Origin of the sequence: Cohaesibacter intestini (assembly GCF_003324485.1) — a bacterium.
Classification (GTDB): domain Bacteria; phylum Pseudomonadota; class Alphaproteobacteria; order Rhizobiales; family Cohaesibacteraceae; genus Cohaesibacter; species Cohaesibacter intestini.
On record NZ_QODK01000003.1, the window covers coordinates 57672 to 115342 of the forward strand.

At 56.3% G+C, this 57671-nt stretch carries 53 protein-coding genes, 1 pseudogene and 1 riboswitch (2 of these 55 cut by a window edge); of the genes and pseudogenes, 34 read left to right on the forward strand and 20 right to left on the reverse strand.

The features are described 5' to 3' along the window. Positions 1-61, forward strand: partial view of a hypothetical protein gene (locus tag DSD30_RS10980; RefSeq protein WP_114009757.1) — the 3' end only. Its footprint begins 584 nt before the window's first position; 61 of the gene's 645 nt are visible here — the last part of the coding sequence; its start codon lies beyond the left edge, outside the window; its stop codon occupies positions 59-61. A 30-nt stretch (positions 62-91) separates the two neighbouring features. Here DSD30_RS10980 and DSD30_RS10985 read toward each other — a convergent pair whose 3' ends face one another. Further along, complete coding sequence (locus tag DSD30_RS10985) at positions 92-511, reverse strand: GFA family protein (RefSeq protein ID WP_114009758.1); 420 nt, start codon at positions 509-511, stop codon at positions 92-94. Between the two features lie 78 nt (positions 512-589). Next, a complete protein-coding gene (locus DSD30_RS10990) occupies positions 590-1153 on the reverse strand; it encodes an invasion associated locus B family protein (protein ID WP_171022076.1) in 564 nt (187 codons plus the stop codon). Between the two features lie 543 nt (positions 1154-1696). Here DSD30_RS10990 and coxB point away from each other — a divergent pair. From coxB to DSD30_RS11020, 7 genes are all read left to right on the forward strand, one after another. Then, complete coding sequence (gene coxB, locus DSD30_RS10995) at positions 1697-2581, forward strand: cytochrome c oxidase subunit II (RefSeq protein ID WP_114010389.1); 885 nt, start codon at positions 1697-1699, stop codon at positions 2579-2581. 27 nt (positions 2582-2608) lie between these two features. After that, the gene (gene ctaD / locus DSD30_RS11000; protein WP_114009759.1) at positions 2609-4213 is read left to right on the forward strand and encodes a cytochrome c oxidase subunit I; all 1605 of its coding nucleotides are present in this window, start codon (positions 2609-2611) and stop codon (positions 4211-4213) included. Positions 4214-4348: 135 nt separating this feature from the next. Continuing rightward, on the forward strand, positions 4349-5314 hold the full coding sequence (gene cyoE / locus DSD30_RS11005) for a heme o synthase (RefSeq protein WP_114009760.1): 966 nt from the start codon (positions 4349-4351) through the stop codon (positions 5312-5314). A 39-nt stretch (positions 5315-5353) separates the two neighbouring features. Further along, positions 5354-5515, forward strand: a complete 162-nt coding sequence (locus tag DSD30_RS21725) for a hypothetical protein (protein WP_171022075.1) — start codon at positions 5354-5356, stop codon at positions 5513-5515. Positions 5516-5588: 73 nt separating this feature from the next. Further along, positions 5589-6218, forward strand: coding sequence for a cytochrome c oxidase assembly protein (locus DSD30_RS11010; protein WP_114009761.1), 630 nt, complete (start codon positions 5589-5591; stop codon positions 6216-6218). A 60-nt stretch (positions 6219-6278) separates the two neighbouring features. Continuing rightward, complete coding sequence (locus DSD30_RS11015; RefSeq protein ID WP_114009762.1) at positions 6279-7121, forward strand: cytochrome c oxidase subunit 3; 843 nt, start codon at positions 6279-6281, stop codon at positions 7119-7121. A gap of 145 nt (positions 7122-7266) precedes the next feature. Continuing rightward, a complete protein-coding gene (locus DSD30_RS11020) occupies positions 7267-7653 on the forward strand; it encodes a DUF983 domain-containing protein (protein ID WP_114010390.1) in 387 nt (128 codons plus the stop codon). Here DSD30_RS11020 and DSD30_RS11025 read toward each other — a convergent pair. Next, the gene (locus tag DSD30_RS11025) at positions 7644-7973 is read right to left on the reverse strand and encodes a hypothetical protein (RefSeq protein WP_114009763.1); all 330 of its coding nucleotides are present in this window, start codon (positions 7971-7973) and stop codon (positions 7644-7646) included. The genes DSD30_RS11020 and DSD30_RS11025 overlap by 10 nt on opposite strands. A gap of 63 nt (positions 7974-8036) precedes the next feature. Here DSD30_RS11025 and DSD30_RS11030 point away from each other — a divergent pair, with 63 nt between their 5' ends. The 4 genes from DSD30_RS11030 (at position 8037) to DSD30_RS11045 (ending at position 12480) form a co-directional block, all read left to right on the forward strand. Next, positions 8037-8816: an SURF1 family protein gene (locus DSD30_RS11030; protein ID WP_114009764.1), complete on the forward strand. Its 780-nt coding sequence runs from the start codon at positions 8037-8039 to the stop codon at positions 8814-8816. Positions 8817-8938: 122 nt separating this feature from the next. Next, the gene (locus DSD30_RS11035) at positions 8939-9610 is read left to right on the forward strand and encodes an HAD family hydrolase (protein ID WP_114009765.1); all 672 of its coding nucleotides are present in this window, start codon (positions 8939-8941) and stop codon (positions 9608-9610) included. Positions 9611-9985: 375 nt separating this feature from the next. Beyond that, on the forward strand, positions 9986-10444 hold the full coding sequence (locus tag DSD30_RS11040) for a putative pterin-binding protein (protein ID WP_198662916.1): 459 nt from the start codon (positions 9986-9988) through the stop codon (positions 10442-10444). Beyond that, a complete protein-coding gene (locus DSD30_RS11045) occupies positions 10441-12480 on the forward strand; it encodes a putative bifunctional diguanylate cyclase/phosphodiesterase (RefSeq protein WP_114009767.1) in 2040 nt (679 codons plus the stop codon). Before DSD30_RS11040 ends, DSD30_RS11045 begins: the two co-directional genes overlap by 4 nt. Before the next feature lie 87 nt (positions 12481-12567). Here the strand turns inward: DSD30_RS11045 and gcvH are convergent, their stop codons facing one another. Further along, the gene (gene gcvH, locus DSD30_RS11050; RefSeq protein WP_114009768.1) at positions 12568-12942 is read right to left on the reverse strand and encodes a glycine cleavage system protein GcvH; all 375 of its coding nucleotides are present in this window, start codon (positions 12940-12942) and stop codon (positions 12568-12570) included. 79 nt (positions 12943-13021) lie between these two features. Continuing rightward, on the reverse strand, positions 13022-14158 hold the full coding sequence (gcvT, locus tag DSD30_RS11055) for a glycine cleavage system aminomethyltransferase GcvT (protein ID WP_114009769.1): 1137 nt from the start codon (positions 14156-14158) through the stop codon (positions 13022-13024). Between the two features lie 211 nt (positions 14159-14369). Beyond that, a riboswitch (glycine riboswitch) is annotated at positions 14370-14478 on the reverse strand. A 239-nt stretch (positions 14479-14717) separates the two neighbouring features. On the opposite strand from gcvT, the gene DSD30_RS11060 reads away from it, so the two are divergent. Beyond that, entirely contained in the window at positions 14718-15773 is a 1056-nt protein-coding gene (locus DSD30_RS11060) for a bifunctional transcriptional activator/DNA repair enzyme AdaA (RefSeq protein WP_114010391.1), read from the forward strand. Positions 15774-15790: 17 nt separating this feature from the next. Here DSD30_RS11060 and DSD30_RS11065 read toward each other — a convergent pair whose 3' ends face one another. Then, the gene (locus DSD30_RS11065) at positions 15791-16627 is read right to left on the reverse strand and encodes a class I SAM-dependent methyltransferase (RefSeq protein ID WP_425359460.1); all 837 of its coding nucleotides are present in this window, start codon (positions 16625-16627) and stop codon (positions 15791-15793) included. Positions 16628-16993: 366 nt separating this feature from the next. On the opposite strand from DSD30_RS11065, the gene rnhA reads away from it, so the two are divergent. Beyond that, a complete protein-coding gene (rnhA, locus tag DSD30_RS11070) occupies positions 16994-17440 on the forward strand; it encodes a ribonuclease HI (protein WP_114009771.1) in 447 nt (148 codons plus the stop codon). A 285-nt stretch (positions 17441-17725) separates the two neighbouring features. Here rnhA and DSD30_RS11075 read toward each other — a convergent pair whose 3' ends face one another. Then, the gene (locus DSD30_RS11075; RefSeq protein WP_114009772.1) at positions 17726-18052 is read right to left on the reverse strand and encodes a PilZ domain-containing protein; all 327 of its coding nucleotides are present in this window, start codon (positions 18050-18052) and stop codon (positions 17726-17728) included. A gap of 826 nt (positions 18053-18878) precedes the next feature. Here DSD30_RS11075 and DSD30_RS11080 point away from each other — a divergent pair. The 5 genes and pseudogenes from DSD30_RS11080 to DSD30_RS11100 all read left to right on the forward strand — a co-directional run. Then, on the forward strand, positions 18879-19217 hold the full coding sequence (locus DSD30_RS11080) for a type II toxin-antitoxin system ParD family antitoxin (RefSeq protein WP_198662917.1): 339 nt from the start codon (positions 18879-18881) through the stop codon (positions 19215-19217). A 294-nt stretch (positions 19218-19511) separates the two neighbouring features. Then, the gene (thrC, locus tag DSD30_RS11085; RefSeq protein WP_114009773.1) at positions 19512-20924 is read left to right on the forward strand and encodes a threonine synthase; all 1413 of its coding nucleotides are present in this window, start codon (positions 19512-19514) and stop codon (positions 20922-20924) included. A 124-nt stretch (positions 20925-21048) separates the two neighbouring features. Next, complete coding sequence (locus DSD30_RS11090; protein ID WP_114009774.1) at positions 21049-22323, forward strand: M16 family metallopeptidase; 1275 nt, start codon at positions 21049-21051, stop codon at positions 22321-22323. A 565-nt stretch (positions 22324-22888) separates the two neighbouring features. Beyond that, entirely contained in the window at positions 22889-23506 is a 618-nt protein-coding gene (locus tag DSD30_RS11095) for a GNAT family N-acetyltransferase (protein ID WP_245418478.1), read from the forward strand. A 314-nt stretch (positions 23507-23820) separates the two neighbouring features. Next, positions 23821-26643, forward strand: a pseudogene (locus tag DSD30_RS11100) (EAL domain-containing protein); the annotation flags it as partial. 1461 nt (positions 26644-28104) lie between these two features. Here DSD30_RS11100 and DSD30_RS11105 read toward each other — a convergent pair. Next, positions 28105-28737: a YqgE/AlgH family protein gene (locus DSD30_RS11105; protein WP_114009775.1), complete on the reverse strand. Its 633-nt coding sequence runs from the start codon at positions 28735-28737 to the stop codon at positions 28105-28107. Between the two features lie 385 nt (positions 28738-29122). On the opposite strand from DSD30_RS11105, the gene DSD30_RS11110 reads away from it, so the two are divergent. Together DSD30_RS11110 and DSD30_RS11115 are read left to right on the forward strand one after the other, a co-directional pair. After that, entirely contained in the window at positions 29123-29851 is a 729-nt protein-coding gene (locus DSD30_RS11110; RefSeq protein ID WP_157967656.1) for a protein-disulfide reductase DsbD domain-containing protein, read from the forward strand. A 68-nt stretch (positions 29852-29919) separates the two neighbouring features. Continuing rightward, positions 29920-30408, forward strand: a complete 489-nt coding sequence (locus tag DSD30_RS11115; RefSeq protein ID WP_114009777.1) for a peroxiredoxin — start codon at positions 29920-29922, stop codon at positions 30406-30408. A gap of 66 nt (positions 30409-30474) precedes the next feature. On the opposite strand, the gene xseA is transcribed toward DSD30_RS11115, so the two are convergent. Next, a complete protein-coding gene (xseA, locus tag DSD30_RS11120) occupies positions 30475-32277 on the reverse strand; it encodes an exodeoxyribonuclease VII large subunit (RefSeq protein WP_114009778.1) in 1803 nt (600 codons plus the stop codon). A 204-nt stretch (positions 32278-32481) separates the two neighbouring features. Here xseA and DSD30_RS11125 point away from each other — a divergent pair, with 204 nt between their 5' ends. Further along, entirely contained in the window at positions 32482-33258 is a 777-nt protein-coding gene (locus DSD30_RS11125; protein WP_114009779.1) for a 16S rRNA (uracil(1498)-N(3))-methyltransferase, read from the forward strand. A gap of 86 nt (positions 33259-33344) precedes the next feature. Here the strand turns inward: DSD30_RS11125 and yghX are convergent, their stop codons facing one another. Next, positions 33345-34232, reverse strand: coding sequence for a YghX family hydrolase (gene yghX / locus DSD30_RS11130; protein WP_114009780.1), 888 nt, complete (start codon positions 34230-34232; stop codon positions 33345-33347). Between the two features lie 213 nt (positions 34233-34445). On the opposite strand from yghX, the gene DSD30_RS11135 reads away from it, so the two are divergent. Both DSD30_RS11135 and DSD30_RS11140 read left to right on the forward strand, forming a co-directional pair. Further along, on the forward strand, positions 34446-35096 hold the full coding sequence (locus DSD30_RS11135) for a LysE family translocator (protein WP_198662918.1): 651 nt from the start codon (positions 34446-34448) through the stop codon (positions 35094-35096). Positions 35097-35193: 97 nt separating this feature from the next. After that, on the forward strand, positions 35194-36165 hold the full coding sequence (locus tag DSD30_RS11140; protein ID WP_114009781.1) for a DMT family transporter: 972 nt from the start codon (positions 35194-35196) through the stop codon (positions 36163-36165). Here DSD30_RS11140 and DSD30_RS11145 read toward each other — a convergent pair whose 3' ends face one another. Further along, the gene (locus tag DSD30_RS11145; protein ID WP_114009782.1) at positions 36166-36702 is read right to left on the reverse strand and encodes a MarR family winged helix-turn-helix transcriptional regulator; all 537 of its coding nucleotides are present in this window, start codon (positions 36700-36702) and stop codon (positions 36166-36168) included. Positions 36703-36927: 225 nt separating this feature from the next. Between DSD30_RS11145 and DSD30_RS11150 the strand changes: the two genes are divergently transcribed. After that, positions 36928-37926, forward strand: a complete 999-nt coding sequence (locus DSD30_RS11150) for a DMT family transporter (protein WP_198662919.1) — start codon at positions 36928-36930, stop codon at positions 37924-37926. A 180-nt stretch (positions 37927-38106) separates the two neighbouring features. Beyond that, positions 38107-39486, forward strand: coding sequence for a glutamate--cysteine ligase (locus DSD30_RS11155; protein ID WP_114009783.1), 1380 nt, complete (start codon positions 38107-38109; stop codon positions 39484-39486). A 306-nt stretch (positions 39487-39792) separates the two neighbouring features. Here DSD30_RS11155 and DSD30_RS11160 read toward each other — a convergent pair whose 3' ends face one another. Beyond that, positions 39793-40812 (reverse strand): lipocalin-like domain-containing protein, encoded by a 1020-nt coding sequence (locus DSD30_RS11160; protein WP_114009784.1) that lies wholly within the window; start codon positions 40810-40812, stop codon positions 39793-39795. 1139 nt (positions 40813-41951) lie between these two features. On the opposite strand from DSD30_RS11160, the gene DSD30_RS11165 reads away from it, so the two are divergent. Beyond that, positions 41952-42419, forward strand: coding sequence for a YHS domain-containing (seleno)protein (locus tag DSD30_RS11165; RefSeq protein ID WP_198662920.1), 468 nt, complete (start codon positions 41952-41954; stop codon positions 42417-42419). 117 nt (positions 42420-42536) lie between these two features. Here DSD30_RS11165 and DSD30_RS11170 read toward each other — a convergent pair whose 3' ends face one another. Next, a complete protein-coding gene (locus DSD30_RS11170) occupies positions 42537-43481 on the reverse strand; it encodes an oxidoreductase (protein WP_198662921.1) in 945 nt (314 codons plus the stop codon). A 126-nt stretch (positions 43482-43607) separates the two neighbouring features. Here DSD30_RS11170 and DSD30_RS11175 point away from each other — a divergent pair, with 126 nt between their 5' ends. Next, positions 43608-44138, forward strand: coding sequence for a TetR/AcrR family transcriptional regulator (locus DSD30_RS11175; RefSeq protein WP_114009786.1), 531 nt, complete (start codon positions 43608-43610; stop codon positions 44136-44138). 199 nt (positions 44139-44337) lie between these two features. Further along, the gene (locus tag DSD30_RS11180; protein ID WP_171022072.1) at positions 44338-45285 is read left to right on the forward strand and encodes a DMT family transporter; all 948 of its coding nucleotides are present in this window, start codon (positions 44338-44340) and stop codon (positions 45283-45285) included. A 94-nt stretch (positions 45286-45379) separates the two neighbouring features. Here DSD30_RS11180 and DSD30_RS11185 read toward each other — a convergent pair whose 3' ends face one another. Next, the gene (locus DSD30_RS11185) at positions 45380-46270 is read right to left on the reverse strand and encodes a LysR substrate-binding domain-containing protein (protein WP_114009788.1); all 891 of its coding nucleotides are present in this window, start codon (positions 46268-46270) and stop codon (positions 45380-45382) included. Between the two features lie 412 nt (positions 46271-46682). On the opposite strand from DSD30_RS11185, the gene DSD30_RS11190 reads away from it, so the two are divergent. Beyond that, entirely contained in the window at positions 46683-47030 is a 348-nt protein-coding gene (locus tag DSD30_RS11190) for a DUF1127 domain-containing protein (RefSeq protein ID WP_114009789.1), read from the forward strand. A gap of 258 nt (positions 47031-47288) precedes the next feature. On the opposite strand, the gene DSD30_RS11195 is transcribed toward DSD30_RS11190, so the two are convergent. The 5 genes from DSD30_RS11195 to DSD30_RS11215 form a co-directional block, all read right to left on the reverse strand. After that, entirely contained in the window at positions 47289-48137 is an 849-nt protein-coding gene (locus DSD30_RS11195) for a hypothetical protein (RefSeq protein ID WP_114009790.1), read from the reverse strand. A 195-nt stretch (positions 48138-48332) separates the two neighbouring features. Further along, positions 48333-49025 carry a LutC/YkgG family protein gene (locus tag DSD30_RS11200; RefSeq protein WP_114009791.1) on the reverse strand — a complete coding sequence of 231 codons (693 nt, stop codon included), beginning with the start codon at positions 49023-49025 and terminating at the stop codon, positions 48333-48335. Next, positions 49022-50452, reverse strand: a complete 1431-nt coding sequence (locus tag DSD30_RS11205; RefSeq protein WP_114009792.1) for a LutB/LldF family L-lactate oxidation iron-sulfur protein — start codon at positions 50450-50452, stop codon at positions 49022-49024. The genes DSD30_RS11200 and DSD30_RS11205 overlap by 4 nt, the downstream gene beginning before the upstream one ends. A gap of 30 nt (positions 50453-50482) precedes the next feature. Beyond that, the gene (locus DSD30_RS11210) at positions 50483-51304 is read right to left on the reverse strand and encodes a (Fe-S)-binding protein (RefSeq protein ID WP_114009793.1); all 822 of its coding nucleotides are present in this window, start codon (positions 51302-51304) and stop codon (positions 50483-50485) included. A gap of 94 nt (positions 51305-51398) precedes the next feature. After that, a complete protein-coding gene (locus DSD30_RS11215; protein ID WP_114009794.1) occupies positions 51399-52187 on the reverse strand; it encodes a FadR/GntR family transcriptional regulator in 789 nt (262 codons plus the stop codon). A gap of 610 nt (positions 52188-52797) precedes the next feature. Here DSD30_RS11215 and DSD30_RS11220 point away from each other — a divergent pair. From DSD30_RS11220 to DSD30_RS11230, 3 genes are all read left to right on the forward strand, one after another. After that, positions 52798-53892 carry a TRAP transporter small permease subunit gene (locus DSD30_RS11220; RefSeq protein WP_114009795.1) on the forward strand — a complete coding sequence of 365 codons (1095 nt, stop codon included), beginning with the start codon at positions 52798-52800 and terminating at the stop codon, positions 53890-53892. Further along, positions 53889-55325 (forward strand): TRAP transporter large permease subunit, encoded by a 1437-nt coding sequence (locus DSD30_RS11225; RefSeq protein ID WP_114009796.1) that lies wholly within the window; start codon positions 53889-53891, stop codon positions 55323-55325. Before DSD30_RS11220 ends, DSD30_RS11225 begins: the two co-directional genes overlap by 4 nt. A 288-nt stretch (positions 55326-55613) precedes the next feature. Further along, the gene (locus DSD30_RS11230; RefSeq protein ID WP_114009797.1) at positions 55614-56201 is read left to right on the forward strand and encodes a GNAT family N-acetyltransferase; all 588 of its coding nucleotides are present in this window, start codon (positions 55614-55616) and stop codon (positions 56199-56201) included. A 142-nt stretch (positions 56202-56343) separates the two neighbouring features. Here the strand turns inward: DSD30_RS11230 and DSD30_RS11235 are convergent, their stop codons facing one another. Then, positions 56344-56733, reverse strand: a complete 390-nt coding sequence (locus tag DSD30_RS11235; RefSeq protein ID WP_114009798.1) for a c-type cytochrome — start codon at positions 56731-56733, stop codon at positions 56344-56346. A 416-nt stretch (positions 56734-57149) separates the two neighbouring features. On the opposite strand from DSD30_RS11235, the gene DSD30_RS21880 reads away from it, so the two are divergent. Next, positions 57150-57671, forward strand: partial view of a GGDEF domain-containing protein gene (locus tag DSD30_RS21880; protein WP_157967657.1) — the 5' end (the start) only. The gene runs 795 nt beyond the window's last position; 522 of the gene's 1317 nt are visible here — the first part of the coding sequence; the start codon lies at positions 57150-57152; the stop codon falls past the right edge of the window.

The following is a 57671-nucleotide window of genomic DNA, read 5'->3' on the forward strand; positions in this document are numbered from 1 at the left end:
ATCCTCTTGTGGCACCTGTTCGCCCGGCGGCATGCCCAAAGACGGCCCTTTGCTGCATTAGGCCCGCGGCCAAGCCGACGCAGGGCAGGCCTTATTCCGGCAAAGCATCAAAACAACGAACCGTGTCGCGTTTCTCGCTCCAGTCTGGGCGCGACGCAACAAAGATCTGTGCATCGGGAGCGCGCGTGATCGGGGTGTCGAGGCTGCCTGCAGGTATCTGCCACTGCCCGATCGCCTCGTGGAAATGCGGTAGAGGGGATCCACAGCAAGAACAGAAACTGCGCGCATTGTTGCTGTCCGGCAGCTGATAGCTTTTCACATGCTCCTGACCCGAAAGCCAATCAACGGCTCCATCCTTGATGAAAAGATTGGCGCCGTGGGCTGAGCCACTGGCCTTCTGGCATCGATGGCAGTGGCAGAGATAAAAGCCTGCAATCGTCCCGCTGACGCCAAAGGCAACTGCTCCGCACAGACATGTCCCTGAAAGACGTTCCCTTTGATCCTCTTTCATGACGGTTCCTCCCATGGTCAAATGAAAAAGGCCTCACAGGGAGGCCTCTTAAAGTGATGCGTCAAACAGCTTTGAATATCATTTCAACTGGCTGAACCCGGCCTGAAAGCCATTCAGGTCAATCGGGATTCCGATGCCTTCTTCCGGGGTCTGGAAAACAATGAAGGTGGCTGTCTTGCCCTGTCCGAGCAGGGAAACCAGCTTGTCATCCATGATGACCTCAGCGATGCAGCCCTGCGGCAGACAACGAACGAAGCCCGCGCGGCCCACATCGGTTGCGTCCACCTTCAGGCCCAAACCATGCGGCAGCAATACGCCCAGAGGGGTGAGAACCCGCAGGATCCGTGCTGATTTGTCAGCGGTTTTCAATACGATCACCGTCAGACCGACATTGTCGCGATCCGATGCGGTCACATATTGCATCAAGGCACATTGCTCGGAAGGGGCACCCGGAGGGGTGTCGCAGCGGATTTCCCAATCACCATGAACCGAGCGCACAGCCCCCTGTGCCTCAGCCGGACCGACCGACAGACCGGAAGCGGCAATTGCCGCCAGACAGGTTACAAGGGCCATCGACAGGCCAAACGGTGCCCGGAGCACCTGCTTGATCGAGGTTAGAAAAGGCTCGCGCTTGGATCTCATAGGGAACGCACCATGAAGTTTTGCCCAACGATGGGCCGTGAAACAGCTGTATCAGACTAATTGCCTGATTCGTCAAAGCGATGCTGCAATTTTGCGTGGAGCCGCCTCTCTAACCCCCAATTATGGCAAGAAAACATTGGGGATAATGATAATTTAGGTTCACAAATAGGGGAAAACCCGGATAGGAAGTTCGTGGAATTCATTAATGATCATTGGGAAGTGTGTCATGTTGTCGCACTAATTTCCTATCTCTAGAGGTTGCGACAGACGGTCGCATGTGCCTCTATAGATATAATTTGATCTGGATCAATAGGGTGGTCCGAACAAAGACCGGAAACCGGATATCGGCTGAGCTGGATCTGGAAAACACCAAGCGGTTGCTTCAGTCACCCGACGCAGAACACTAACGCAAGACTTGACCGGACCTGCCCATGAAAGTGCGGGTCTATGTCGGGATCGCAAGATCTTCGCAGTGACCAAAGCGAAGCAAAAGGGAGGATCAAGGACGTGTTGATCGCCAAACGTCTTACCAAGGCCAACAAGATGGCATGCCAGCTTGGCCAAAAAATCGGTCTGAATGCAATGGCTGCCATCATGGCGCTGGTTGCTGCATTGCAGTTCGGCAGCAACCGTGCCCAGGCGGCTCAGCCGACCCCATGGGGCATCAATCTGCAAGAGTCTGCGTCCACCGTGATGGACGACATCCACTGGTTCGGCAATTTTACATTCTGGATCATCGGCGTGATTGTCGTCTTTGTGGCAGCTTTGTTGGCCATCGTCCTGCTGCGCTTCAATACCAAGGCCAATCCGACCCCGTCCAAGACTTCGCATCACACCTTGATCGAAGTGGTCTGGACCGTGGTGCCGATCCTGATCCTGCTGGTACTGGCAGTCCCATCCTTCCGCCTGCTGTATAAGCAGATGGAAATTCCGGCCGCCGACCTCACCGTCAAGGTAACCGGTTACCAGTGGTACTGGGGCTATGAATATCCGGACAGCGAGGCTGTTTCCTTCGACTCGATCATGCTCAATGACGAGGAGCGTGCCGAAAAAGGCACCAGCGAGCCGCGCCTTCTGGCCGTCGACAATGAGATGGTCGTGCCAGTCGGCAAGATCGTTCGCCTTCAGATCACCTCCGCTGATGTGATCCATTCCTACGCCATGCCTGCGTTCGGTGTGAAAATGGACGCCGTGCCGGGGCGCTTGAACGAATCCTGGTTCAAAGCCGACCGGGAAGGCATCTATTACGGCCAGTGTTCGGAACTGTGCGGCAAGGACCACGCTTTCATGCCACTGGCTGTGCGCGTTGTCTCCCAGGAACAATATGACGCCTGGTTGGCTGCCGCCGCTGACGATGTTGAAGAAGCCAACAAGACGCTTCGGGCATCGCTCTCCACCCAATCCAATCTGAAACTCGCCGCGCAGTAAGCGCTGGAAGCTAAGGGAGCAAAGACCATGTCCTCAACGGCTGCCCATGAAGCGCACCACACGCCAACCGGCTGGCGGCGCTGGGTTTACTCGACCAACCACAAAGATATCGGCACCATGTATCTGATCTTTGCCATCATGGCAGGTCTGATCGGCGGGGCTCTGTCTGGTGGCATTCGTCTCGAATTGCAGGAACCGGGCCTGCAATATTTCTCCAATCCGCATATGTTCAACGTCTTCACCACCGGTCATGGTCTGATCATGATCTTCTTCATGGTGATGCCTGCGCTGATTGGCGGTTTCGGTAACTGGTTTGTGCCAATCATGATCGGGGCGCCTGACATGGCATTTCCGCGCATGAACAACATCTCCTTCTGGCTGCTGCCACCGTCTTTCCTGCTGCTGATCATCTCGCTGTTCGTGGAAGGCCCATCGGGCTCCACCGGCTTTGGTGGCGGTTGGACAGCCTACCCGCCACTTTCCAGCGCGGGACCTGGCGGTCATCCCGGCCCAGCCATGGATTTCGCCATTCTGTCGCTGCACGTCTCCGGTGCCTCTTCCATTCTTGGGGCGATCAACTTCATCACCACCATCTTCAACATGCGTGCGCCGGGCATGACCCTGCACAAGATGCCGCTGTTCGCTTGGTCGGTGCTGGTAACCGCCTTCCTGCTGCTGCTCTCGCTGCCAGTCTTTGCCGGTGCCATCACCATGCTGCTGACCGACCGTAACTTCGGCACCAGCTTCTTCAATCCGGCCGGTGGCGGTGATCCGATCCTCTATCAGCATCTGTTCTGGTTCTTCGGCCATCCGGAAGTGTACATCCTGATCTTGCCGGGCTTCGGCGTGGTCTCTCACATCGTGTCCACCTTCTCCAAGAAGCCAATCTTTGGCTATCTCGGCATGGCCTATGCCATGGTTGCTATCGGCGTCGTCGGCTTCATCGTCTGGGCCCACCACATGTACACGGTTGGTCTTGATGTCGACACGCAGGCCTACTTCCTGTTTGCCACGATGGTGATTGCGGTTCCGACAGGGGTGAAGATCTTCTCCTGGATTGCCACCATGTGGGGCGGCTCCATCACCTTCTCAACGCCAATGCTCTGGGCTGTCGGCTTCATCTTCCTGTTCACCATCGGTGGTGTAACGGGTGTACAGCTGGCCAATGCGGGCCTCGACCGCGCATTGCACGACACCTACTATGTGGTTGCCCACTTCCATTATGTGCTCTCGCTCGGTGCCGTCTTCGCGATCTTTGCGGCCTGGTACTACTGGTTCCCGAAAATGTTCGGCTACATGTATAACGAGCTCTATGGCAAGCTGCATTTCTGGATCATGTTTATCGGCGTCAACCTGATCTTCATGCCACAGCACTTCCTTGGCCTGCAGGGTATGCCGCGCCGGTATGTCGACTATCCGGATGCTTATGCCGGTTGGAACGCCATCTCGTCCTATGGCTACTACATCACCATGGTAGCCGTTGCCTTCTTCCTGTTCGGTGTCTTCGAAGCTTTCGCCAAAAAGCGCAAAGCCGCAGACAACCCATGGGGTGAAGGGGCAGACACCCTTGAATGGCAGCTGTCTTCGCCACCGCCATTCCACCAGTGGGAAGAGTTGCCACGCATCAAGTAAGAGCCGCTTGTTCAACTGGCTCGATACGATCAGGGATCGCCACTGGCGGTCCCTCCGAATCCCGAAACAATATGCCCGGATCACGCGGTCCAACGGCACACCAGTCGGGGTTCTATTCAAGGGAGTTTGAAGACCATGACCATTGTTGACCAGACCAATGACACCGCAGCCCTTGGGGCAACTGACCTTGCGCGCGCCGATTTCGGTGGAGCGGAAGTGCGCGATTATATCGCGCTGTTGAAACCGCGCGTCATGTCTCTGGTGGTCTTCACGGCCTTTGTCGGGCTGGCCATCGCGCCGGGCCATCTCCATCCGCTCGAAGCTTTCATTGCCATTGCCTGCATTGCCATTGGCGGCGGTGCCTCTGGCGCGCTTAACATGTGGTATGATGCCGATATCGACCGCATCATGAAGCGCACCGCCAATCGCCCGATCCCCGCTGGCCGCATCACGCCGGGCGAAGCGCTGAGCTTTGGCCTGACCCTGTCTGTCGCCTCGACCCTGATGCTCGGTCTGCTGGTCAACTGGCTGGCGGCGGGCCTGCTGGCCTTCACCATCTTTTTCTATGCCGTTGTCTATACCATGTGGCTGAAGCGCTCCACACCGCAGAATATCGTGATTGGTGGTGCAGCTGGTGCTTTCCCTCCGATGATCGGCTGGGCCGCGGTCACGGGGTCAGTGACGCTGGAATCCATCACTCTGTTCCTGATCATCTTCATGTGGACGCCGCCCCATTTCTGGGCCTTGGCGCTGATCAAGAATGACGATTACAAGAATGCTGGCGTGCCGATGCTGCCAGTGGTGGCAGGCGAAGCGGTGACCCGCTCGCAGATCCTGCTTTATTCGCTGGTGGTGGCACCGCTTGGCATGGTGCCTGCCGCTCTAGGCTTTGCCGGCCTGACCTATGCCATCCTGTCGGGCGTGCTCGGGGCCTTGTTCCTCGTGGCTGCCTTGCGGGTTTATCGCAACCGGGAAGGGGCGCTGGCGCGCAAGTCCGCTGGCCAGATGTTCGCCTTCTCCATCCTGTATTTGTTTGCGCTCTACGCCACCTTGCTGGCTGAGCATTTGCTGGGACTGTCCATGCTGCCTGCGCTGCTCTAGCGCGACAGCGAGACATTCATCCCGATAAGGAGATCTGACATGACCGAGATCGTTGAAACAATCCATCTGACCGAAGATCAGAAGAAACGCCGCAACAAGCGTTCCCTTGCAATTGCCCTGAGTCTGGGCGCGCTTGTGGTGCTGTTCTACTCCATCACGCTGGTCAAAATGGGCGCTGAGGTGCTGAACCGCCCGATGTAGCTGGGCGCCTTGAGGTCAGGAAACATCCCATAAACAAGATCGACGGTAACAAGCAAGATCAGCGGTAACACGAATGAGCGAACAGACAAAAGAGACGAAACAAGCAGATCCGGGCCAAACAAACCCGGACAAGGCCAACAAGCGTCTCGCCTATGGTCTCGTCATTTTTGTTGGCTGCATGATCGGCATGGCCTATGCCTCCGTACCGCTTTACCGGATTTTCTGTCAGGTAACCGGATATGGCGGCACCACCCAGACCGCTGAAGTCGAGGCTGACGGGGTGATCGACCGCAAGATCACGGTTCGTTTTGACGCCAACGTGGCGGGCGGCCTGAATTGGGATTTCAAACCCCTCGATAAACCCGTGACACTGAATGTCGGCGAGACCGCGCAGATCGCCTATCAGGTGGTCAATCATGCCAGCGTGCCAACCGCAGGCACTTCGACCTTCAATGTTACCCCCGCTGCCGCCGGCATCTATTTCAACAAACTGGAATGCTTCTGCTTCACTGAACAGACGGTGGCAGCAGGCGGCACTGTCGACATGCCTGTGGTGTTCTTTGTCGATCCTGACATCGATAATGACCCGCAAATGAAATCAATAAAAACCATCACCCTGTCCTACACCTTCTTTCCAGATGAGAAAGAAACGGCCGCGTTCGCCAAGGATCGCGCACGGCCCGAGGTGAAGACGGGCGGATAAATATCAGACAATGCGGCGCTGCGCGCCCAATTGACATCAGGAGCTTGGGAGGACCCAAACATGGCTGAGGCTCATACCAAAAACCACGACTATCACATTATCGATCCTAGCCCGTGGCCTTTCATCGGCTCGATTTCGGCCTTTGTGATGGCCATCGGCGCAATCACCTATATGCACGAAATTCTGCCGATTTGGCTGTTTCTCGTCGGTGTATGTGGTGTTCTCTACACCATGATTGGCTGGTGGGGCGATGTGATCAAGGAATCCCATCAGGGTCACCATACCCCGGTGGTTCAGCTGCATTTGCGCTATGGCATGATCATGTTCATCGCCTCTGAGGTGATGTTCTTTGTTGCCTGGTTCTGGGCCTTCTTCGATGCGAGCCTGTTTGCCGGGGAAACCCAGCAATATCTGCGTGCAGAATATACCGGTGGCGTCTGGCCTCCTGCGGGCATTGAAGTGATCGATCCATGGCACCTGCCTTTGTTCAACACCCTGCTTCTGTTGACCTCAGGCACCACGGTCACATGGGCGCATCACGCATTGCTCGAGAATGATCGTGAAGGCCTGAAATGGGGCCTGATTCTGACCGTCCTGTTGGGCGCAGTGTTCACCGCAGTGCAGGTCTACGAATATGCTGTTGCTCCATTCGCCTTCAAGGAAAGCATCTATGGCGCGACCTTCTTCATGGCCACTGGCTTTCACGGCTTCCACGTCTTTATCGGGACGATCTTCCTGATTGTGTGCTTGGTGCGGGCGCTGAAGGGTCACTTCACCACCGACAAGCATTTCGGTTTTGAAGCAGCTGCCTGGTATTGGCACTTTGTGGATGTGGTCTGGCTGTTCCTGTTCGTCTCCATCTATCTGTGGGGCAATGCAGGTGGTGTGATCGCCCACCACTGATCCAATCGGATGGAAAAATTCAAGGGTGGCCGTCGGTCACCCTTTTTTGTTTGATAGCAGATGGTTTGATGGCAAAAACAAACTGGGCCGGAAAAACAAACTGGCCCGGAAAAACAAACGGGGCTGGAGCGGGAAGGATCAGCAGATGGCAGAGCAAACTGGCAGTCTTTGGAAAACGGCCTTGCGTGGCCGCTGCCCCCGTTGTGGCGAGGGCAGGCTCTATGATGGCTTCTTGCAGGTCGCCGATCATTGCGACCATTGTGGTCTGGACTACGGCTTCGCAGACAGTGGCGACGGGCCGGCCGTGTTCGTGATCATGATTGTCGGCTTTCTTGCCACCGGCGGCGTGCTTTATACCGAATTCACCTATGAACCACCCCTTTGGCTACTGGTCGCCATCTGGGGACCGCTCACGGTGATCCTTTGCCTCTCATTCCTTTATTGGTTGAAGGGCGCATTGATTGGCCAGCAATATCTGACCAAGGCCGAGCAGGGGCAGCGGGAAGGGCAGAGCCACAAAGATCAGGGCTGAAACAGCAGGCTGACAAAGGCTGGCACAATATGCACCCAGCCGAACAATGAAGTCAGGAAGCTCAATGCCCCCATCGCGAACAGCGAAATGATGTTGAAGCCGACAATCACCAGCAGTCCGGTTCTCTGCCAGGCCCGGCAGTAAAAGGCATAGGTGAGATTGAGGCTGTTGATCATCATGATCACCGGCAGAGCCACCCAGAGCTGACGCAAATCAGGCCCGAACAGTCCGATCAGCCCAACCAGCAGATGAACACCCAGAGGGAAAAAAAGGTTCAGGGCAAAAAAGCGAAAAGCATAGCTGTCGGTCTTGAGTTTCATTGCAGGCTCTTGTCCTATGGCAGAATTTTGTGAGCTTGTTTAGCACGACCCGAGGAGAGATGCGTGGCCAAATCCATCAATAGACCGTCCTTTTGGATTTTTTGCCTCTGCGCCTTGGCCGCGCTGGCCATTCTTTTGTCCTTGGGCAATTGGCAGGTGCAGAGATTGGCATGGAAAGAGCAGCTGATCGCCGATGTCGACAGCCGCGTTGCCAGCCAGCCGATCCCCGCACCGGGGCCGAGCAGTTGGCCGAGCGTCGCCCGCGACAGCCATGTCTATCTGCCGGTCACTGTCACTGGCCATTATGATCACAGCCGCGAAGTCCATGTCTGGTTTGCCCTTGGCAAGCCGCAGGGCGGCCCCTATGCCGGGCCGGGCTATCTCATTCTGACGCCGTTCAAAACCAACGAAGGCTGGGACGTCATCGTCAATCGCGGCTTTGTGCCCGATGCGATGAAGGAGCCTCAGAGCCGACCGGACACGCTGGTGACCGGCGAGCAGACCTTGACCGGCCTGATGCGCTTTGATGAGCCGAAAAACTGGAACAGCCCGGATGCTGACAAGGTCAAGAATGTCTGGATCGTCCGGCAGGTCGCCGAAATGGCCGCCTATCTCAATTTGCCACCAGAAAAAACCGCGCCTTATTGGATTGATCTGACCAAGGGGCAGGGCGTCAATGGCTTGCCGCAAGGGGGCGAAACCCGGATCACCTTCACCAACTCCCATTTGCAATATGCTCTGACCTGGTTCGGACTGGCAGGCGTGCTGGTGCTGGTCTTCGGGGTCTGGTTGGTCCGCACCGTGCGCGCAACGCCCCCTCGGGCCGAACCGGAATCTGAGTAAAAAACTGTAGGCATAAGTGATGGGCCAGCCATTGACCTTCGCCCTCGTAAGGTCCATGTCTGTGGCGCTGCCAGACCCATTGGCCGCAGATCCCGCCTATCCGACTGCAAGGAACTTGTTGAATGCTGGTACTCTTTGATTTCGACGGAACGCTCGTCGACTCTGAATATCTCTGGGCACAGGCCACCGTTGAAGTGTTGGCCGAAGAAGAGATGGAAATGACAATCGAGGATTTTTCCAGCAGTTATGCGGGCATGCGCCATGAGGAAATCATTCCCAAGCTTGAAGAGGAGTTCGAGCGCGGCATCCCCCACGATATCGTTCAACGGGTCGAGGATCGGGCCATGCTCAAGATTGAGAAGGTCGAGGCACTTGCCGGTGCGCACGAGATGCTCGACCAGCTCGACTATGCCCGTTGCATCTGTTCCAACAGCTCTTCGGAAGATCTGGAAACCAACATGCGGCGCACCGATCTGTGGGATCGCTTCCGCCCCTATGTCTATTCATCCATTGAAGTGGGCACCAAGGCCCCCAAGCCTGACCCGAATGTCTTCCTTCATGCGGCAACCATTCTGGATGTCGATCCGAAGGATTGCATCGTTATTGAAGACAGTTTTCACGGCACACAGGCAGGTGTCAGTGCCGGTATGCGGGTGATCGGTTTCATTGGCGGCGGCCATACCTATCCCGGCCATGGGGAGCATCTGATGGATGCGGGTGCGCAAACCGTTGTGCGCCGTCTGGCGGACCTGCCCGCCACGATTGAAGCCCTTAAAAACTGGCACGACGAGTAATCCGGGTGATCGGGTCCTGTCTTGGGCCTTTGTGCATATGACCTGTGTCCCATGCATGGGCGGTTCCGCTATTCCGGCGGGAGCGCCCTTTTCTTTTGCTTTGGGTGCGAGGTCTGTTGGTTTGAGGCCGTGTCGATAAGGCATCCTTAACCATACCGTATCAAATCCCATGCAGGACTGACCAAAAAGAGATTGTGCATTTCAAACTTTACGATTTGTGAATGCAAGTTTGATCATCTGGCCCGTGGACGATCTGGGGGGCAGTTCCAGTCTTATGGGGAAGCAAATATGATCAAAAGAGGGTCTTGCTGCGCGCGACACGGCGCACTTCTTTCTTTCTTGATGTTGATAGGCATCGCGGCAACGGCCTTGTGCGTGGACGATGCGTCTGCGCGCATGTTGCCCGAACCAAAGGGTAAGGTCATTCTGACCATTTCCGGCAAGCTTTCCCACCACAATGGCAAAGGCGAGGTGCGCCTCGATCGCGAAATGCTACAGCAGATCGGGATGCATGAACTCAATACCCGCAGCTATGCGTCGACCAAGTCGTCCATCTGGCGTGGTGTGTTGATGCGAGACCTGCTGGCCTATGTTGGTGCCAAGGGCACGGAAATCGAAGCCATTGCACTCGACAATTACCGGATGACGATCCCGCGCGACGACTTTGACAAATATGATGTGATTCTGGCGATGGAGAATGATGGCAAGCAACTGTCTGTGCGCACCCGTGGTCCAACCCGTCTCATCTATCCCTATGACCAGTACGAGGAGTTGCGGACTCATGATTCCGGCATGCGGCTTGTCTGGCAGCTTTCCAGAATGGTGGTCCGATGAAGACGCACCTTAAAGTTCTCGCTTTTATCTACATGGTCTCTGTCGTCATTCTGTTGGCGCTTGAATTCTCACAATTCAAGAAAGTCGACAAGTTGCGCGCGGAGATCGGAGAAAGCCACCGTTTGATTTCAGGTCAGGACGAAGGGGTTCGACTTGAACTGGACTACCGCAGATTTCGTGATCGCTTATATTCCTATGTTCGGATGTCCGGGCATGAGACGGCGTCTGGTGGCAACCGGACCAGCCATGACGACGTTCTGGTGGCGTTTGACATTTTCTGGAGCCGTGTGTTCCAAATCAACTCGGCAACCGTCGGTCTGGAAGATGAACAGGTGCGGAATCTCGAGCCAATCCTGAATGGTCTCAAGCGCACCATGCGCCAGATCGAGCCCTATGTTCAGAATCTCGAACCGGGGGACCTCGACAAGCAGGCAATCATTAGCAAGCGACTTGATCCCTATGGGGCAATCATCAACAATGCCGCCGCGAAAATCAGCCACCTCAAAAGGCTTCGGGCCGTCGAGTTGCAAGGTCGCCTTGAAACCGTGCTGATGTCGATGGACAATCTGCTGACCACTTCCGCACTCGGGGCCGGGCTTCTGCTTTCCCTGTTCGGTGCGGAGGCCTATCGCGCCCGGCGTGAAGAACGCAAAACCCGAACGCGAGAGGCGCGGGTGCGGTTTCTCGCAGAACATGACCCGCTCACCGGACTGGCCAATCGCGCCTTTCTCAATCAGAAAATGTGCCAATATATGCGCGATGCTGACGAGGATGGGCAAGGATTCCACCTGTTGCTGCTGGATCTCGACAAGTTCAAGAATGTCAACGATACCTACGGCCACCCGATGGGGGATCGGTTGCTGAAAAAGGCGGCGGCGCGGCTTCTGCGGATCTTTGCTTCGACAGATGACATTGTGGCGCGACTGGGTGGTGATGAGTTTGCCATTCTGACCAAGTCGAGCACCAAACAGGCCGCTGCCCTGTCGCTCAAGGTTATCGATGCGCTTTCCGCGGTCTTCACCTTCGGCGATCTGGAAGTGCGCATTTCCACCTCGATTGGGATTTCCAGCTTTCCCAGCTTGTCGGGCTCATCCGACGACTTGATGCGCGATGCGGATCTGGCGCTTTACGCTGCCAAGAATAATGGCCGGGCGACCTATCGTTTCTATGAGCGCGATATGGGTGTTGCCATTCAGCATCGCATGCAGCTCGAAGCCGATTTGCGGCGGGCGATGCTGCACGAAGATGGCGGTCTTGAAGTTTACTACCAGCCGCAGGTCAATCTGGCCGAACAATCGAGCCATGCCATCGAGCATCATGAATGGCAGATCACGGGAGCCGAAGCGTTGGTGCGTTGGTTCCATCCCGAACGCGGCCATATTCCACCGATGGAATTTATCGAGATCGCCGAAGAAGCGGGCATCATTGATGATCTGTCCGACTGGATCATCCGTCAGGCCTGTGACGACGCGGTTCAGTGGCATCAGGCTGGTCACAGGATCGATCTGTCGGTCAATCTGTCACCGCTGCAGCTCAACAATCCCAATCTGCCAAACGAGATTCTGTCTCATCTGGATCAGTGCGGCTTTGACCCCAACTATCTGACGCTGGAAATCACCGAAAGCGCTGATGTGCAGGACACCAAGGCCGCCGCCCGGATGCTTTCAACACTGGCCGATCGGGGCATTTCGCTGGCAATGGATGACTTCGGCACTGGATATTCCAATCTTGGCTATCTCAACAGCCTGCCGCTCAACATCCTGAAAATCGATCGCAGCTTCATTTCTGGCATCGAGCAGGGGGGTGAGAATTGCAAACTGGTGCTCGGCGTCATCAATCTTGCCCATGGCATGGGTCTCAAGGTCGTTGCAGAAGGCATCGAGACCGAGGAACAACTGGCATTCCTGAGAGATCAGAATTGCACCATCGGGCAAGGCTATCTGTTCGGTCGGCCGGTGAACAAGCTCAAAATGTTCTCGCGGCTTAGACATCAGCGCCTCAGCGAGCCACGCGCTCAGATTCGCTGCATCGCCTGACGGCACGGCAAGTCGCATAAAGACAAAGAAAAAGGCCTTTCCGATCACCCGGAATGGCCTTTTTCATGGTTTATCTGAAGTGTAAGCCTATTCTTGTTCGGCAACAAAGGCCTTGTAGGCGTCGGCATCCATCAGGCCTTCGAGCTGCCCGGCATCGCCCACCTTCATCTTGAGGAACCATGCGTCGCCTTCAGCGTCGCTGTTGACCTTGGAGGGGTCCTCTTCCAACCCTTCATTCACTTCGGTAACTTCGCCATCGATCGGGGCATAGACTTCTGAGGCTGCCTTGACGCTTTCGACAACAGCGGCTTCATCGCCCTGGCTCATGCTGGCGCCCACCTCTGGCAACTCAACAAACACCACATCACCAAGCTGGCTCTGGGCATAATCGGTGATCCCGATGGTGGCGATGTCGCCTTCAACGGAAATCCATTCATGGTCTTCGGAATAATAGGTGCTCATTGATCAGGTCCCTCTTGGATCTTCAAACTGTCTGGGGATGGATGCCGCATCCCCGATAAAAGGTGTTGGATGGGGTAATTTATGGTTTGCGAACATAGCGCTGTGGAACAAACGGCATGGCGGCCACTTCCGCTTCAAGCAGACGCTTGCGCACCTGCAGCTGAACCTTGCAACCTGCCTGCGCAAAGGCCGGGGTGACATAGCCCATGGCGATTGGCTGCTGCAGGCTCGGGGCAAAGCCGCCGGATGTCACCACACCGATTGCATTGCCATCCATGTCGAGAATCTCTGCGCCTTCGCGAGCAGGGGCCTTGCCAAGGATCGACAAACCAACGCGAATGCGCGATGGGCCTTCAGAGAGGCCCTTGAGAATGCGTGCTTCACCGGGGAAGCCCCCTTCCTCGCGGCGGCGCTTCTGAATGGCCCAGCTAAGATCAGCTTCCGCCGGATCGGTGTTGGTATCGAGGTCATGACCATAAAGGCAAAGCCCGCTCTCCAGACGAAGGCTGTCGCGGGCACCAAGACCGGCCACTTCCACCTCTGGCTCATTGAGCAGCAGGCGAGCAAGACGCTCGGCGTCGGCTTCATCGCAGGACAGCTCGAACCCGTCTTCACCTGTATAGCCACAGCGCGAAATCACTACCTCAATGCCATCAATGACATCGGTTGTGTGAGACATGAAGGTGAGTGCGTCAGCCTTGGTGGAATGGCGGGCCAGTGCATCAACGGCCTTTGGCCCCTGAATGGCAATCAGAGCCTTGTTCGGCAATGGCGTGAGGGTAACATCTTGCGGCAGTTTGGCTTCCAGATGGGCATAATCGCCCTCTTTGCAAGCACCATTGACCACCAACATCAAGGTGCCGTCGAGGGCGGGATCTTCAGGCCGGGTGACGATGAAATCATCTATGATGCCGCCGTCCTCATTCAGCAGTACACTATAGCGCATCCGCCCAAGGCCAAGTTTGGTGAAAGCAGACGGGGTCAGGGCTTCGAGCGCCCGAGCGGTGGTTTCATGGTCCGGGCCAATCAGCAGAGCCTGCCCCATATGGGAGACGTCGAACAGGGACGCCTGTTCGCGGCAATGCAAATGTTCGGTCATGATGCCCGCCGGATAGCGAACGGGCAGGGCATAGCCAGCAAAATCGACAAGCGTTCCGCCCAGCTCGACATGCAAATCGTAAAGGGGTGTCTTCTTGGCAGCGGACAAGTCGGCCATCTCTCACCTCATAGTCTGGCGCGCGCATTTGGCAGCGCTCGGGGTTGCACGGGTGCATTGGCCTTTCGCACTATCGCGAACAGCTTTTGCATCGGTGCCTCCTCTGTCCCAGAACCTGAGAGATTTCCCATGGCCCGCAAGCGGGAGGCATGGTTGCTTCCTTCGGTGAGCCCAGAACCCGAACCGGGCTCATGACTGCTTTCCAGAGTGTCGCTGGTCGGGCGGTCCCTTGTGCCTGAGAGTTTCCGAGGCGGTTGCTCCTTCGGCGGCGTCTGGGCGGTGCGATATCCGCGCCAAAAGCGCTCTCCCGCTGACCTTTATTTCCCGCCCAAACCCTCACGAAAGGGGAAAGACGGAACCAGAATTGCGACAACAATCCTGTCCCGACAAGGTGCGTGGCGAGGAGGACAAAGTCAAGCAGCAAAAGGCGATAAAGCCGCGCTTCTTGGGGGTATTGCGGCCAGCTGGGCCGGTTGCTGCGGGGGCGCAAACACACATTTCCCCAATAGCTGCCCGTTTTTCGACCGCAGCCAGCCGCGATTTCGGCTATAGAGACACTATGTTGTATGAACGCCCCACCGATGACAGCCTCTATCAGGCTCTGCTGGACCGTGATCCCGCCTTTGACGGACGCATCTTTGTTGCGGTCCGCTCGACAGGCATTTTCTGTCGCCTGACCTGCCCGGCACGCAAACCAAAGCGCGAAAATTGCAGTTTCCATGAGAGCGTTTCGACTTGCCTGCAGGAAGGCTTTCGCCCCTGCAAACGGTGCCATCCTCTTAGTGCAGGTGGGGATCCGGATCCGCTCATTGATCAATTGCTCATTGCCCTTCAGGCCGACACCAGTCGCCTCTGGCGCGAAGGCGACATTGCCCGCCTGGGGCTGGATCCTTCCACCGTTCGCCGCACATTCAAGCGCCGCTTCGGCATGACCTTTCTGGAAATGGCCCGCATCTCCCGTCTGCGCGACAGTTTTCAAGCCCTGTCCGATGGCGACCGGGTGATCGATGCACAACAGGCTGCGGGATTTGAGTCGGCCTCTGCCTTCCGACAGGCTTTTGCCCGGCTGATTGGGCTAAAGCCGTCAGACTTCAAAGCGAACGCCATGCTGAAAGCCGACTGGATCGACACGCCGCTGGGGGCGATGATCGCCGTCAGTGACGCGTCCCATTTGCATTTGCTGGAATTTGTCGGCCGCAAGGCTCTGCCGACCGAGCTAAGGGCGCTATTCAAGGCCACGAAGGGAAGTCTCGGCTTTGGCAGCACCGCTCCCACCGAACGCATCGCGCAGGAATTGGAGGCCTATTTCAGCGGCAAGGCGGCTCATTTCAGCACACCACTTGCCTATCACGGCACGCCTTTCACCCGTGCGGTCTGGGATGCCTTGAGACAAATCCCTGCTGGCGACACCCGAACCTATGGGGCGCTGGCGGCCTCTTTGGGAAAACCCGGCGCAGTGCGGGCCGTCGCCCGCGCCAACGGAGCCAACCAGATTGCCATCGTCGTGCCTTGCCACCGGATCCTCGGCGCCGACGGCAGCCTCACTGGCTATGGTGGTGGCCTCTGGCGTAAGCAAAAGTTGATCGAACTCGAGCAGGGCTATCGCAGCGCCTGATCTGTTCAACCCAATGATTAGGCCCGTTTTTCCGCCAGCACCAGATGGCCATAGATCGGCTTGCCCTCATCGGTGCGGACAATGATCATCTGGAAATGCTTCACATCCATGCCATTCGCATCAAGCAAGGCCCGGACATAGCGTTCCGAATGGGCAAAGCGCTGAAGGCGTCCTACCTTATAGGAGGCGTCACCAAACTCGTCTTCCGGCAGAGTTTCTGACGAGAAGGCAAACAGGCCCTTGGTATCGAGACAGCGCCCAACATGATGGAATTTCTCGTCCAGCTCGCCCAGATAAGGCAGCACATCAGTCGACACGATCAGGTCCCAGCCACCTTCCTCGCCGGTGCCGTCATCTTCAATGTCGCGCAAAAACTCGACCACGTCGCCTGCATAGAGATCGTCATAGACGTCCTTGTCATAGGCTTCGTCCAGCATGCCGGTTGAAATGTCGACGCCGATCATGTTGTCGACCTTCTCGGCCATCGCAATGCCGGTCAGCCCGGTGCCGCAGCCCAGATCAAGCATCCGGGTAAAACGGCGCTCCGGTTGATATTGGACGATCATCTCGCGCACCATCATCGGCACAGCATAACCCAGATCATCAACGAGGATTTTCTCAAATGCCGCCGCATGCTGATCGAACAGGGTGGCGACATAGGCAACCGGTGCCTTGTCGGGCTGTGGCCCCAACCCCATTGCTGCCAGTCGAACTGAGGCGCCTGCATGATCATCCGGGTCTATGGTCAGGGCTTGCCGATAGGCCTCTGCCGCTTCGGCCTTCTGCCCCGCCTTTTCCAACTCCAGCCCACGATTATAGGCTTCCGCGAGGGCGTCTGTGTCGATTTCGCTCATGATCATTCTGCCTGCTATGAATATGGCAGAAGCTCTACACGGCAAGTGTAAAAAGGTCCAGTCAGAATGACAGGCTCCAATGGCGCGTGGCTTGAAACCTGCCCAACCTCTGGCTAGATAAACTGAACCAATTGAGATTCGCTTCTCGCGATAGGGTCGTTGAGATCAAGCCAATGACGTTAAAATGAGCACAGTCACGATCTATACCGACGGAGCCTGTTCGGGAAATCCGGGGCCATGCCCTCGACGCCCGCAGCGCCTATGGCGCGAGGACGCGAAATCCTGACCATGTCGCCCGCAGCGCGATTAGCGCGAGGACGCGAAACCTTAAGATGAAGCCGCCAAGAGTGAAGCAAGGACGTTAAAATGAGCACAGTCACGATCTATACAGACGGAGCCTGTTCGGGAAATCCGGGGCCGGGCGGCTGGGGGGCTTTGCTGACCTTTGGTGAGCATGAAAAGGAATTGTGCGGTGGAGAGGCCGAGACCACCAACAACCGGATGGAATTGCAGGCGGCGATCGAAGCGCTGAATGCCCTCAAGCGCGCCTGTGAGGTCGATCTTTGGACTGACAGCCAATATGTCAAAGGCGGCATCACTGGCTGGATCCACGGCTGGAAGAAAAATGGCTGGAAGACTGCCAACAAGAAACCGGTGAAGAATGCCGAGCTCTGGCAGGCCCTGGACGAAGCGTTGAAACGGCACAAGGTCAATTGGCACTGGGTGAAGGGGCATGCGGGCCATGAAGGCAATGAGCGGGCGGATGATCTGGCCCGTCGTGGCATGGCACCCTTCAAGGCTGAACGCAGCTGACAAACGCTTGGGGCTAGCCCCAAAAGAAAAGGGTGGAACCCGCGAAGGGCTCCACCAGTGAGGTCGTGTGAGATCAAGCTGTTCGAAATTTCTGAAAGGCTGACACAATTGGGTGACTGATCAGCCTTTCAGGGTCTTGTAGGGCGCACAGACCCTTGCCTGTCCGGTTCATCCTGAACCGCTCAGACAAGGGGCCGCGCGAGACCGTCTCTCCCAGATGGGGATGCCAGGAGAGGATGGTCAACTTCTTGCAATCGTCTTCAAGCCGTTGGTGTGGCCGGGCAATCAGCCACGCGTTGCGATGATGGACATCCGGCGGATATCCGCTTTGGCGAATGTGCGCACATCCTGCATCTTGGAACAGAATTCGATGCCCATCTTGTCGCCGTTCTTCCAGATAACCTTGGCGTCGGCCAATGTGCCTTCCTTGCGATTGAGCAGGGAAAATTCATTGGGGAGGGCGCAGGTCGGGTCGAGCGTTATTTGCATGCCGTGGCTGCTCTCGTTGCGAATGACGCAATCAAGGCTGATCGCGAAATTGTTATAGAAGACCTTGCCACCTTTCAGGACGCGCTGGCGATCTTCCGTGCGGCGTTCCGGTGTGTGTGTCACTGTTTAAATCCCCCTGAATGCTCGGCTGGCCAGATCCTGCGTCGCGCGGACCGTTTCCACCGATGCGTCCATCATTACGGATCCGGAGAGGCCGGACCGCATTTGATTTGAATTTTATCAATTTCCGATTGCGTCTGCACGGGAGAAGTGATTCGGAGGTTAATTAAAGGTTAATGACGACAGTGTTCCGTGTGGACACTATTTTTTGCTTCAAAGTTTCAATGTCTTAAAATGGTTTATGGGTTATTTTCCATGTTTCTGAGCAGTGAAGAATAAAAATGACCACACCGCGCGCGAGGCAATTGAGCGGCAAAAAAGAATCTCCGTACTTGTCCTGAGAAATCAAAAACAGATTAGTTAAAAGAGGAACAAATAAAGTACGAATTGGGGATAAGTGAAGGGAAGCCCAAAATGCGAAATAGGTGGAAAAATTGCCCCGCGTCAATCTTGACTCGCAAGGATAGTCGAAGAGTCAGAGGCTTATCGCATCGCACATTGGGGATATGTGGAAAGCCAAAAAAAGGCTTGTCAGCTTACCGCGAAAAGAACGTTAAAGAATCGTTTCCTAATCCGCACAGCCTTGCCAGACTAGCGCCAGATGCAGACAAAGCGCGGATGTCTGATCGAGGCAACCTATTTCTGGTTTCGATTACTTCAAATTCCGATCCGTGGCGCAAGCCGCGAACAAAGAGGCTTGGCACTTTCAGGTGCCATCGCGGCTCGGTTTGTCTGTGTCAAAATCTGTCCCGGGTGGGTGCGGCACACTTTCACCCGAGATTGGTTTTCTTGGATGGCAAGACCAAAACAAAGGAAAGGCAATACTGTCGTGACACAGGATAACAAAGCGGTGGAAATCGGTTCCTACTTCGAACAGTTCATCTCAAAACAGGTCGCTTCCGGGCGCTTTGGCAGCGATGCCGAAGTGTTGCAGGCCGGTTTGAGGCTCCTTGAAGAAAAAATGCTGCAGTTCCACTTGCAGCAGTCCGAACTCGTCTCGAAGCACGACAGGTCTGAAAAGGATCTCGAAGCCCTGACGCATGAAACATCCGAAATTTCGCACTCCATGGCAGACGCCATGCGTGCACTGGCATCTAGCGCCGCTCCTGCTGGTCCGGTGATCCCGACCACCAAGGGGCTGCTGCGCTCCCAAATCGCAGCAGAATAAGCGCTTCAGAATCCCCCTTTATCGGGGCGACAGCCTTTCCGGAAAAGCAGTGCAGCAATTCTGCGCTGCTTTTCCTTTGCCTGTCTTCAGTCCGGCATGTTCGATCCCTCATTCAGGCAAAATCCCCGCATCCGCTCCGTGCGTATGTGGGCGATCCACATCGCAATCGCTGTGGCTGGTGGCCGTGCGTCGCCTCAGGCTTGCCCTGCCTGATCGGACCATGTAGGGTGCCGCGCGTAATGAAAGAAGGAGCCTGAAACAACTCAGGCTCAGGAGACAAAGGGCGCATTCGTCGTGAAATATGTCAGCACCAGGGGGCAGGCCCCCGAACTAGGTTTTTGTGATGCCATTCTGGCAGGTCTTGCCAGTGATGGTGGGCTTTATGTACCCAAGACCTGGCCGACATTGACCACCGAGGACATGGCGGCACTGGCGGGCAAAAGCTACCAAGAGATCGCCTTTGCGGTGATGAAGCCATTTGTCGAAGGTGAAATTCCAGACGACACCTTTCGCACCATGATTGACGAGGCCTATGCCACCTTCCGTCATGATGCGGTAACGCCGCTGATCCAGACCGGTGCCAATGAGTTTGTGCTTGAACTGTTCCATGGTCCGACCCTTGCCTTCAAGGACGTCGCCATGCAGTTGCTCGCCCGCCTGATGGATTTCGTGCTGGCCGAGCGCAACGCCCGTGCCACCATCATCGGTGCAACCTCTGGCGACACTGGTGGGGCGGCGATCGAAGCCTTCCGGGGGCGCTCCAACACCGATATTTTCATCATGTTCCCCAATGGCCGTGTCTCGCCTGTTCAGCAGCGCCAGATGACCTCTGTGCTCGATGACAATGTGCATTGCATCGCGCTTGAGGGCCATTTCGATGACTGTCAGGCCATCGTCAAGGATCTGTTCGCCAACAAGAGCTTCCGTGACGAGATTGCCCTGTCAGGCGTCAACTCCATCAACTGGGGGCGGATCATGGCGCAGGTGGTCTATTACTTCACCGCTGCCCTGTCGCTGGGCGCGCCGCATCGCACTGTCTCCTTCACGGTTCCAACGGGCAATTTTGGGGACATTTTCGCCGGCTTTGTTGCCAAGCAGATGGGACTGCCAATCGACAAATTGGTGATCGCCACCAATCAGAATGACATTCTGGCCCGGACGCTGGAAAATGGTGCCTACGAAGTGCTTGGCGTCACCCCATCAGCATCCCCGAGCATGGACATTCAGGTCTCCTCCAACTTCGAGCGGCTGTTGTTTGAGGTCCATGATCGGGACGCCGACAGCGTTGTGCGCATGATGTCCGGTCTGAAGCAGTCCGGCTCTTTCACAATTGCCGAGGGGCCTTTGTCTCGCCTGCGTGACGGTTTTGCTGCGGATCGAGCCAGTGAGCAAGACACCGCGCAAACCATTCGTCAGGTGCTGGCCGACACGGGCTATTTGCTGGATCCACATTCGGCTGTTGGTGTGCATGTGGCCCGCAAGGTGGCTGCAGCAGACAACTCAAACAGCCCGATGGTGGTTCTCTCAACCGCCCATCCGGCCAAATTCCCGGCTGCAGTTGAAGAGGCTTCGGGCCAATATCCGGATTTGCCCCTCTGGCTGTCGAACCTGATGGATCGTGAAGAGCGCTTCTCGATACTGGAAAACAGCGCTGACGCCGTCGAGGCCTTCATGCGAGAACGGGCCCGCGCCCTTCATGAGGCTTGATCCGCAACGCCACAGATCCTAAAACTACGGATCAATCAGACCGCCAGACGCTCCTGCTCGCTGCCATGCGGGTGGGAGCGTCTGACCATAAACCCTGACGCTGTCAGGAAAGGGAGGAAAGCATTTGACCGTTAACATGACCCGTCTCACCAACGGCATGACCGTTCTGTCCGATGAAATGCCTCACTTGAAAAGCGCCGCTGTCGGGGTTTGGATTGCAGCGGGCTCACGGTCTGAAGGGGCCGATGAGCATGGCATTTCCCATTTGCTCGAACATATGGCCTTTAAAGGCACGGCAACGCGGTCTGCGACCGATATCGTTGAGCAGATTGAGGCCGTGGGTGGCGAGGTCAATGCGGCAACCGGGATCGAAAGCACGTCCTACTATGCGCGCATTCTTGAAGAGGATGTTCCGCTTGCCATCGACATTCTTGGCGACATCCTCAGCAACTCGACCTTCGATCCTGAAGAACTGCGCCGCGAAAAGCATGTCATCCTGCAGGAAATCGGTGCAGCCCATGATGCGCCCGAAGATCGGGTCTTCGACCACATTCAGGAACTGGCTTTCCCGGATCAACCCTTGGGTCGCACCATTCTGGGCACCGCCGAAACGGTCCAGTCCTTCACGCCCGACGCCATTCATGACTATCTGGGGCAGCATTATCATGGACCTTCGATGATCCTGTCTGCAGCTGGTGGTGTGCGCCACGAAGAGCTGGTGGCCTTGGGGGAGCAGGCATTTGGTGGCTTTGCCGATCAGCCGGCCAAACCGCTGGTGCCAGCACACTATGTGGGCGGCGAAAGCCGGGATCTGCAAAAGGATCTGATGGAAGCGCAGGTCATTCTTGGCTTCAAGGGCCGTTCCTACAAGAGCGAGGATTTCTACAAGTCCCAAATTCTCGCCTCCATGCTCGGTGGCGGCATGTCATCGCGGCTGTTTCAGGAAGTGCGCGAGAAGCGTGGCCTGTGTTACTCCGTCTATGCCTTTCATTGGGGCTTTGCCGACAGCGGCCTGTTCGGCATCCACGCGGCGACCAGCGCTGAAGATCTCGAAGAATTAATGCCGGTCATCACGGGAGAACTGGCCCGCGCTGCAGAGGATTTCTCCGATGCCGAGCTTAATCGCGCCCGTGCCCAGATCAAGGCAGGTTTGCTGATGGGTATGGAAAGCCCGTCGGCCCGCGCCAGCCAGTTGGCCCGCCAACGCATGATTTTCGGGCAGCCACGTTCGCTTGAGGAAATGGTTGACGCCATCGCCGAGATTTCCATCGATGACATTCGCAATCTGGCTGCCGACATTATCACCGGTTCCAAGCCATCCCTTGCCTCGGTCGGGCCAGTTGAAAAGCTGATGTGGGCCGATGAAGTGGCCGAACGGATGGGGTCTGCGACAAACTGACATGGGGACGAGCGGTGCGTTTCCCGGATTCGCACTGACAGACGACTGGTCCACCGCCGTTAACTGACCTAAAAAGAGAAGACTTCCTTTTTGGTCAGTCCCGTATATGTGCCTGCCTGATGGTCTTTGTCATCATGCGCATCCGTAACGGGAGAGGGGGCGATGGCACCATCCGCGTGTCAAAGCCCGTGCAAGCACCAGAAGGGGAACTGCACCGCATTCGGTTGGCCTCAATTCGGGCTAGGGGAAATGCGGTTGTTCTATTAGTATGGATCTGCAACCTTTGTGGGTCCGCGCAGCAGATCCTGACGGTTCGCATATTTGAACACCCGCTCATGCGAACCTCTGGCGGTGAATTGACACTGTTCAGAGGCGGCAACAGCAAGGCTGGAAGAACGATATGGCTGGCGATCAGGTTGGGTCCGGTAAAGCCTGGATGACCCTTTTGCTGCATGCAGTGAAAGGCAAGCTTATGCGTCCTCGCATGCGCGCAGACTTTGAAACCCGAAAAGGTCCAGACCCGATTCGGCGTTTCTCGGCCTCACTGGGGTCTGTCTGGACCGGTATCCCTACACCGCCACCACACTCGTCCCCCCTGAGCAACGCACTGATCTATTTGCGCCATCCTTCCAAGGCAGACTATAATCAGTGGGCCTGTTTGCGCGCTGCCAGTGCTGACTTCCTGCGCCCCTGGGAACCCTTGTGGGGGGCTGACGATCTGACGCCTCACGGTTTTCGCCGTCGTCTGGAACAATATCAGAAAGACCGCCGTTCTGGCCGCGCCCTGCCTTTTCTGATCTTCCGCCACGAAGACAATCGCCTGATTGGCGGCATCAATGTCTCCAATATCCGGCGTGGAATTTGCCAGTCTGCGTCAATTGGCTACTGGATGGGTGAGGATTTCGCTGGCCATGGTTACATGACCCGGACAGTAGCCTTGTTATTGCCCTATTTGTTTGATCATCAAGGGCTTCACCGCGTTGAAGCGGCCTGTTTGCCAAGCAACGGGCCTTCCATGGCGGTTCTGCAAAAGTGCGGCTTTCAGTTTGAGGGCAAGGCCCGGAGTTATCTTTGCATCAATGGCAACTGGGAAGATCATTTGCTCTATTCGGTCCTTCGCTCGGATTTGCAGACATCAGGCAGCCATTTTTCCACCACAGGATCTTTCCCCCTGCATCCTTGAAGCAAATCAGGTCCGATGGATCGGAGCAGGATGCAGACTTTCGACTTTGGGTGGATAGTGATTCCTGACAAGCCTTTGGGGAAACTGATCGGCCTTGCTTTGCTCTTGCCTATGCTTTCGTTGTGAGCAGGGCGAAAAGATCAGCCTTTTCCTTTGAAAAAGGCTAAGTTTGCGAATTTCGCCTTGTGCGGCGAGTGGCAAAATTTTAACTATGATGCACTGTTTCTGCGCATGTCGACAAAGCGCAGATTGTTGAAATATGAGGATCTCTGGTGAATCGCGTATCCGTTCTGATTGTCTTGTTGCTGACCGTTATGTTCAGCTTTGCGTCCCTTGGTGGGGCTGGAGCGGTTGAGGCTGTCGATGTCAAGGCGGATAGTCTGGTTCTCGACCTCAGCGATGTTATCGAACGCTATGACGGCGACGGCGACCGCATTCAGGTTTCCACGGCCCCCGGCCCTGACGGCATCGTGCGCCGTATCGAGGTGCGCGCACGCCAGCAGGGCGTCATCCCCGGCTGGTTTGTCTTCGCACTGGCCAACAATACCGACCGCCAGATCGACCGCTATCTCGTCATTCCCCATTTCCGCTTGCCCGGGTCCGGGCTCCTCAAGCCCGATCTCGGCGCACAGCGTGTCCATGCCATTTCCACCTCTCAGGGCTTCGCGCCTGAGCGGATTCCCGATTCCGAAGCCGATGTTTTCCGCGTCACCCTCGATCCGGGCAATGTTGTCACGTTCGTCGGTGAACAGGCCCATCGCAGTCTGACCAGTCTCAATCTCTGGCAGCCTGAAGCCTATAAGGATTATGTCAACAGCTACTCCTTCTTCCGTGGCATTGTGCTCGGCATCGCGGGGCTGTTGGCTTTGTTCCTTGTCATTCTGTTTGTCGTCAAGGGTGCAGCCATGTTTCCCGCGGCGGCTCTGCTGGCCTGGTCCGTGCTTGCCTATCTGGCGATTGATTTCGGCTTCATGGCGCAATTGTTCGATATTCCGACCAATTACGAGCCGATCTGGCGCGCTGGATCCGAGGTGGTCTTCTCCGCCTCGATCCTCGTTTTGCTCTTCACCTATCTCACGCTTCATCGCTGGCATGTGCGCTATCTGCATGCATCGGGCATTTGGTTGATCTTCCTGGTGGTGATTCTAGGGCTGGCGCTCTATGACCCGTCGCTCGGCGCTGGCATTGCCCGGCTGTCGATGGTCGTCACCGCGCTTGCCGGTTTCGCAGTGATCCTCTATCTGGCCTTCACCGGCTTTGATCGCGCCATCATGCTGATCCCGACATGGATCCTGCTGTTGCTCTGGCTGCTGGCAGCCGGTGCCGCAGTGTCCGGCGTTGTTGACAATGATCTGGTCCAGCCAGCCTTGAGCGGTGGGATGGTTCTGTTGGTGCTGCTCTTCTGCTTCACCATCATGCAGCACGCCTTCTCTGGCGGCATTCTGGCTCAAGGCATTGTGTCCGACAGCGAACGTCGAGCTCTGGCCATCGTCGGATCCGGCGATATGGTCTGGGACTGGGATGTGCCGCGTGACCGCATTCACACCACCCGCGAAGCCGAGAAACTGCTTGGCCTCAAATCGGGTGCGCTGGATGGTCCGGCCCGCGACTGGCTGGAAATGCTACACCCTCAGGACAAGGATCGATTCTCCGCCATGCTTGATGCGGTGATCGATCAGCGCCGTGGGCGGGTCAATCAGGATTTCCGTTTGCGTGCCGACGATGGCCATTACCGCTGGTTCAAGCTGCGCGCGCGCCCGGTCGTTGGCACCGATGGCGAAGTGGTCCGCTGCGTTGGCACCTTGCTTGACATCACCGACCAGCGCACAGCCGAAACGCGGCTGCTGCATGATGCGGTGCATGACAATCTGACCGGCCTTGCAAACCGCGAGTTGCTGCAGGATCGTCTGTCTGCTGCCATGGTCCGCACACAGGCCGAAGGCGCTGCCAAACCGGCTGTCCTGCTGGTTGATATCGATAATTTCCGCAAGATCAATGACAGCTACGGCCTGTCGATCGGCGATTCCCTTCTGCTGACAGTGGCCCGTCGCCTGTCGCGCCTGCTCAAGCCGCAGGATTCCATCGCTCGTTTCTATGGCGATCAGTTCGCCATTATCCTCATTTCCGAGCAACAGCCAGAACGCATTGCAGTCTTTGCCGACAATGTGCGCAAGGTGCTCAAGGTGCCGATTACGTTCGGTGAGCGGGAAATTGCCCTGTCGGTATCGCTTGGCATTGCGATCTTCGATCTTCAGTCTCACAAGGCCGCAGGTGAGATCCTCAGCGATTCCGAGCTGGCCCTCTATCATGCCAAACGCATGGGCGGCGACCGCATCGAACCGTTCCGCCCATCCCTGCGTCAGCAGGGCAGGGGCCGCAGCTCTCTTGACAAGGATTTGATTGCCGCACTTGACCGCAAGGAAATTGATGTGGTCTTCCAGCCGATCGTCAATCTGCAAGACCGCATGATCAAGGGCTTCGAGGCGCTTGCCCGCTGGAATCATCCGCAACGCGGACCAATTCCGCCGTCCGATTTTATCCCGGCCGCTGAACGCAATGGCCTGATTGTGCCGCTTGGCCTGCATATCATGGAACAGGCTGCTCGCCAGTTGACCGAATGGCAGCAAAAGCTGGATGGCGCTGACCGTCTCTTCATGAGCGTCAATGTCTCCTCAGAACAATTGTTGCGCCATGATCTGCTCAATGATGTGAAAACCATTCTGTCGCGCTCCAACGTCAATCCGGGCACCTTTAAGCTCGAGCTGACCGAGAGCCTGGTGATGGAGAATCCGGAATATGCCTCGCAGGTGCTCGACAAGTTACGGGGGCTGGGCGCTGGTCTGTCACTTGATGATTTCGGCACCGGCTATTCCTCGCTGGCCTACTTGCAGCATTTCCCGTTCGACACCTTGAAAATCGACAAGAGTTTCGTTGGCCATGGCAAAGGCGTGACACCGGTCATTCTGCAATCGATTGTCAAGCTGGCGCATGACCTTGGTCTCAATCTCGTGGCCGAGGGGGTAGAGAATGAGGAGGCTGTTGCCCAGCTGACCCAGATGGGCTGTCCGATGGGGCAGGGCTATCTGTTCGGCAAACCACTGGTCTCTGCGGACGCTGAAAGCTTGTTGTCTCGTCAGATTGAACATGCCAAGCAGGTGCAGGCAGAAGCGGCCGCGCGCCGTAAGCAGCAGGAAGCTGAAGCTCAGGCCCGCAAGGCAGAGGAAGAGCGTCGCGCCCGTGAAGAGCGCCGCCGCAAGGAAACAGAAGAGCTTGAGCGCAAACAGGCCTATGCCCGTTCCATCGCCGAGCAGAGCCTGCCAAAGCCGGATGCCTCGAAACAGCCGGTAAAAGCCGCAGGACCACACCCAACTGATGCACTGGAAGCCCGGCTTGCGGAAGGCCTCGCTTTGGACTTGACCGACAAGGGTCCGGCAAAGCCAAAGGGTGCGCCAGTTTCGGGATCGCACCCGTCCGCTCACCCTGCACCCCGGATGCAGCCAGTAAGTGGAGCCCATGGTTCCGCAATCGCCCCGGCAAATGCTCCAAGGCCACCCAGTGCGGCACAACCCAATACCGCACCGGTCAATCCGCCTGTGATCAACCCTGTTCCGCCAAAACAACCCGATATGGCCAAAAAAGCCGAACAGCAGGACAGCGCCGCTACGCCGCGCGAGAATGAAGGCGCTGATAAGGGGCAGACTGAGAAAAGCAACACAGCGTCTGGTCCGCAGCATCGGCATGGCGAGCCTCAGCAAGCATCCGGACCCGTGTTGCCTCCCCTAGACGCTGCGGCTGCAGTTTCAAAAGAGACCCAAAAGACGTCGACAACTGAGCCAGAATTGAAAGGCGCACACGAAAATACGCTGGAAGACGCCATCGGTGCCGCAGTGGCCGAGGCCATCGGCGTCGACAATCTGGGCACACCGCCGACAGTCTCGGATGCTGAACAGGCTCCGGTCCCACCCAAGCAAGAGGAAGCTACCAGCGCCAAGGCTTCGGTCGTTGCATTGCCTCCGGTCGCAACACTGAATATGCCTAACTTTGGCTCTGTGGCGCCACAGGGAACCAATGCTGCCTCCAAGGAATCGGCAGCAGATGGAGCGGTCGAGACTGTGGTCCAAGACCGTTCACCCGAACAGCCCGCAGCTGAATCCACCCCGAAACCGGAGCCATCCGAGCGGGAAGAGGCAGCCCCAAGGGTGAATGAGGATCCCTCTCCTGACATGGATGACGCCAAACAGCAGCAGATATCATCTGCCGCAAAGGACGCGAAACAGGATAGGGAAGCTGACAAAGGCGAAGAGACCACACAGTCTGAGCAATCTGAACAGCCTCAATCCCCACAGCCAGCCCCGGCGTCCCCGGTGGTTGGCCGTGCCGTGTCGGCGGGCCGCAAGCCCGACACAGAGCAGGATGGCGGGTTGCCCTTTGCCATGCCGGACATGTCTGGCATTGATCAGGATATCGCATCAGCCATCAGGCAGGCGATGATTGGTGGCAAGAAAGACTGACGGGAAAGACAGGCATCTGATCCGTATGGGACAGATGCCTGATCTTTTGATCATAAAATACGACAAGTCATTTCAGGTAAGACCGGATCAGGCGTGGCCCGCTTCGCTGGACAGCATGGTCAGATCGATACCCATCAGATCAAGGCTGCGCTGGTAGCGGTCTTCTGCCTCGCATTCGAACAACAACGACTGATCGGCCGAGCAGGTTAACCAGCTGTTGCTTTGCAGTTCTTCTTCCAACTGGCCGGGGGACCAACCCGCATAGCCCAGTGTCAGCAAGGCAGATTGCGGTCCCTTGCCTTCCGCCAGTGCCCGCAGGATCTCGATGGTCGCCGTCAAACAGATATCTTCGGACACATCCAGCGTCGAGCTTTCAAGCTTGAAATCGGCACTATGCAGCACGAAGCCGCGTCCCTGATCGACCGGACCGCCATTGAGCACCTGCATGTTGCGGGCAGGGGCGGGCAAATTGATCGACTGGTCGTCGTCGCTCAAGATATCGACTTGGCGCAACAAGTCAGGGAAGGTGATTTGTGTTGAGATCTGATTGACCACCAGCCCCATCGCGCCATCATCGGAATGACTGCACAAATAGACGACGGAACGCTCAAAGAAGGGCCCTTTGAGCGTCGGCATGGCCACCAGAAACTTCCCTTCGAGGGAAGTGGCCAACGAGGCAGGCTGCGTGCCCGCTATATCCTGTTCATCCAAATCAACCATGACCTAAGGGTACCTTTGAGAGTGCCTGAATGTAAAGACCACTCGGTGCGGCGGAGGATTGGCTGATCACAAAAAAATGAGCATCTGACCTTCGGGATTTAGTGCCCGGCCATCACCTCGCCATGATAGCAGTGTTAGCAGATAGCATGAACACCAAGCTCCGTGCTTGGCAATTGGCAAAATGGTTACAAGCCCGTATGTCAACAATGTGAATTTTGGACTGGCTGGTTCGGCGAACTTGAAAAGAGTGATATAGGTGAAGTATTTCAGTAATTTAGGGAAGTTGTCCATCTGCAACCTGTTGGCATTCGTCGCCCTGTCATGCAGTTTGGCTGTCCCTGCACAGGCAATGCAAACCGAATGGCAGGAGACGCTGGGAGGCAAGGTGCGCCTCATTGCCGGCGGCACCAGCGACGGCCGCTACAAGGCAGGGCTGGAAATCGTCTTGGATGAAGGGTGGAAAACCTATTGGAAGATACCCGGTGACAGCGGCATCCCGCCGGTGCTTGATGGTGCTGCGTCCGGCAATGTCGCTGACATGGACATTCTCTGGCCGGTGCCAAGCAGGATCAAGGTTGGTCAATCCGAAATTCTCGGCTTCAAGCATGCGATCATCTTTCCCATCTTGGTGACCCCTAAGGCCAAGGACCAGCCGACCCGCCTCGCCATCAATGTGCAACTGGGTCTTTGCTCTGATCTTTGCGTCCCCATGGCAGCGGATCTGTCTCTTGATATTCCGGCAGGTGGCAGCCGGGCGCCCGGGGTGGAGTTGCTAATTGACCGGGATATGGCGTTGGTGCCTGTCGCGGCTTCTGATGGCTTCAAGATCACCAATATCAGCCATGACAAAGGGCAGGATGGCAAGCCGGACCGCTTGGTCATCGCCACCCGGATCCCCGATGGTTACGGGGAAAAGGATCTGTTTGTCGAGGGGCCAAAGGACTGGCTGCTGCCCCTGACGGTCAAGCAGCAAAGCGCCAAGGCCAGTGACCAGCAATTCGCCCTGACGCTTGACGGCCTGCCTGAAGGCGGGCAAAGCAAGGGGACAGATCTCCGCTTCACGCTGACCAATGGCGAGGAAGCAGTCGAACAAGTCATCACGTTGCAAAAATAGGATGGGATCACCATCTCGAAGGGAACCTGATGGTCAGGTTTCATCAATAGAGGAAAAGAGGGGCAAATATGATCAAGGTTGGCGACCGTCTGCCAGATGCAGACTTTCTCGTAATGGGCAAGGAAGGCAAGGAAACCAAAAGCGTTGCCGAGATTTTCAACGGCCGCAAAGTGGTCCTGTTCGGCGTGCCGGGTGCGTTCACCCCGACCTGCCACCGCAATCACTTGCCCGGTTTCATCAACTCGATCGATGGCATTCGCGCGCTCGGCGTTGATGAGGTCGCCGTGGTCGCTGTGAATGATGTCTTCGTTATGGATGCCTGGTCCACCGCCAGCGGCGGCAAGGGGCAGATTGCCTTTTTGGCTGATGGTAGCGCGACCTTTGCCAAGGCCTGTGGACTTGATATCGACCTGACGGTCGCAGGCATGGGCACCCGATGCACGCGTTTCTCGATGATTGTCGAGGATGGTGTGGTAACCCATCTCAATCTTGAAGAGAATCCGGGCGTTGCCGAAAAAACCGGTGCTGTGCAGATCATCGAACAGCTACAAGGTTGATCAAACCAACCAAATGAAAAAGCCCGGACCATGTCCGGGCTTTTTTCTTGCAAAAAGGAAGTCCACTCAGAACAGGGTGCCTTGCGCGTCGTCATCCTTGTCCTTCTTGGTCTTGCGGGTGGCTTTTTGCTGTTCCTTGATCCGCGTCAGAATTTCCTGCTCGATCGCCTCGGTCAATTTTGCCGTCGCTCGTTCAAGCCGTTCCGCAGATTCCGCTTCCACTTCCACCAAACCGCTGTCAACGGCAGTCTCCGGTTTGACGGGGGCAGCCACAGGCTCCGTGTCCTTGGCGGGTTGCGTGGGCTTCTTCGCTGTCTCGACCTTCGGTTTGGCGGTGCGTCGCCGCGCCCGCTTGCCTGCAATGGTCAACAGATGCGCTTCGATATCTTCCGCTGAAATGGCATCCGCCCCCATGATGCCAAAGGCCCCGACTTCGGCGTCCTTTTCCTCAGGGTGTGATGCATCGGAGGCGGACATTTCCGGATCAGGCATCGTGGCAGGTGCATCAGAATAGGGATCAAGCAGGGACGTGGTGGCATTGATGCAGCCGTCGGCAAACTCGATATTGAGGGCCTGTCCCGCATGGATCGCCTCGGCTCTGCGCATTGGCGTGCCGTCCTTGTCGCGTACCAAGGCAAAGCCGCGCGCCAGCACACCCTTATGTGACAGACTTTCGAGCAGACGGCTGGTGGAATCCAGCTGCTTACGCTTCTGCTCCATCGTGAGCAGGGCCACCCGGTTCAGGCGGTCGGTTCGGTCGCCGAGCCGTTCTTTCTGCAAGGTCAGGCGGTCCGTCACCAACGCCGGGCGTAGGCGTCCCGCGGTCGCATCCAGTCGCGAGCGGCTGCTTTGGGTCGAACTGATCAGGCTCTGGCTCAGTCGGCCGGAGGCCATGTCAAACCGTTGCCGCGCCAAGGCCAGAATGTCCCGCGGCTGAGGCAGGGCACGACTGGCAGAGCGCAAATCCGCGCGCCGCCGATCCATCATCCGGCTCACAGCCCCATATTGCCGCAAGTGCAGATCACCAAGACCCGCCACCAGCTCGCTGCGCACCGGCAAGGCAAATTCCGCCGCCCCGGTTGGCGTTGGCGCGCGCATGTCGGCGACAAAGTCGACCAGTGTCACATCGGTCTCATGGCCAACCGCAGAAATCACCGGAATGTTGCTTTCGGCGATGGCGCGGGCCGGAGCCTCTTCGTTGAAACCCCAGAGATCTTCAAGGCTGCCGCCACCGCGCGCCACGATCAGAACATCCGGGCGCGGAATAGCGCCGCCTTCAGGCAGGGCGTTGAAGCCGCGCACCCCGTTGGCCACTTCCTCGGCGCAGCTTTCTCCCTGCACACGCACCGGCCAGACCAGCACATGGACCGGGAAGCGATCCTGCACCCGATGCAGAATGTCGCGAATGACCGCGCCGGTGGGGGAGGTGACCACGCCGATCACGGTTGGCAGGAAGGGGAGTTTTTTCTTGCGTTCCGGTGCGAACAGGCCCTCGGCTGCGAGCTTCTTCTTGCGTTCTTCCAGGAGCGCCATCAACGCCCCTTCGCCAGCCGGTTCCATCCGGTCAATGATCATCTGATATTTCGATTGACCGGGAAAGGTGGTCAACTTGCCTGTGGCAATGACTTCAAGGCCCTGTTCCGGCTTGACCGCCAACTTGGCTGCCGCCCCGCGCCAGATGACCCCGGACAGGACCGATTTATCATCCTTCAAGTCCAGATAGATATGACCAGATGCCGGACGAGATACCCGGCCGAGCTCTCCACGCACCCGCACATAGCCGAACTGATCCTCGATGGAAGATTTCACCGCATGGGACAGTTCAGAGACGGTAAATTCGGCTGCATTGGTGGCCGTAGACTCGGACATGGCGCTTTCCAGACAGATTCGTGCTCGTTGAGATTAATCCCCATTGGTGCCCAGCTTTTGCCACCGGGTCAATAGAACAGCCCTTTATCCCGGGGGAATTACGCCCATCCCGCTGGCGCGTTTGGTCCGGGGACTTGCAAGGCAGAGCGAAAGAGCGCAAAACTCCCCGAAAATGCAGCCGGGTTGCAGCAACAGCGAGATGTCATGTCCCATTACGATTTCAAAAGCCAACGCCTGTGGGTGGAGCAGGATATTCAGGAACGGATCGCCATTCCCTGCGACCGGGCTCAAGCCAACTATCTATTGAATGTGCTGCGCATGGAAGAAGGCGACGCAATGCTGATCTTCAATGGCCGGGATGGGGAGTGGAAGGTCGAGGTTCAGCCGCTTGGCCGCAAGAAATGCGCCCTCATTCCCATTGAGCAGATGCGCCCACAGCCCGATCCACTGGCCAGCGACCTGCAATACCTGTTTGCGCCGTTGAAATCTGCCCGCATCGACTATATGGCCCAGAAGGCTGTCGAAATGGGTGCCTGCCGTCTGCGTCCGGTCTTCACCCAGCATACCCAGGAGCGCCGCCCCAAGCTCGAAAAAATGCGGTTGAATGTCATCGAGGCCGCCGAGCAATGCGGCATCCTGACCATTCCCCCTGTCGACGAGCCAGTAAGCCTGACCGAATTGCTAAAGACTTGGGAAGAGAAGGAAGAGGGGCGTCACATCATCTTTTGCGATGAGGGCGAACTGGGCAAGGACCCGCTTTCGATCCTCGACACCATTCGTGGCGAAGGGGATAGCGTGCCGCCACTGGCTTTGCTGATAGGTCCGGAAGGTGGCTTTTCGGAAACAGAGCGAGACATGCTGCGTGCCGCCTCTTTCGTCACGCCGATCCCGCTCGGCCCGCGCATCCTCAGAGCCGACACCGCCGCCATTGCCGCATTGGCGATTGTCCAGTCGGTGCTCGGTGACTGGACGGACAAATAATCCACGGCGAACAAGGCTTAATGCAAGAAAGGCGTCTCGATGATGGTCGAGACGCCTTTTTTATGCGCGTATGTGTGACAACGGCCTCAGGCCAGATGCTGCCGGAAGAATGCGACCGTGCGCTCCCACGCCAGCTTGGCGGCTTCTTCATTGAAGCGCGGGGTGGTGTCATTGTGAAAGCCATGATTGACGCCTTCATAAATATGCGCCTCGAAGCGTTTGCCGTTGGCTTCAAGCGCGGCTTTGTAATCCGGCCAACCGGCATTGATCCGCTCATCCAGAGCCGCATAATGCAACAGCAGAGGCGCTTCTATCTTTGGCACCTCTTGAGCCCGAGGCTGGCGGCCATAAAAGGGCACCGATGCGGCCATATTGGGATAGGCCACCGCCAGCGCATTGCAGACCCCGCCACCATAGCAAAAGCCAACCGCCCCGACCTTGCCGGTGGACTTTTCATGGCCGACCAGATGCTCGAAGCCGGCAAAGAAATCTTCCATCAGCTTGGCGCTGTCGAGGGTCCTCTGCATGGTTCGGCCTTCGTCATCACTGCCCGGATAGCCCCCAAGCGGGGACAGTCCATCCGGCCCCAACGCAAGAAAACCTGCTTTTGCCGCCCGGCGCACCACATCCTTGATGTAAGGATTGAGACCGCGATTTTCATGCACCACCAGAACAGCGGGCAGTTTGCCAATCGCTCCAGCAGGCATCGCCATATAGCCATTGATTGCGCCGTGACCGTCCGGGCTTTGATAGGTCACATCGCTGACTGCAATGTCCGGATCATCCTCGGCCACTTGATTGGCCAAGGCATAATTGGGTTGAAGGCTTTCCAGAACCGCCATCGCCGTCACACCGACGGCGACATAGCGTGTGGCTCCGGTCAGGAAGTCCCGCTTCGACATTTTGCCGTGCACATAACCATCATACAATTCAAGCAACTTGGGATGAAAATCAGACGCCTGCATTCTCTTCATTGGGTTTGGCCCTCCAAGCCAGACTGAAATAAGCATTTATACCATGATTATAGGCCGCATGGACCACACGCTTTTATGCGCCAGTGGCAGACGGGCTTGACGGGGACTTTGTGATTTCTCATAAGCAGGATACCGCTCCATTCTGGAGGCCGTTCTTTGGCCCGTACCGGGAAGGGTTGGTTTTGGTGCAATCCTGCAATCGGAAAAAAGTCCATGATCATGTCAGCCGAGGCCTGGGGCCTGTTTCTTATTGCCTGCTTCATGCTCAATGTGGCACCGGGGCCGGACCTGATTTTCATCCTGTCGCGGGCCATTGGACATGGCCGAAAAATCGGCTTCGCCGCCTCCTTCGGGGTCTGCTCTGGTGCGCTGGTGCATGTGATGGCGGCCGCGCTTGGCGTTTCGGCCATTTTGGCAACATCGGCTCTGGTTTTCTCGATCGTCAAATATGTCGGCGCTGCCTATTTGGTCTGGTTGGGCTGTCAGGCGCTTTTGTCGCGCGAAAGCAGTCTGACCATGGACGCGCAGGCCAGCGACCCCAAGGTCCTGACTGTCTGGTCTGCCTATCGCCAAGGCGTTTTGATCGACATTCTCAACCCCAAGGTCGCTTTGTTCTTCCTGGCTTTTCTGCCACAGTTTCTCAGCCACGATGGCACGCAAACCAGCATGCAGGTCTTTTTTGAAACATGCCTTCTTGGCAGCATCGTGATCGTCATCGGTTTGATTGTTGAGGCTTTTTTCGTGCTTGCCGCCGCTCCACTAGGGGCCTATTTGCGGTCCAATCACCGCTTTGCCCTCTGGCTGGATCGGATGTTTGGTGGTTTGCTGATGGGGCTCGGGGTCCGTTTGGCACTGACAGACTGATCAGCCTGAAAAGGGCTGTCCATTCATCACTGAAACAGGGGGTATGGATCAGTTTCTTTCACTTGCGAAAGGGCAGGGGTTCCGATAGCGTCGCGCAATGTCCACAAAACCGCTCCCACTGCCTGATCTGAAAGACAATCCGCTGCTCGGCATCGGCTTGATGTTGTCCTTCTGCGCCGTCATTCCATTTGGCGATGCGCTGGTCAAGCATCTGGGACAAACCGTGCCGGTCATGACATTGCTGGTCATTCGATATGCCATTCAGGTTCTGATGATGGGGACAACAATGGTGTGGCAGAAGGGTGGCATTGCCCATATTCTGCGCTACAGCCGGCGGGCCTGGTGGCATCTTTTCTGGCGTACCACGATGCATATTTTTGGCATCATCGGCATGTATTACGGTCTGAAATACATGCCTCTGGCTGACACCACTGCAATTGCCTTTATCTTTCCCATTCTGATGCTGATTGTCGGTCACTTCTATCTCAAGGAACAGGTTGGGCCCCACCGGGCCATCGCCGCGCTGGTTGGATTTGTTGGCACCTTGTTGGTGGTGCAACCGAATTTCGTCGCGGTGGGTCTCAATGCGCTCTGGCCCGTTGCCGTAGCCTTCACCTTTGTGATCTTTGTCTTGTCCACCCGTCAGATGAGCCGTGAAGTCGATCCGGTCTCGATTCAGGCCGTGTCCGGAACCATGGCGCTGATCCTCATTGCCATTCCGATTGTGCTGTTGAATGGCGAGGCCTGGCCGCTATGGGATCTGGTGGAACCTGCAGCAGCAGATTGGCCCTTTCTGGTCATGGCCGGGATAATCGGCTCGATTGGCCATTTGCTGATGTCAGCGGCCATCCGTTTTGCACCCGCTGCCACCCTTGCGCCGATGCAATATCTCGAAATCCCGTTTGCCACCCTGATCGGCTGGGTGATCTTTTCCGATCTCCCCAATCAGCTTGCCGCGTTCGGCATCGTGGTCACGGTGGCGTCCGGGCTCTATATCATCTATCGCGAACAGCAGGCCCAGCGGGCAGAACGAAAGCTCACTGCAGAGAAGAGCGCAGCCCCCCTGTAATCACTTGCTTTCGGGCGTGCCAAGCGTTTCCACTCCCGCCAATAGTTTGCCCAGCAAGGTGGACAATTGCGCCTGTTCATCCCGGCTGAGAGGCGAGACAATCCGCGTCTCGTTGGCCAGATGAGCAGTCAGCACCTCTTCGATCAGGGCAAGGCCTGTCTCGGTCAGTGCCACCAGCGTGCCGCGTCGATCCTCGGGATTGGGGTGGCGGGCAATCAGCCCCTTTTTCTCCAGCCTGTCGAGACGGTTGGTCATGCCCCCCGACGACACCATCGTGCAATCATACATTTGCGATGGGGTAAGGGCATAAAGCCCCGCTTTGTTGCGTCCGGCCCGACGCAGCGTTGCCAGCACATCAAAAGCGCCTGATTGCAAGCCATAGCGGGCGAACAATGGCTCGATATGGCCGTTGCGGATCACCTGCGATGCCTCGCCAATCCGGCCGATCAGCTCCATTGGCAAGAAATCCCAATCCGGCTTCTCCTGCTTCCATTGCCCAACCGCAAAGGCTGCCCGGTCCGCTGTCTTCCTGTCCATTGCCCTGACCTTCTTGCGTAAATTGCTTCGGCCGCACATGGCCGCCCCTAAAACGACGGCAGTTTAACGCTGTGAGAGACCAAGATCAATTTGTCTTTTAAATAAGTATCTTGACATTAAGATAATTAATTGCAAGGTAAGTGGCAACCATCTAATACCGTTCGAACTGGGCTTGGCCCCAAGTCCGTAAGGCCGAGAAACAACCCGAATGGACTCAAATCAATCATGTCGGAATCTTGTGAGGTCACGATCAGCCCGTCCGAGCAGCGACAGCTGACTTCAAAGGCAGAGCCAGACACCAAAGACTCAGACATGACCGTCTCACGCTGGCGCTCATGCCTTCCCTTGCTGCTCGTTCTGCTGGTTGGTAGCCTGCTCGCCTGCTCTTTGATTGTTGGAAAGCTGGCAATCAATGCGGGCGCTGCCCCGCTGGCCTTCTTGTGTCTTGCCTTGCTGGGATCCGGTCTGGGCCTTTGGCTTTTGAGCATCATACGACGGCAGGCCGCGCGTCTGTCCTTGCGGGTCTTGGAATATGGGATGGTCGCCGGATTGTTGTTTTTGCTGCCCAACATCGTTGGCTTTCTCGCAGTCCGGTATGTGGGGGCAGGCTTCATTTCCATGACCTTTCTGTTTCCGCTCCTGATCACCTATTGCCTTGCCCTGATCGCGGGTCTGGAGCGGTTTTCTCTGTTGCTAGCCTTGGCGGTCCTCATCGGCCTCGCCGGTGGGGTACTGCTGGCAGCCTCAAAGGCCAGTCTGGGCGATGCGCCGCTGATCTGGATCATTTTGACTCTCTGCGGACCTTTCGTTATTGCGGCAGGCAATCTTTATCGCACCTTGCGATGGCCCTATGGCGTTGCACCCCTGTTTCTTGCCAGCCAGATGCTGCTGATGGCGGGGTTGATGTTGTTGCCTCTGGTTTTGGTGGTTGAAGGTGGGAATGGCTTTTTATCCGCGATCACGGACGGTGCGGTGGTGATTCTGGTCTGGCAGATGTTGACCTTCTCGTCGCTCTACTTCTTCTACTTCATCCTGCAAAAGGTTGCTGGCCCCGTCTATCTCAGTCAAATCGGCTCTGTCGCAGCTGTGGTGGGTGCGGGTGTCGCCAGCTTTGGTTTGGGTGAGCAATTGCCCCCCAATCTTGGCCTAGCGGCTTTTCTTGTTGCCATCGGTGTCTTTTTATTCCAGCGTGCGGCCGCGCGGAAAAGGGAAGATGTTGGGTAAAACCACGCTCGCTGCGAAGGGATTTGACAAAGTCACATTTCTTTGATTGTGCTGGCGGCACATTTTGCGGATATCAAAATCAACCCATTGTAACCCGCCGGGTGAATCCCTAATTTGACAGAACGCGACATAGAGGCAAGAGCCCTGTCGCGCCCTGCCAATCTGCAAGGAGCCTGTTTCATGGCCGCTTCCGACACCGACGCCGTCGCCATCACCCTTGATGATCGTGCAACCCTGATCGAAACCATTTCTCAAGGCGAAAAGCCAAAGGACAATTGGCGCATCGGCACCGAGCACGAGAAATTCACCTTCTACAAGGACAGCTTGGAGCCGGTGCCTTATGAAGGGGATCGTGGCATCGAGCGCCTGCTGCAAGGCATGGAAGGCCTGCTTGGTTGGAAACGGGTCGAAGACAAGGGCAAGATTATCGGTCTGGTTGATCCCGTTGACGGGGGCGCGATTTCGCTCGAACCCGGCGGCCAGTTCGAACTGTCCGGCGCACCGCTCGACAATCTGCATCAGACCTGCCGCGAAGTGCATAACCATCTGGCTCAGTTGCGCGAAGTCGCAGATCCGCTGGGCATCGGTTTTCTCGGCCTTGGCGTCTCTCCGAAATGGCACCGGGAGGACGTTCCGGTCATGCCGAAGAGCCGTTATGGCATCATGATGAATTACATGCCCAAGGTCGGTTCGCTCGGCCTCGACATGATGTTCCGCTCCTGTACCATTCAGGTCAATCTCGATTTTTCCAGTGAAGCAGACATGGCGAAGAAAATGCGCGTCGGTGTCGCTTTGCAGCCGATCGCCACGGCCTTGTTCGCCAATTCTCCGTTCCTGGATGGCCACAAGAATGGATATCAGTCGATGCGTGCCGCCATTTGGCAGGACACCGACCCGGACCGCACCGGCATGCTGCCCTTCTTGTTCGAAGAGGGCTTCGGCTATGAGCAATATGTCGATTATGTGCTCGATGTTCCGATGTATTTCATCACCCGTGGCGGCGCCTATCACGATATGACCGGATTGACCTTCCGTGAGTATCTTGGCGGCAAACGCAAGGATGGCATGCCAGACACTGTACCGACCCTACAGGATTGGGAAGATCACCTGACGACCGTCTTCCCGGAAGTCCGCCTCAAGCGCTATATCGAAATGCGTGGTGCCGATGGTGGCCCATGGCGCCGAATTTGTGCGCTGCCGGCTCTGTGGACCGGTCTGCTCTATCATCAGCCAAGTCTGGATGCCGCATGGGATCTGGTCAAGGACTGGACAGCAGAAGAGCGCGACGCCCTGCGCATTGGCGTGGCCAAGGATGGCCTTAGAACAAAGTTCCGGGACACCACGGTGCAGACCATCGCCAAGGAAGTGGTCACCATCGCCCGCAAGGGACTGGCTGCTCGGGATCGCCTCAATGGTGCTGGCTTCGATGAAACCCAGTATCTCGCAGCGCTGGAAGAAACCGTGACGCTTGGTCTTTCTCCCGCCGATCAGCTGTTGATGCGCTTCAACAATGAATGGGGCGGCAACATCAATCGGGTGTTCGAAGATTTCGCCTACTGATCCATCGGGATGGGTGCGGGCAAGCAAAGACACGCCTGATTGTGACATGCTGGCAGGCTGGCAGGAGAGCCCCCACAAAGCGCTCTGATGGCATCGCGAGGTTTGCCAGACATAGGGACATAGAGACATAGAGATCTGAGCCGTTGCTGGCGGATCGGTGGTCAATTGGCTTTAAACTGGCTGCATGCCAAGTTGGGTAGACCGGTCGACACGTGATATCAGCGAGCCTCCTATTCTCCATAAAAAAGGCGCCGGACAAAGCCCGGCGCCTGATCGTCTCGCAAAGGTAGCCGCTTGAAAAGGCGACTAACGCCAGCGGCCAACCATTTCGACAAAGCCATCGCCGGTGACCCTGTCTCCGAAAATGAATCCGTCGACGACCATCCTGCCATCAAACTTGATCATGCCGCCCATCTTGGAAACGATCTCGCGTTCCTGATAAGGAAGGCTGATTTGCAGACAGGTTTCCAGCGCTGGATTGGACAGGATCACATGGCGTGGATAGCGCCGGGCCGAGCGCCGGCTGTCAACATAATCGCTCAGCTCCAGTGGCTGAATTTTCTCCACCACATGCGTGCCGTCCGGCAGCACCACGGTGCAGTTGGTATCCACGCGGCTGGTGCGGAAATCCCAGACCTGAGAGGCGCTGATGCTAACCCCGTTGCTGAGTGAGGGATACAGGCAGATCCATTGTCTTTGTTCCAGATTGCGGTCGAGTGTGAAGCGTCGTGGCAGGTCGCCCCATTGGCGGTTGAACCACATTGCCCCGGTCACCGTTTGCCGCTTGCCCATCAGAGTGACGGCACCGGAAACCTGCATGCCCGGAAAGGCGAACTTATATTGTTGTGCGCCAAAGAAGCTGATGCTGCCTTGCCCGTTGTTAATCAGGATCGGGGTTCCGACGGTGCCGGACAGTTCGACAAAGGCGTCGGGCAGTTCCGCTGTCAGCGACATGTCGGTGCCCTTGCTGCGGATTTCCAGCGCTTGTGACGATATCTGCAGGACATCGCTGCGAATGACGATATCGCTGAGCGGAACCGTATTCTCGATCTCCCGGATCCATCCAGTGTCCTGATCGATCAGGCACAGACCGATGGAAACTTGTGGTTCCTCCTGATCGGTCTCGACAATCACCAAATGGACACGGAAACTATATTGCTTGCCATCGCCGCGCAGATTGGTGGCGAAATGCCAGGATTCCATAGGATGCTTGCCCTGATGCCAGGCAAGATCATGCTCCAGATTGGAATGGCGAACCGGTGTCGACATTGCAACATCGGGCACGAAGTTGGTTGCAACTGTCGCGGTCTTTGATCTCGGAATCATTGTAGGGCCTCCCTTGTGAACAGTAGGTAGACCGGCAAAAATGTGAGCTGCCGCAGTGGGGTATTTCTGATGTCAGGGTCTGGCGCGCGAGGCGGTCAGGGGCGCTGATCAGTCTTTGCAGTCTTTGCTGCCTGAAGGACGATGCGCCCTTGGGGTCATTCGAAAGGAAGATGCGGCCCTCCCGGCGGCATCTTCATTGGGAATTCTTATTGGGGGAGCTTGCATATGCAGAACGAACCCGCCCAACCCCTCGTGAATGCATCCCTGAACATTGTCGATTGTTTTTGCTATTGCCACTTCAGCCGTGGAGTCCCTGCCCGTGTTAAATGGAATGATTGGGCTAAATTCGGGATATCCTTGAGGAACATTTCCTTACTTGACCCGGCAAAAGTGTGGCCTTTTATAAGGATATGATAAGCGACAACTATGTGGGTTCGTCAAGTTGTTTTATTAATTTCGAAATGTAAAATACTTAATATTCTATTAACTCAATCTCTTCTTCAAATTGGATTCAAAATTAAACAATGAAAACTATATAGCCCCTGCATATCTGTACTGATGTGACCACTAAAACATGTGGAAATAATTGATTCGTATCGTGTTTATTGGACAATCAAACTTGGTTGCTGATGTGGAGCATGGACAAGCTTAATTCTCTCAAGACGTCTTTTCCTTCACCCGATAATTGCCCATTTTGGGGACACCGTGCGGCTGCAAGCTTGCCCCGTGGTTGGATTGAAATTTTTTCTGTGCCGCCGAAACGGGTCATCTCACAAAGGTGTTAGGTCCTGAAGTGGCTAACAAGACCTTGGCCTCCTCAGGGGCGAGGGAGAAATCTGCTGTCCCTTTGATGCGGCACTTTGCCAGCAAATGGTTGGATGATCCGGCGAATCTCGGCTCAATTAGACAGGTCGACTTGAGAGCAAGGCAGTCGGCATAGATGCTTCTCAAACGCAACTTCCAAGGCTCGGTTGAGGGATGAGGTTGGGATGGATCACATATAGCTCACGGTGACTTCATTTGTACCGATCGGTCTTAATTCCTAATTGAGTTGCACCTGCAATGCTCCCGACAACGAGGCGTGCGGGATCAACTGAAACCTTGTTGGTGTTGTGCCAACTGACTTGAGGAATTTGATTGTGAAAATCCTGAATAAAATCGCTGCAGGCGCTCTGCTCTCCCTGACCCTTGCCACCTCCGCTCTTGCGGCTGGCCCCCAGTTCAACACCTCCAACACTGGCCTGGCCCTGCAGGGTTATGATCCGGTAGCTTACTTCACCATGGGCAAACCAACCGAAGGCAGCTACAAAATCACGGCTGTCCATCAGGATGTGACCTACCGTTTCGCCAGTGAAGAGCACAAGGCTGCGTTCGAAGCCAACCCAGACAAATACTTGCCGCAGTATGGCGGTTTCTGTGCCTTTGGTGCGTCCATGGGCTACAAGTTCGATGGCGATCCGGAAAACTGGAAAATCGTTGATGGCGAACTCTACCTGAACCTGTCCGACGAAATCCAGGCCAAATGGGAAGCCGATATTCCAGGCTACATCGTCAAGGCAGACGACAAATGGACCAAGATCGTCGACAAAAAGCCTAGCGATCTCTAAGAGTCTGCGAGCTCTACGAGCAAGACCCTCGATTGCCCCATCGACCGACCAGAATCATCTGGTCGGTCGTTTTCTTTTATGGGATGCGAGAGCGAAGACAACGAGCGGAAGCAGGCATCAGGCCGGAAAAGAAATGCCCAGCAATTTTTCGCTTTCTTGCCAAAGGCGTTTTTGTACCGACTGGTCGAGCGCGTGACTGGAAACGCGGGCATCTGACACCGGCCCCAACAATTCCTTCCGGCGCGTTGGACCATAATAGGCCCCCCGTTTTGCCTCGGCACCAGCAGCGGCCAGCACCGTTGGCCGAGCCCCGAAATGCGCCGACTGGCTCAAACCATGCTTGATGACGCTGTAAAGCATGGCAAGCAAGCGAGAGGGCCCCGTTGTCTGCAAATTGGTGACCGAATAGCCGGGATGACAGGCAACGGCAATTGCTGGAGACCCTTTCGCTGCCAAACGGCGGTCAAGCTCGAAAGCAAACATCAGATTGGCCAACTTGCTCTGAGCGTAGGCATCAAAGCGCGAATAGCGCTTTTCCAGCATCAAATCGTCAAAGTCGATGGTCTTCTTGCCCGTCTTGTGCACCAGTGAGGAAACTGCCACCACCCGTCCCGCGGCGGCTTCGACAAGATCGAGCAACAAGGCAGTCCAGAGAAAATGCCCCAAATGATTGGTGCCGAACTGCAACTCGAACCCGTCTTTGGTTTTGAGTGCAGGGGTGTGCATGATGCCGGCATTGTTGATCAGACCATCGATCCGGTCCGTCATCCCCCGCACGCCTTCAGCTCCCGCGCGGACGGACGCCGTGTCGGCGAGATCAAGACCCACCAGCGACACGCTGCCCTTGGTTGTTGTCAGCAACTGGAGACGGGCGCTTTCTGCTTTTTCCGGTGAGCGGCAGGCCAAAATCACATCGGCGCCAGCCTCACCAAGCATGCGCGCTGCTTCAAAGCCGATGCCGGAATTGCCGCCGGTGATCACATAGATCTTGCCTTTCAAATCTGGCAGACGTTCCTCACGCCAGTCAGTGACGCCAAGGGTCGAAATGGTTTTCTCAGCCATCATCAAGTTCCGTATGCGGTTGCCAAGGGACCGGGAAGGGGATACCCTTGAAGGAAGATTTACAAAGTTTACATAATTGATCGAAATTGTCAATTATGTCACGATGGCAGATATGGTGGCGGCAAAATGAATGTCAACGCGGTCATGATGGTTTTTTGTCAATACGGCTTCCGCAAGGCGTCGATGGAGGACATCGCCAAGGCAGCGGGTGTCTCGCGACAGTCAATTTACAAGAAGTTCGGATCGAAAGAAAAAGTCTTTGAATGGGTGATCGAAGCGACGATGCAAGCCGCACTGACCGGGGCTTTGCAAGCCCTGTCCCACGCGGACAATCCACTGGCACAGCGCATGGCGGATGCTTTTGATCAGTGGATCGGCTCATTCGTCTCGATCCTGCATAGCACCCAGCATGGGGGTGAAATTCTTGATCGCGCCATCGACACGGTCAGCCAATGTGGCTCCAGCCATGATGAGAGCTTCTATCGGGCCCTTGAAGATCTGATGCTTGAAGCGGATCTGGTGCGCGATCGCAAAGCGGCTGCAGACAAGGCTTTTGTGCTTGGCATGGCATCCAAGGGAGTGATGCTGAAGACCGAGACCGGTGATGCCTTCCGTCTGGATATGGAACGGATCATCAAGACCGTTCTGATTGATTGAGCAAGGCGACTGCTGACAGTTTCACTGGGTCAAAGCATGCTACGCGCTGCGCTGGTGGCATGCCAACAATCATTTTTGGTGATTAATAATCCCAAATTTGTCATTAGTCTTGATGGTTTCTCCTTGATAAACTGCCGCCCTACGCAACCGGACTATGGCCGCCGACTGCCGAGCGGTACCCGAAGAGGGAAATCATCCGATGTCTGACACCAGCTTGGGCAACAAAACGACCCCACCTTTGCCACCCACCATGATCAACGTCATGTCGCCACGCGACATGGGACTCTATGCGATGATGCTCGCTGTGTGGGGAACCAGCTGGATTGCCATGGCCAATCAGGTTGATGTGGTGCCACCGCTGATCACCGGGGTCTATCGCTTCTCGCTCGCAGCCCTTGCAACCTTCATCTGGGCGTTGGTTGCCCGCCATCCCTTGCGGTTCCCTTGGCGCATTCATTTGCGTTTCATGGTGCTGGGTATTTTCATTTTCTCCAGTAACTTCGTGCTCTTCTATTATTCAGCCACCTATATGGCTTCTGGCTTGATGGCTGTGGTCTTTTCGACGACCAGTCTTATTAATACCGCACTGGCCGCGATCCTGTTCGGTCAACGCCCGAGCCGCAACGCGATTGTCGGGGCTTTGCTGGGCTTTTGCGGGATTGGCATGATCTTCTGGCCCGAAATTGCCGCCAATGCAGGCAAGGAAGGCATATTGATCGGGCTGGGTCTTGGTCTTGCGGGAACGCTCAGCTTCTGCACCGGCAACATGCTGACCGTCGCCAACAAGAAACTCAACCTGCCGCTGGTCAGTGCCAATGCCTGGGGCATGTTCTACGGAACCCTCTGGCTGTTGTTTCTCTCCCAGCTGCTCGACATTCCGTTCATGATGGACTGGAGCGGCAAATACTGGATCGCCATGGCATGGCTGGTGTTGATGGCATCGGTCGTGGCCTTCTGGGGCTACATGACCCTGCTCAACAATATCGGCCCGGCGCGTGCCGGCTATCTGACGGTGTTGTTTCCGATTGTTGCGCTGGTCTTGTCGACAATCTTTGAAGAGTATCAATGGACCCTGCCGGGCATGCTCGGGTTGGCCGCGATCATTGCAGGCAACGTGCTGGTGATGCACCAGAAAAAGGTTGCCTGAGCAAGCGACAGGAACAAAGACGAAAACGCCACCCCTGCTGATATGCAGAGGGTGGCGTTGTCATGTCTGAACCTAGGCGACGCGCTCAGCTGCTCTATTCGGCTGCCACTGCTCCATTGCCCGACACATTGTCGAGGGCATTGACGATATGGGCCGCCAATGCGGTATGGATGCGGTCCTTGGCATTGTCAGAGCGAATGAGCGCAATATTGCAGTAAGGCAATTCAGGGAAGCCCTCCCGGGGTCCCAGAACCCGCATGTCTGGCATCAGCGCACTTTCAGGCAGAACCGCAACCGCCAGCCCTGCCATCACAGCCCCCGACGATCCGGCTGCCGTCGAGCTAACATAGGCAATACGATAGGCCTTGCCCGCCCTTGACAGCACTTCGGTGGCGCTTGCTCGCCAGCAACAGTTCTTTGTGCCCAAGGCGAGCGGGATTGTCGATTGGCAATGAACCGAGTGATGGGCTGATGACACCCAGAGCAACGGCTCAGAGCGGATAATCCGCCCGTTGCGAGCCTTTTGATAGTCGCCATGGGTGACAATACCCAAATCCAGCCGCCCATCTTCGATCCGCCGATGAATGCAGGAGCTTTGCTCGCACACCACTTCAATTTCGATATTGGGATGGGTGGTTGCAAAACTGGCCAGAACGGTTGGCAAAAGGCGCGGCGCATAATCATCAGGCAGCCCAAGCCGCACTTTGCCCGACATGACATCGGATGAAAAGGCCGCGACCGTCTCCGCATTCAGTGACAGCATGCGTCTTGCATAGTCGAGCAGCCGCACACCGGAATCGGTCAACCGGCTCTGGCGACCATCCCGCACAAAGATTGTTTGACCAATGCGCTCTTCCAGTCGCCGCATTTGCATCGATACGGCCGATTGGGTCTTGTTGACCTGTTCGGCAGCCCGCGTGAAGCTCCCGGTTTCGGCAATGGCAATGAAAGTTCGCAACTGGTCAAGATCCATCAATGCATGCATGGCATTCCCCTTGTTTCCCAATCGAGTGCAGCATCTCCGCGAAGAGAGCAGGGTGCATAATGCCTGTCCCGGTCATCGGATTGATTGATGCTCTTTATCTGTCTCTTTTCTATTTATCACAAAATAAGATGGATTCCATAAAAAACATTCGTTGGATTTATTGGACCGGAGACATCATATTCAATTCAACACCGATGAGGATACAAAGCCTTCTCTCAACCGGATCTTGCAACAGCCACTGCTGTCGCTGGTTTCGGTGCGGTGGTCTGTACTCTGATGAAGCCTTAAGCAAGTCCATCAGGGTGGGGCGGTTCCGCTTTCAAAGGGATCCTCGCGGATCGGGAGGCGGTCCATAAATTTGAAAGGGTCGAAGGGTTTATGCCCGAGACCGCAACACATAACGGAGATACCCATGCTGACTGCAGGCCTTTTTTCTGCCTTGTCATCCGCGGCACGCGGCCTCCGCCGCCTCGGATCCACTCTTACAACCATTTCGCGTAATCGTCGCGCGCTCAGCCGTCTTGACGAACTCGATGCCCACACTCTGGCTGATATTGGCTTGACCCGCGGTGACATTGTGTCTGCCCGTGTCATGCCATTCTACCAGGACCCATTCCTGATCGATCCGTTCGAAGACCGGCGTCGCATCAAGGCTGCGGAGCTTGAGGCTCTGGCGCGCTGGCCGCGCCCGATGCCTGAGCAGCCCTATTTGGCACCGCGCACCATTCGTTGTGGCAAGCCGGCAAGCGGTGCTTGCTGATTTGATCCATCACTGCCTTGTCCTTTGAGGCAGACTCGCCCCGCTCCGCATATTTTCACGGCTTCGGTCGTGTTGGGGGGCCTCAAAGGACATTTTTTATTGCGCCAAGTGCCTCGGCAACACCATTCAGAGGTCAGGCGCCCACGGCTAAGCAGCCGGGGATCTTAGCAAAGATCCCCAACCCCTTGACCCGCCACTGGCGGGTCTTTTTTTGTCTTGAAAAGGATGTCGGTGTCAGCGCCTCTTTGGGTCAGACCGTTAGGTTTGATCGTCGTTCGAGGCAGGTGGCTGGTTTCGCGCTGGAACATAATGCTCGAACAAACTGTTCAACCCTTTGAGATAATTGGCCTGCAGTTCCATCGCAGCCGCCTGCATCTCTTGCTCCCTGTCCGGTTTGGCAGCGGAAGACTGCGAAGGGGCCTTTGATTTTTGGGGGTAGAGGCCCGCCAACAATCCTTCGAACGCGGCATGGAGTGGGCTTGGCATCGCGTCATAATCTCGATTGGCCTCGCGAAAATTGCGGCGCCCCATCGCGCCCAGATATTCCATCCAGCTTGTCGGATCATTGAGCGACGGCGTCGCCATTTGCGGCATCAAGGGCATCAGACCGAAGGTGGTCAGCATCGGGAACAGGCTCTTCAGTTGGCTGGCGGAAATGCCGGTGGAGCGGGTGGCTTCTTCGAGCAGCTGCGCTTGTGCCATCTGCCCCATGAACACCGTGTTGAGCTTCTCCATTCTGTCCATCTGCTCTGCATAGAGGGAGAAGGGAAAGGCCGACGCGTTGGCGCCGGTATCCGGGGATTTGGCAAAGGATTGGGCGGCCTTGTTGGCCTCTTTTAGGAAGCCCTGCATCAGGTTGCTCATTTCTGACGGCCAGAGGCTAGACAGGTCTGAGGTCGCGGCCGAACTGCCAAATGCTGCCAGAGACTGGTCACGCATTTTGGCAAGACTATCAAGGAAGGCAGGGGCAAAAGCGTCGCTGGCTTTCTCAATCTCCTCCCTGTCGAGGCCTGATGTCTCCATCATCTGATCGATCGCAGCGCGGCCATAAAGCCCTTCGAGAAAATCTAGATATCCGCTCGCCATCTTGCCCATGCTGTTGCCCATCTCGCGCCTCCCTGCTGTCTGACACCCTTCGCGTCCATTTCCAACTCTGTGCAAGATATTGAGAAAACGAACCAATTCCGATAACCAGCATGCCTGTTCCCTCACAGGGCGTCAAGCAAGCACGCAGAGTGGGGCAGGCGAGGCGCGAGGGTGGACAATCAGTCGATATTTTTCGACTGATTGCTGTTTCAGGCCTCAACCAACCACAATGACATGAACGGACCGCGGCCCGTGTGCCCCCAACAGGATAGTCTGCTCAATGTCGCCGGAGCGCGACGGGCCTGTTACCCGGTTGATGACCCGCGGCATTTGTGACACACCCTGCTCATCGCGCAGGCGCTCCTGCACGCTCTCATAATCCCCGGCAATATCATCTGCATGGACCACGATAATGTGATCCTCGGGCAGGAAATTGAGCGTGGTGGGATTGTCCGGACCGGACAGGAAAATCGCGGTGCCGGTCTCAGCCACGCCACCCAAGGCATGGGTCACGCCAACCAGATCTGTGCCGTCCGACGGGCCGACTTTGCGTTCAAGCTGTGGCTCGGATGCCCAATTGGCGGATGCCAGTCGCGGGTCAGACCCGGTGCGGATTTGCTGAGGCAGGTTGCGACCCCGCAAATAGGCACCAATCGCAGCGGGCAGGGCGTCATAATCGGCAATGCGGTTGACCGTCGAGGCGGCTTTTTCCGCATAATCAAGGAACATCTGCACCTGAGCCTCATGCTCGATCTGACCGCGGGCAGGCAAAATGCCCCGGTCCCGCTTGGAAAGCCGCTCGGCCACCGCGGCCTTACGCTGTTCCAAACCCTCGTCATTGGCAGCCGAGCCCAAAGACCGGCGGATCTTGCCTAGGATCGCGGATTTGGCGGATGATGGCGCGCTCATGAGGCTTTCCTCTTCTTCTGTTCTGCTGCCCACATTTGCTGGAAGGTGCTGCCTTCCGGCGCTGGCAACTCGCGATGCTTTGTCCATGCCCCGGTCATCGGCAGCTTCTGCATCAGGCCGGTCATCGGCGCGAGATGTTTCATCACCCCCATGCCAAAGCCCATCAGCGCGTGATAGAGCGCCGGGCGAGTGGCAAGGAAGGCCCAGCTTTTGAGACCCCAGCGCTGGGTCGATGGGTTGAGATGGCGTTCATATTCCTTTTCCCGCCAATGACGCATCATTTTCGGCAGCGGAATTTTCATCGGGCAGACGCTTTCGCAGCGGCCACAGAAGGTTGAGGCATTGGGCAAATGGCCCGCCTTGTCAACGCCGATCAGCGATGGCGTCAGCACCGAGCCCATCGGGCCGGGATAGACCCAGCCATAGGCATGGCCGCCGACCGCATGATAGACCGGACAGTGATTCATACAGGCCCCGCAGCGGATACAGCGCAGCATTTCCTCAAATTCGGTGCCGAGCATCGACGAGCGGCCATTGTCCAAGAGGATCACATGATACTGCTCCGGACCGTCCGGGTCTTCTTCCCGTCGAGGCCCGGTGGAGAAGGTGGTATAGACGCTCTGTTCCTGCCCGGTGGCTGAGCGAGCCAACAGACGCAGCAACTGGTCCGCATCATTCATCGTCGGCACGATCTTTTCGAGCGACGCCAACACCACATGCACCCGTGACAGGGTCTGGGTCAGATCGCCATTGCCCTCATTGGTGACGATGACCGACGAGCCCGTCTCGGCAATCAGGAAATTGGCCCCGGTGATGCCCACATCGGCGGCGAAATATTGCTCACGCAACACTTCACGCGCTTCCCCCAGCATCGAGGTGGCTTCGCTCAGATCACGATCGGCGGCCAGATGGGTATGGACCCGGCGGAAATCCTCTTCCACCTGATCCTTGGTCACATGCACCGCAGGCGCGATAATGTGACTTGGATGCTCGCCGCGCAGCTGGATGATATATTCCCCCAGATCCGTTTCGACCACATTCAGCCCGTCTTTCTCCAGAAATGCATTCAGTTGCATTTCTTCGGAAATCATCGACTTGCCCTTGGTGATGGTCTTGGCATTGACGGATTCGCAAATCTGCTTGACGATTTTGCAGGCATCCTCAGCGGTTTCCGCCCAATGGACATGACCTCCGCTGGCGGTGACCTTCTCTTCATATTCCTCAAGATAGAGGTCCAGATGCTTTAAGGTATGGGTCTTGATATCCCGGCCCACATCGCGCAAATCCTCAAATTCCGGCAGGGCGTCGACTGCCATCTGGCGCTTGCCAATGAAGCCGGTTTCGATATTTTTCAGCGCCTTTTGCAGCGTCTGATTGGCCAGCGCGTCTCTGGCATTCTCTTTAAAGGTCGGTGAGGTGATTTTCATGTTGGTCCCCTAAGGCTGGTCCCCGAAGGGTCAACGGCCCGGCTTCTCGCCGATGGCCGGTTGGTCGGTCATGCCCGCAAGCACTTCGGCCACATGGCGCACTTCGATGGCCGAACCCTGCCGTTTCAGCTTGCCCGCCATATTCATCAGGCAGCCAAGGTCGCCCGCCAAAAGGGTCGTCACATCGGCTTTTTCTGCATTGCCGGTCTTCTTGGTGACGATGGCGTCGGACACATCGGGATATTTGACGCAGAAGGTGCCGCCAAAGCCGCAGCAAACGTCGCTATCCTGCATTTCCTTTAGCGCCACCCCGTCAATCGAGGAGAGCAGCTTGCGTGGCTGCTTTTCGATCTTCAACTCGCGAAGCCCCGAGCAGCTGTCATGATAGGTAACAGTGCCCTCGAACTGTGAGGCAACGCTCTCCAGCCCTGCCACATCGACCAGAAAACTGACCAATTCATGGGTTTTGCCCGACAGGCTTTCCGCCCGTGCGGCCCAGTTTGGTTCATCGGCGAAGAGACCCGGATAATGCTTGACGATCATCGCGGTACAGGACCCCGATGGTGCGACCACATAATCATAGTCTTCGAAGGCCTTGATCACCTGTTTGGCCACCTTTTTGGCATCCTGCTTGTCGCCCGAATTATAGGCCGGCTGGCCACAACAGGTCTGATCCCGCGGGACCTCGAGAGAGAAGCCCGCCGCTTCAATCAGCTTGACTGCTGCAAAGCCGACAGAGGGGCGGAAAAGGTCAACAAGGCAGGTGACAAACAGGCCGACCCGTTTGCCCTTGGCCTGTGTCTCTTCGCCGTTCGAAGCCTCAGCTTCCAGATTCAATTCGATTTGGTCCATCTTGTTCGGTCCGGTTCATTGGGTGATTGCGTTTTTGATTGATAAGTCTGGGAAGGGCAGGCGCGGCCTGTTGCGCCAGAAATCCCTTCATTCATCACGATCCCTGCTTGCCACCATTGCGGTCTGCCAGTTGCGACAGGCGCATGCGGGAAATCTCTTCCCAGCTGCCCGCTTGCTGGGTGCGGTTGATGGTATGTTCCACATAGTCGATATGGCGCTGGGCCGTGATCCGGGCTTCCTTGGGTTGCTTGTTCATGATGGCTTCGTGGATCTGTTCATGCTGGGCCAGCAAGGCTTCCTGCACCCCCGGCCATTCATACAGCCGGATGCGACTGTAAAAGAGGCCTTCCGACAGCAACCGATAGCAGGAGCGCATCGTATGCATCATCAGCATATTGTGCGAAGCTTCAACGATCGCCTGATGGAACTCGAAGTCAGCCTCGCTCTCCTTCTGAAGATCGCCTTCTTCGTGATAGCCGCGCATCGATTTCATGATCCGGGTCAGGATCAGCTTGTCCGCATCGGTGGCGCGCAAGGCAGCATGCTCGGCGATAATGCCCTCCATGTCGCGGCGAAATTCAAAATAGTCACTCTGGGCTTTCGGGTGGCGACGGATCAGGTCAAAAATCTCATCGGTAAAGACCGTACCCACCACATTGGCCACATAAGTGCCGCCCCCATGGCGCGACCGCAGCAAGTTGCGCTGTTCGAGATCCTTCAGAGCATCCCTCAAAACCGGACGGGAAATATCAAGCTGGGTGGCGAGGTCGCGCTCCGGTGGCAGCTTGTCGCCCGGGCGCAGCACCCCTTCCAGAATTAGCCGCTCCAACTGATTGACCACGGCGTCTGATGTACGATTCTGACTGATGGAGCTGAAAATCATGAATGGTTGCTTCCAAAGGGAGAATAGGGGGCGAGACTATGGTCTGTCGCGTGTTTCAGGGAGCATGTCAGCCAAAGTAGGTCTTGTTTCAAAACCACTATTGCATTTACGATGCCGGAATTCAAAGGGCGACGTTGCTGATTTGGTAAATTTATTTTACCAATTTTTGGAAATCAATCAACCGCAGAAATTGAGTGCCTCAACTGCGTGTCCCACCGCGACCTTCCATGCCGGATGATCCTGCCGCAAGCAAGCCCTGTAGCCCGATGCTGAACCCATGGCTCAAGCCGGTGATGGGCATCAGGAGTTGCCATCGGCAAAAGCATCTGTTGAGAGGGGGCGTCGTTAACAATGTCTAAACAAAATGCTGCACAAAAGTGATTAGCATGAACCGAAATGTCGCAATCTGTGTCAAACTTGATAGGCGGCATTGTCAGGCCGAAAAAGGGACGAATGATTGATCCCAAGCCATTGCAAAGTATGATGACCTTTGTGATGTGGTTGGGTGCGGTCTGCTTTTTTGTTGTGTCATGCTGCGCGAAGGAATTGCTGATGGGGCGCATCCCTATCGGACGCAACCAATGACCAGAGCGAAAGGGGGAACGCTTAGATGACCGGCTTGATTTGCGCCCTTTTGTCTGTGGTGGCTGCGTTGGCATGTTTTGTTCTGCGCCCGGATCTGGTGGCTTTTGCTTTCATTTTGGCTGCTCTGTTGGCGTTTGTCGCGGTCATCCGCAAGGCGAGACCGATCTTCCTGTTACTCGCTTTTCTGATTGGCGCGGAAGTGTTCGCGATCCATCCTCTTGGCCTTCAGGCGGTGATCAATCGCTTTGGCTCACCCCATGGCGTCACCATGGATCTGGGCAATCTGGTTCATTTCATTGCAGCTCTGCTTGGTGCGCTATTCATCGCGGCATTGGTGTTTATGATCAGTTGCCGCAAGCATCCCGGTGGGGCCCGTTTCAGCGCCTATGAAGCAAGCGGGGATATTGAAAGTGTGATCACCGGGTTTGCTCGCTTGTCGGCCCTGTTTTATCTGCCCTTGCTGATCCTTCCCCTCTATTTTGCTTCCACCGCCACTCAGCCGGTCGATCAATTGCCGCTCAATCTGGTGTCCTGGCAGGATGCACCGATGCTGTCCGCCAGACCGGAAATCCAGATGTTTGTCTGGTTCAGTGCCATTATCATGCTTGGTGGCATGGCGGCGGCCTGTGTTGGCAATGTTCATCATCGCTATCTTCTGATACGCCAGAAGCAGTCTCCTCGCATACAGGCCTGGTTCGATATTGTCGGATCACTGCTGTTGTTGCTGCCTGCCTGTTGGGTGATGGCTGAGGCTGGTTGGGCCCATGCGACCTTGGCGCGCGACCAAAGTGCGGTCACCATGGCGCTCGACGCTCTCTTGCCCGGATTGTCGGTGCCGCAATGGGGCTTCTATATCATGTTTCCCGCAGCGTTCCTGCTCCTCGGGCTGGCGGGCCTCAGTCTCATTCTGCGCTCGCTGATCTTCCTTTACGGCCCCCACTATCTGGTCAAGCGTTCGGCGACCCATCTGGAGCTTGTTTCAGGGTCAACCGGAAAAGGTGACCAGCCGTCGGCTGTGCCTTCAAGGTCGGAAGGGCGGGTCAACCCGGCTAGAACCAAAACAAAACTGGACGAAGATCAATCGACCAAACAACATTCGTCCGGAGAACAGTTGGCATGATCGAGGCGTCCGTTCAGACACTTCTGCCAATCTGGCAAAGCCACGCGCCGGACTTGCTGTTGATTGCCGCATTGCTGATGCTGCTGACCGGCTATCCGATCGCCTTCATTCTTGGTGGTCTGGCTTTTTTGTTTGCTCTGTTTGGTGATCTGTCCGGGCTTGTTCATCTTGCCGACTATCACAGCCTTCCAGCCCAGATTTTCAACCAGATCCTGCTCGATCCGGCGTTGCTTGCTCTGCCTTTGTTATTGTTCTTCTGCGAACTGATGATCGAAACCGGGCAGATGGCCGGCCTCTCCCACGCGCTCAAAAGCCAGTTCCAACTGCCCTGTTCAGGGGCCAATGCAGCAGCTCAACCGCACCGACTCCGGAATTCACGACCAAAATCCAGCAAGCCTCAAGCTCCGGAACGCTCGATCTTCATGACACTCTTTGTCCCCGGAGCCGTGCTCGGCATCGTCCTGGCGCGGACGTTTGAAATACCAACCGAGTTTTTAACCCTTGGCTTGTTGCCCATCGCTCTCGTTCTGGTGGGTCTTTATGTGACCAACTGGATCCTTGGTATGTGGGTTGAGTTGGGCCATCAGACTCTCAAACAGGACTGGCTCTCCGGTGCCACCGGCTATCCTGAGGGCGCGCCGCCTCCAGGCAGAAAGCCGTCCCGATTTTCCATGCTGACGCGTTTGTTGCCGCCGCTTCTGTTGGGTGGTGGTGCGCTCATCCTGCTAACGCAATATCGGGTGTCCCTCTTTGCGACCCTTGCCATTCTCTCTCTCGGTCTCATTCTGGTTGCCATTTGTCATGGGCGTTTGGGGCCGAGCCTTCTGTTGCAGGTGATGAACCGGGCGGCGGTGACCGCAGGGGCCGTCGCGGCCATTCTTATTGCTGCCTACAGTTTTCATATGGTCTATTTGGATCTTGGTGGCGCGCTGAGGCTGGAGCAACTGGCATCGCTTATCGTGCCGCCTGATAGCGGGCCGCAACCATGGCTGGCCCTGATTGCCCTTTTGGCAGCGTTGGCCTTGCTGGGGCTGGTTTTGGACTGGTTGATCTTGGCGGTGATGGTGGTTCCCCTGCTGATGCCCATTTTTACGCATATGGATTTCAACAGCCTTCTGACGCCCAAATGGGCCGGCATTGGCACCCGGCTGGCCTCAATCCAACCATCTAACTTGCTGACGGCGAATGAGATAATCATTCAGGCGAAGCTCTGGTTCGCAGCCCTGTTGTGGCTCTCCCTTATCTCGGGGCTGGTCACCTACGCCAAGCAAAATGGCGAATTGGTTATAAAAACACTTGCGCCGGACCTCAGAAAGACTCAAACTGGCCCGATCAGCTTGCTATTGTTCATCATGCTTCAGTTGATTGGGTTGGCGGCCTGTCTGATCAGGCCTGAAACCGTACTGTGGCTGCCTTCGCTCTTGATACAGTGATGGCGCGCCGGACCTCTGTGTCCAATTCGAACGAGATATCATGCTGATAGTTGCGTCGCCGCCAGCGATGCACCGTCGAATTGCGAGGGGGCCGGGTCAGGCTGGGGAGTGAACAAAACCTCCCTGGCCTACCCAACTGATGCCGGAAACCGGGCCAGTGTTTCGAAATCCCATACCATATCAATCTGCGTATCTCGTGCGTGACGCGCGTCTCGTGTTGGGCAGACCGTGGGCACGGATCCAGCTTTCTCATCCATTCCCTTAAGATTGAGAATATCGGTAGACCAGATGAAAAAGACCGCCCTTGATGCCATTGCGATACGCCCTGCCACTTCGGACGATGCAATGGCCATCGCCGAGCTTAAAGTGATCACTTGGCGGGATAGTTATGCCGGATTGATGCCGGACAGTGCGCTGGCCAGTCTGGACGCCCGGGCTGAAGCTCCCCATTGGCGCGACTGGCTGGAAGACACGACCTCCGGTCTCATTGCCCTGGTACTGGAAGAGGCAGGACATCTGATCGGCTATGGTCTTGCCGGCCCCATGCGCAAAGGGGATCGGGAAGGATCGGAAATTGATGCCGACGCGGAAATCTATGCGATCTACATCCATCCCGAACGCCAGCGTGCAGGCTTTGGCAAGCAGCTTTTCGCGGGACTGGCCGAGCGACTGATTGATGCAGGCTATGCTATGGCCGGCCTCTGGATGGTTGGCGGCAATGACAAGGCGGAGAATTTCTATCAGGCCATCGGCGGTGAGGAGCAAGGCAAGCGGGTCGAGATTGTCAATGGACGCATCGCGTTTCGAGAAAAGGGGTGGCTCTGGCGTGATCTGCGTCAGTTGCGGACGCGCCTGACCCTCAAATCCATCGCCTGACCCTTCCACGAGACACTGCTCTTGCAACAGACAATGCCAAGCGCACCATGTGAGGCCAAAAAGAAAACCCTCCGGCACAGCGAGGCCAGAGGGGTCTTGTCAGATCGAGCCTGCACCCGGTCGGGCAGGCGATCAAGGCTGCTTATTCAGCAAAGCCTTTGAGATACTCGATGACATTGTCGCGGTCTTTTTCTTTCTTCAGACCAGCAAATGCCATTTTGTTGCCTTTGATGAATTTCTTGGGCTTGGTCAGATAAGCGTGCAGATTGTCCGCGTTCCAAACAAAATCCGCTTCGGCTTCAGCTTTCTCGGTGAAGGCTTTGGAATATTTGAACCCTTCGACAGATGCGATCTTGCGGCCAACAATGCCATTGAGGATCGGGCCGACCTTATTCTTGGCTTTCTCGCCAACCTGATGGCAGGCTTTGCACTTTTTGAAGACTTTTTCGCCTTTTTTGGCATCGCCTTCAGCAAGGGCTGCACCGGTCATTGCAAGTACCGCGATCGCGGCAACGGAAACGAGACGCTTCATGTTTTGGTCCTTTGTAAGAGTTTGTCGTTCAGGCCCCTATCCATCCTCGACCCCGAACACTTCATTTCTATATCGCATCAATTGCATGCTTGGATTAATGACAAACATCAAAAGCAACATTTTTTCTCCTTCGCGGCAAATTGTCGCTGCGTCAGCATGCCGAGATGCGACTTTGGCATGGGGAAGCTGTGGGGAACTTCTACGTAGATACCCACAGGCGCCTATGCGCACCATATATTGTGTTTGTTGCAAGAATTTGTTCATGAAAATCGACACTTTGGGTTGCTTCTTGGTGATTTGTCACCCCAAGCGCTGCGCAACTTTTCAGGGCATGTATGTATAATTGCCCCTGTTTAATGAGATTTTATCAATTCCCCGCGATAGTTAAGGCAAGCATGTCAAGTGGGGACGACAGAATGACGGCGACATTGCGGGTTCCTGAAATGGATCTCTATGCGATTTTCGAGAGAATGAGTGACGGGGTGATGATTGTGTCCGCTGCGGGCAGCGTCATTTATCGCAACGCGTCCATGTCCTCTTTGCCGGATTTCCTCCAGAATCATGTTCTTGACCACAATGGCAAGGTGAACGGGAGCGGCGGCCACGATCAGTGCTGGGAACCTGCTGCCGACAACTCACTGGAAGGCTGGACTGTGTCCTGCCATCCGGTCGGGTCCAACACCGCCTATATTTTCCGTCAGGATTGCCAGTTGGTTGAGCGCATCGAGCGACTGCGCGAAGAATTCAGCCGTCAGGTGGTTGATGGTGTCACACCAAGTCTGGCTGCCATGCAGGTCTTGCGCAAATTTGTTACCTCCCGATGGGTTGCTATTGGGACCAAGGATCCCGAGGTCGGAGCGGTGACCTTTGATGTGGCTTTTGACGGCGATAAAATCCGCTCGGGCATCATCCCCGATATCGCGCCGGACGATGATATG

What these genes read in the sequence shown, in the direction of transcription:
- DSD30_RS10985 (WP_114009758.1), bottom strand. Translation starts at nt 511, where the DNA reads ATGAAAGAGGATCAAAGGGAACGTCTTTCAGGGACATGTCTGTGCGGA.
- DSD30_RS10990 (WP_171022076.1), bottom strand. Translation starts at nt 1,153, where the DNA reads ATGAGATCCAAGCGCGAGCCTTTTCTAACCTCGATCAAGCAGGTGCTC.
- coxB (WP_114010389.1), top strand. Translation starts at nt 1,697, where the DNA reads ATGGCATGCCAGCTTGGCCAAAAAATCGGTCTGAATGCAATGGCTGCC.
- ctaD (WP_114009759.1), top strand. Translation starts at nt 2,609, where the DNA reads ATGTCCTCAACGGCTGCCCATGAAGCGCACCACACGCCAACCGGCTGG.
- cyoE (WP_114009760.1), top strand. Translation starts at nt 4,349, where the DNA reads ATGACCATTGTTGACCAGACCAATGACACCGCAGCCCTTGGGGCAACT.
- DSD30_RS21725 (WP_171022075.1), top strand. Translation starts at nt 5,354, where the DNA reads ATGACCGAGATCGTTGAAACAATCCATCTGACCGAAGATCAGAAGAAA.
- DSD30_RS11010 (WP_114009761.1), top strand. Translation starts at nt 5,589, where the DNA reads ATGAGCGAACAGACAAAAGAGACGAAACAAGCAGATCCGGGCCAAACA.
- DSD30_RS11015 (WP_114009762.1), top strand. Translation starts at nt 6,279, where the DNA reads ATGGCTGAGGCTCATACCAAAAACCACGACTATCACATTATCGATCCT.
- DSD30_RS11020 (WP_114010390.1), top strand. Translation starts at nt 7,267, where the DNA reads ATGGCAGAGCAAACTGGCAGTCTTTGGAAAACGGCCTTGCGTGGCCGC.
- DSD30_RS11025 (WP_114009763.1), bottom strand. Translation starts at nt 7,973, where the DNA reads ATGAAACTCAAGACCGACAGCTATGCTTTTCGCTTTTTTGCCCTGAAC.
- DSD30_RS11035 (WP_114009765.1), top strand. Translation starts at nt 8,939, where the DNA reads ATGCTGGTACTCTTTGATTTCGACGGAACGCTCGTCGACTCTGAATAT.
- DSD30_RS11045 (WP_114009767.1), top strand. Translation starts at nt 10,441, where the DNA reads ATGAAGACGCACCTTAAAGTTCTCGCTTTTATCTACATGGTCTCTGTC.
- gcvH (WP_114009768.1), bottom strand. Translation starts at nt 12,942, where the DNA reads ATGAGCACCTATTATTCCGAAGACCATGAATGGATTTCCGTTGAAGGC.
- gcvT (WP_114009769.1), bottom strand. Translation starts at nt 14,158, where the DNA reads ATGGCCGACTTGTCCGCTGCCAAGAAGACACCCCTTTACGATTTGCAT.
- DSD30_RS11060 (WP_114010391.1), top strand. Translation starts at nt 14,718, where the DNA reads ATGTTGTATGAACGCCCCACCGATGACAGCCTCTATCAGGCTCTGCTG.
- DSD30_RS11065 (WP_425359460.1), bottom strand. Translation starts at nt 16,627, where the DNA reads ATGAGCGAAATCGACACAGACGCCCTCGCGGAAGCCTATAATCGTGGG.
- rnhA (WP_114009771.1), top strand. Translation starts at nt 16,994, where the DNA reads ATGAGCACAGTCACGATCTATACAGACGGAGCCTGTTCGGGAAATCCG.
- DSD30_RS11105 (WP_114009775.1), bottom strand. Translation starts at nt 28,737, where the DNA reads ATGGTTGATTTGGATGAACAGGATATAGCGGGCACGCAGCCTGCCTCG.
- DSD30_RS11115 (WP_114009777.1), top strand. Translation starts at nt 29,920, where the DNA reads ATGATCAAGGTTGGCGACCGTCTGCCAGATGCAGACTTTCTCGTAATG.
- xseA (WP_114009778.1), bottom strand. Translation starts at nt 32,277, where the DNA reads ATGTCCGAGTCTACGGCCACCAATGCAGCCGAATTTACCGTCTCTGAA.
- DSD30_RS11125 (WP_114009779.1), top strand. Translation starts at nt 32,482, where the DNA reads ATGTCCCATTACGATTTCAAAAGCCAACGCCTGTGGGTGGAGCAGGAT.
- yghX (WP_114009780.1), bottom strand. Translation starts at nt 34,232, where the DNA reads ATGAAGAGAATGCAGGCGTCTGATTTTCATCCCAAGTTGCTTGAATTG.
- DSD30_RS11135 (WP_198662918.1), top strand. Translation starts at nt 34,446, where the DNA reads ATGATCATGTCAGCCGAGGCCTGGGGCCTGTTTCTTATTGCCTGCTTC.
- DSD30_RS11140 (WP_114009781.1), top strand. Translation starts at nt 35,194, where the DNA reads ATGTCCACAAAACCGCTCCCACTGCCTGATCTGAAAGACAATCCGCTG.
- DSD30_RS11145 (WP_114009782.1), bottom strand. Translation starts at nt 36,702, where the DNA reads ATGGACAGGAAGACAGCGGACCGGGCAGCCTTTGCGGTTGGGCAATGG.
- DSD30_RS11150 (WP_198662919.1), top strand. Translation starts at nt 36,928, where the DNA reads ATGTCGGAATCTTGTGAGGTCACGATCAGCCCGTCCGAGCAGCGACAG.
- DSD30_RS11155 (WP_114009783.1), top strand. Translation starts at nt 38,107, where the DNA reads ATGGCCGCTTCCGACACCGACGCCGTCGCCATCACCCTTGATGATCGT.
- DSD30_RS11160 (WP_114009784.1), bottom strand. Translation starts at nt 40,812, where the DNA reads ATGATTCCGAGATCAAAGACCGCGACAGTTGCAACCAACTTCGTGCCC.
- DSD30_RS11170 (WP_198662921.1), bottom strand. Translation starts at nt 43,481, where the DNA reads ATGGCTGAGAAAACCATTTCGACCCTTGGCGTCACTGACTGGCGTGAG.
- DSD30_RS11175 (WP_114009786.1), top strand. Translation starts at nt 43,608, where the DNA reads ATGAATGTCAACGCGGTCATGATGGTTTTTTGTCAATACGGCTTCCGC.
- DSD30_RS11180 (WP_171022072.1), top strand. Translation starts at nt 44,338, where the DNA reads ATGTCTGACACCAGCTTGGGCAACAAAACGACCCCACCTTTGCCACCC.
- DSD30_RS11185 (WP_114009788.1), bottom strand. Translation starts at nt 46,270, where the DNA reads ATGCATGCATTGATGGATCTTGACCAGTTGCGAACTTTCATTGCCATT.
- DSD30_RS11190 (WP_114009789.1), top strand. Translation starts at nt 46,683, where the DNA reads ATGCTGACTGCAGGCCTTTTTTCTGCCTTGTCATCCGCGGCACGCGGC.
- DSD30_RS11195 (WP_114009790.1), bottom strand. Translation starts at nt 48,137, where the DNA reads ATGGGCAACAGCATGGGCAAGATGGCGAGCGGATATCTAGATTTTCTC.
- DSD30_RS11200 (WP_114009791.1), bottom strand. Translation starts at nt 49,025, where the DNA reads ATGAGCGCGCCATCATCCGCCAAATCCGCGATCCTAGGCAAGATCCGC.
- DSD30_RS11205 (WP_114009792.1), bottom strand. Translation starts at nt 50,452, where the DNA reads ATGAAAATCACCTCACCGACCTTTAAAGAGAATGCCAGAGACGCGCTG.
- DSD30_RS11210 (WP_114009793.1), bottom strand. Translation starts at nt 51,304, where the DNA reads ATGGACCAAATCGAATTGAATCTGGAAGCTGAGGCTTCGAACGGCGAA.
- DSD30_RS11215 (WP_114009794.1), bottom strand. Translation starts at nt 52,187, where the DNA reads ATGATTTTCAGCTCCATCAGTCAGAATCGTACATCAGACGCCGTGGTC.
- DSD30_RS11220 (WP_114009795.1), top strand. Translation starts at nt 52,798, where the DNA reads ATGACCGGCTTGATTTGCGCCCTTTTGTCTGTGGTGGCTGCGTTGGCA.
- DSD30_RS11225 (WP_114009796.1), top strand. Translation starts at nt 53,889, where the DNA reads ATGATCGAGGCGTCCGTTCAGACACTTCTGCCAATCTGGCAAAGCCAC.
- DSD30_RS11230 (WP_114009797.1), top strand. Translation starts at nt 55,614, where the DNA reads ATGAAAAAGACCGCCCTTGATGCCATTGCGATACGCCCTGCCACTTCG.
- DSD30_RS11235 (WP_114009798.1), bottom strand. Translation starts at nt 56,733, where the DNA reads ATGAAGCGTCTCGTTTCCGTTGCCGCGATCGCGGTACTTGCAATGACC.